At 37.0% G+C, this 57,671-nt stretch carries 44 protein-coding genes (2 of these 44 cut by a window edge); 13 read left to right on the top strand and 31 right to left on the bottom strand.

Annotated features, from left to right (window positions below):
* From J4Q03_RS14510 to J4Q03_RS14465, 10 genes are all read right to left on the bottom strand, one after another.
* Nucleotides 1-316 carry the beginning of an alpha-amylase gene (locus J4Q03_RS14510; RefSeq protein ID WP_426048855.1) on the bottom strand. The gene continues 1,154 nt to the left of window position 1, outside the view, so 316 of the gene's 1,470 nt are visible here — the first part of the coding sequence; it begins with the start codon at nucleotides 314-316; its stop codon lies off the left edge, out of view.
* Nucleotides 317-350: 34 nt separating this feature from the next.
* Nucleotides 351-770 (bottom strand): low affinity iron permease family protein, encoded by a 420-nt coding sequence (locus J4Q03_RS14505; protein ID WP_426048854.1) that lies wholly within the window; start codon nucleotides 768-770, stop codon nucleotides 351-353.
* Nucleotides 771-787: 17 nt separating this feature from the next.
* Nucleotides 788-1,402, bottom strand: coding sequence for a hypothetical protein (locus tag J4Q03_RS14500; protein WP_426048853.1), 615 nt, complete (start codon nucleotides 1,400-1,402; stop codon nucleotides 788-790).
* 30 nt (nucleotides 1,403-1,432) lie between these two features.
* Nucleotides 1,433-1,801 (bottom strand): hypothetical protein, encoded by a 369-nt coding sequence (locus tag J4Q03_RS14495; RefSeq protein ID WP_426048852.1) that lies wholly within the window; start codon nucleotides 1,799-1,801, stop codon nucleotides 1,433-1,435.
* A gap of 118 nt (nucleotides 1,802-1,919) precedes the next feature.
* Nucleotides 1,920-2,333: a Crp/Fnr family transcriptional regulator gene (locus J4Q03_RS14490; RefSeq protein WP_426048851.1), complete on the bottom strand. Its 414-nt coding sequence runs from the start codon at nucleotides 2,331-2,333 to the stop codon at nucleotides 1,920-1,922.
* A 69-nt stretch (nucleotides 2,334-2,402) separates the two neighbouring features.
* Complete coding sequence (locus J4Q03_RS14485) at nucleotides 2,403-2,810, bottom strand: cytochrome C (protein WP_426048850.1); 408 nt, start codon at nucleotides 2,808-2,810, stop codon at nucleotides 2,403-2,405.
* Nucleotides 2,807-3,088 carry a hypothetical protein gene (locus J4Q03_RS14480; protein ID WP_426048849.1) on the bottom strand — a complete coding sequence of 94 codons (282 nt, stop codon included), beginning with the start codon at nucleotides 3,086-3,088 and terminating at the stop codon, nucleotides 2,807-2,809. Before J4Q03_RS14480 ends, J4Q03_RS14485 begins: the two co-directional genes overlap by 4 nt.
* Before the next feature lies 1 nt (nucleotide 3,089).
* Complete coding sequence (locus J4Q03_RS14475) at nucleotides 3,090-4,088, bottom strand: cbb3-type cytochrome c oxidase subunit II (protein ID WP_426048848.1); 999 nt, start codon at nucleotides 4,086-4,088, stop codon at nucleotides 3,090-3,092.
* Nucleotides 4,089-4,098: 10 nt separating this feature from the next.
* Nucleotides 4,099-5,850, bottom strand: a complete 1,752-nt coding sequence (locus J4Q03_RS14470; protein ID WP_426048847.1) for a cbb3-type cytochrome c oxidase subunit I — start codon at nucleotides 5,848-5,850, stop codon at nucleotides 4,099-4,101.
* Between the two features lie 142 nt (nucleotides 5,851-5,992).
* Nucleotides 5,993-6,205 carry a hypothetical protein gene (locus J4Q03_RS14465; protein ID WP_426048846.1) on the bottom strand — a complete coding sequence of 71 codons (213 nt, stop codon included), beginning with the start codon at nucleotides 6,203-6,205 and terminating at the stop codon, nucleotides 5,993-5,995.
* Between the two features lie 532 nt (nucleotides 6,206-6,737).
* Between J4Q03_RS14465 and J4Q03_RS14460 the strand changes: the two genes are divergently transcribed.
* Nucleotides 6,738-8,231: a hypothetical protein gene (locus J4Q03_RS14460; protein WP_426048845.1), complete on the top strand. Its 1,494-nt coding sequence runs from the start codon at nucleotides 6,738-6,740 to the stop codon at nucleotides 8,229-8,231.
* 99 nt (nucleotides 8,232-8,330) lie between these two features.
* Here J4Q03_RS14460 and J4Q03_RS14455 read toward each other — a convergent pair whose 3' ends face one another.
* Complete coding sequence (locus tag J4Q03_RS14455; RefSeq protein ID WP_426048844.1) at nucleotides 8,331-8,702, bottom strand: VOC family protein; 372 nt, start codon at nucleotides 8,700-8,702, stop codon at nucleotides 8,331-8,333.
* Nucleotides 8,703-8,916: 214 nt separating this feature from the next.
* A complete protein-coding gene (locus J4Q03_RS14450) occupies nucleotides 8,917-9,792 on the bottom strand; it encodes an alpha/beta fold hydrolase (protein WP_426048843.1) in 876 nt (291 codons plus the stop codon).
* Between the two features lie 286 nt (nucleotides 9,793-10,078).
* Here J4Q03_RS14450 and J4Q03_RS14445 point away from each other — a divergent pair, with 286 nt between their 5' ends.
* The 4 genes from J4Q03_RS14445 (at nucleotide 10,079) to J4Q03_RS14430 (ending at nucleotide 12,955) form a co-directional block, all read left to right on the top strand.
* Nucleotides 10,079-10,222: a bacteriocin-like protein gene (locus J4Q03_RS14445; RefSeq protein ID WP_426048842.1), complete on the top strand. Its 144-nt coding sequence runs from the start codon at nucleotides 10,079-10,081 to the stop codon at nucleotides 10,220-10,222.
* 28 nt (nucleotides 10,223-10,250) lie between these two features.
* Nucleotides 10,251-10,397: a bacteriocin-like protein gene (locus J4Q03_RS14440; RefSeq protein ID WP_426048841.1), complete on the top strand. Its 147-nt coding sequence runs from the start codon at nucleotides 10,251-10,253 to the stop codon at nucleotides 10,395-10,397.
* A 425-nt stretch (nucleotides 10,398-10,822) separates the two neighbouring features.
* On the top strand, nucleotides 10,823-11,848 hold the full coding sequence (locus tag J4Q03_RS14435; RefSeq protein WP_426048840.1) for a terpene synthase family protein: 1,026 nt from the start codon (nucleotides 10,823-10,825) through the stop codon (nucleotides 11,846-11,848).
* A gap of 51 nt (nucleotides 11,849-11,899) precedes the next feature.
* The gene (locus J4Q03_RS14430) at nucleotides 11,900-12,955 is read left to right on the top strand and encodes a terpene synthase family protein (RefSeq protein ID WP_426048839.1); all 1,056 of its coding nucleotides are present in this window, start codon (nucleotides 11,900-11,902) and stop codon (nucleotides 12,953-12,955) included.
* Nucleotides 12,956-13,058: 103 nt separating this feature from the next.
* Here J4Q03_RS14430 and J4Q03_RS14425 read toward each other — a convergent pair whose 3' ends face one another.
* Nucleotides 13,059-13,787, bottom strand: a complete 729-nt coding sequence (locus J4Q03_RS14425) for an NAD-dependent epimerase/dehydratase family protein (protein WP_426048838.1) — start codon at nucleotides 13,785-13,787, stop codon at nucleotides 13,059-13,061.
* A 292-nt stretch (nucleotides 13,788-14,079) separates the two neighbouring features.
* Between J4Q03_RS14425 and J4Q03_RS14420 the strand changes: the two genes are divergently transcribed.
* On the top strand, nucleotides 14,080-14,220 hold the full coding sequence (locus J4Q03_RS14420; RefSeq protein ID WP_426048837.1) for a bacteriocin-like protein: 141 nt from the start codon (nucleotides 14,080-14,082) through the stop codon (nucleotides 14,218-14,220).
* A 151-nt stretch (nucleotides 14,221-14,371) separates the two neighbouring features.
* Here the strand turns inward: J4Q03_RS14420 and J4Q03_RS14415 are convergent, their stop codons facing one another.
* Nucleotides 14,372-15,034 carry a hypothetical protein gene (locus J4Q03_RS14415; protein WP_426048836.1) on the bottom strand — a complete coding sequence of 221 codons (663 nt, stop codon included), beginning with the start codon at nucleotides 15,032-15,034 and terminating at the stop codon, nucleotides 14,372-14,374.
* Between the two features lie 495 nt (nucleotides 15,035-15,529).
* A complete protein-coding gene (locus J4Q03_RS14410; RefSeq protein WP_426048835.1) occupies nucleotides 15,530-15,841 on the bottom strand; it encodes a hypothetical protein in 312 nt (103 codons plus the stop codon).
* Nucleotides 15,842-16,425: 584 nt separating this feature from the next.
* Between J4Q03_RS14410 and J4Q03_RS14405 the strand changes: the two genes are divergently transcribed.
* The 6 genes from J4Q03_RS14405 (at nucleotide 16,426) to J4Q03_RS14380 (ending at nucleotide 26,667) form a co-directional block, all read left to right on the top strand.
* The gene (locus tag J4Q03_RS14405; RefSeq protein ID WP_426048834.1) at nucleotides 16,426-17,793 is read left to right on the top strand and encodes a glycoside hydrolase family 28 protein; all 1,368 of its coding nucleotides are present in this window, start codon (nucleotides 16,426-16,428) and stop codon (nucleotides 17,791-17,793) included.
* Nucleotide 17,794: 1 nt separating this feature from the next.
* The gene (locus J4Q03_RS14400) at nucleotides 17,795-21,391 is read left to right on the top strand and encodes a DUF4450 domain-containing protein (protein WP_426048833.1); all 3,597 of its coding nucleotides are present in this window, start codon (nucleotides 17,795-17,797) and stop codon (nucleotides 21,389-21,391) included.
* Nucleotides 21,392-21,398: 7 nt separating this feature from the next.
* Complete coding sequence (locus J4Q03_RS14395; RefSeq protein WP_426048832.1) at nucleotides 21,399-23,534, top strand: hypothetical protein; 2,136 nt, start codon at nucleotides 21,399-21,401, stop codon at nucleotides 23,532-23,534.
* A 175-nt stretch (nucleotides 23,535-23,709) separates the two neighbouring features.
* Nucleotides 23,710-24,798: a twin-arginine translocation signal domain-containing protein gene (locus tag J4Q03_RS14390; RefSeq protein WP_426048831.1), complete on the top strand. Its 1,089-nt coding sequence runs from the start codon at nucleotides 23,710-23,712 to the stop codon at nucleotides 24,796-24,798.
* Between the two features lie 299 nt (nucleotides 24,799-25,097).
* Nucleotides 25,098-26,144: a GntR family transcriptional regulator gene (locus J4Q03_RS14385; RefSeq protein WP_426048830.1), complete on the top strand. Its 1,047-nt coding sequence runs from the start codon at nucleotides 25,098-25,100 to the stop codon at nucleotides 26,142-26,144.
* A gap of 103 nt (nucleotides 26,145-26,247) precedes the next feature.
* Nucleotides 26,248-26,667, top strand: coding sequence for a nuclear transport factor 2 family protein (locus J4Q03_RS14380; protein WP_426048829.1), 420 nt, complete (start codon nucleotides 26,248-26,250; stop codon nucleotides 26,665-26,667).
* Between the two features lie 330 nt (nucleotides 26,668-26,997).
* Here the strand turns inward: J4Q03_RS14380 and J4Q03_RS14375 are convergent, their stop codons facing one another.
* The 14 genes from J4Q03_RS14375 to J4Q03_RS14310 all read right to left on the bottom strand — a co-directional run bounded on the left by J4Q03_RS14375 (nucleotide 26,998) and on the right by J4Q03_RS14310 (nucleotide 53,390).
* A complete protein-coding gene (locus tag J4Q03_RS14375) occupies nucleotides 26,998-28,146 on the bottom strand; it encodes an alpha-hydroxy acid oxidase (protein ID WP_426048828.1) in 1,149 nt (382 codons plus the stop codon).
* Between the two features lie 3 nt (nucleotides 28,147-28,149).
* Nucleotides 28,150-29,535, bottom strand: a complete 1,386-nt coding sequence (locus tag J4Q03_RS14370; RefSeq protein ID WP_426048827.1) for an FGGY-family carbohydrate kinase — start codon at nucleotides 29,533-29,535, stop codon at nucleotides 28,150-28,152.
* 398 nt (nucleotides 29,536-29,933) lie between these two features.
* A complete protein-coding gene (locus J4Q03_RS14365) occupies nucleotides 29,934-31,214 on the bottom strand; it encodes a TIM barrel protein (protein WP_426048826.1) in 1,281 nt (426 codons plus the stop codon).
* A 275-nt stretch (nucleotides 31,215-31,489) separates the two neighbouring features.
* On the bottom strand, nucleotides 31,490-33,592 hold the full coding sequence (locus J4Q03_RS14360; RefSeq protein WP_426048825.1) for a bifunctional aldolase/short-chain dehydrogenase: 2,103 nt from the start codon (nucleotides 33,590-33,592) through the stop codon (nucleotides 31,490-31,492).
* Nucleotides 33,593-33,856: 264 nt separating this feature from the next.
* Nucleotides 33,857-35,920, bottom strand: coding sequence for a RagB/SusD family nutrient uptake outer membrane protein (locus J4Q03_RS14355; RefSeq protein ID WP_426048824.1), 2,064 nt, complete (start codon nucleotides 35,918-35,920; stop codon nucleotides 33,857-33,859).
* Nucleotides 35,921-35,938: 18 nt separating this feature from the next.
* A complete protein-coding gene (locus J4Q03_RS14350) occupies nucleotides 35,939-38,983 on the bottom strand; it encodes a SusC/RagA family TonB-linked outer membrane protein (protein WP_426048823.1) in 3,045 nt (1,014 codons plus the stop codon).
* 338 nt (nucleotides 38,984-39,321) lie between these two features.
* Nucleotides 39,322-40,410, bottom strand: coding sequence for an L-rhamnose/proton symporter RhaT (rhaT, locus tag J4Q03_RS14345; RefSeq protein ID WP_426048822.1), 1,089 nt, complete (start codon nucleotides 40,408-40,410; stop codon nucleotides 39,322-39,324).
* Between the two features lie 459 nt (nucleotides 40,411-40,869).
* Nucleotides 40,870-42,033 (bottom strand): glycoside hydrolase family 88 protein, encoded by a 1,164-nt coding sequence (locus tag J4Q03_RS14340; protein WP_426048821.1) that lies wholly within the window; start codon nucleotides 42,031-42,033, stop codon nucleotides 40,870-40,872.
* A gap of 71 nt (nucleotides 42,034-42,104) precedes the next feature.
* Nucleotides 42,105-43,979 carry a rhamnogalacturonan lyase gene (locus J4Q03_RS14335; RefSeq protein WP_426048820.1) on the bottom strand — a complete coding sequence of 625 codons (1,875 nt, stop codon included), beginning with the start codon at nucleotides 43,977-43,979 and terminating at the stop codon, nucleotides 42,105-42,107.
* Nucleotides 43,980-44,125: 146 nt separating this feature from the next.
* On the bottom strand, nucleotides 44,126-44,923 hold the full coding sequence (locus tag J4Q03_RS14330) for a DUF4350 domain-containing protein (RefSeq protein WP_426048819.1): 798 nt from the start codon (nucleotides 44,921-44,923) through the stop codon (nucleotides 44,126-44,128).
* 12 nt (nucleotides 44,924-44,935) lie between these two features.
* Nucleotides 44,936-47,713: a glycosyl hydrolase gene (locus tag J4Q03_RS14325; protein WP_426048818.1), complete on the bottom strand. Its 2,778-nt coding sequence runs from the start codon at nucleotides 47,711-47,713 to the stop codon at nucleotides 44,936-44,938.
* Nucleotides 47,714-47,833: 120 nt separating this feature from the next.
* Complete coding sequence (locus J4Q03_RS14320) at nucleotides 47,834-49,111, bottom strand: rhamnogalacturonan acetylesterase (RefSeq protein WP_426048817.1); 1,278 nt, start codon at nucleotides 49,109-49,111, stop codon at nucleotides 47,834-47,836.
* Nucleotides 49,112-49,158: 47 nt separating this feature from the next.
* Nucleotides 49,159-52,014, bottom strand: coding sequence for a glycoside hydrolase family 2 TIM barrel-domain containing protein (locus J4Q03_RS14315; protein ID WP_426048816.1), 2,856 nt, complete (start codon nucleotides 52,012-52,014; stop codon nucleotides 49,159-49,161).
* On the bottom strand, nucleotides 52,011-53,390 hold the full coding sequence (locus J4Q03_RS14310; RefSeq protein ID WP_426048815.1) for a rhamnogalacturonidase: 1,380 nt from the start codon (nucleotides 53,388-53,390) through the stop codon (nucleotides 52,011-52,013). Before J4Q03_RS14310 ends, J4Q03_RS14315 begins: the two co-directional genes overlap by 4 nt.
* Before the next feature lie 366 nt (nucleotides 53,391-53,756).
* Here J4Q03_RS14310 and J4Q03_RS14305 point away from each other — a divergent pair, with 366 nt between their 5' ends.
* The gene (locus tag J4Q03_RS14305) at nucleotides 53,757-54,785 is read left to right on the top strand and encodes a LacI family DNA-binding transcriptional regulator (protein WP_426048814.1); all 1,029 of its coding nucleotides are present in this window, start codon (nucleotides 53,757-53,759) and stop codon (nucleotides 54,783-54,785) included.
* 415 nt (nucleotides 54,786-55,200) lie between these two features.
* On the opposite strand, the gene J4Q03_RS14300 is transcribed toward J4Q03_RS14305, so the two are convergent.
* Together J4Q03_RS14300 and J4Q03_RS14295 are read right to left on the bottom strand one after the other, a co-directional pair.
* Entirely contained in the window at nucleotides 55,201-56,814 is a 1,614-nt protein-coding gene (locus tag J4Q03_RS14300; protein ID WP_426048813.1) for a UxaA family hydrolase, read from the bottom strand.
* 6 nt (nucleotides 56,815-56,820) lie between these two features.
* Nucleotides 56,821-57,671, bottom strand: partial view of a tagaturonate reductase gene (locus tag J4Q03_RS14295; protein ID WP_426048812.1) — the 3' portion only. The gene runs 613 nt beyond the window's last position; 851 of the gene's 1,464 nt are visible here — the last part of the coding sequence; the start codon falls outside the window, past its right edge; it ends in the stop codon at nucleotides 56,821-56,823.

The following is a 57,671-nucleotide window of genomic DNA, read 5'->3' as shown; positions in this document are numbered from 1 at the left end:
CACCCATTCTGTGATTCAGTACAATATCAGCATACACGGATATGCCTACTTCATGGGCTTTTTTAATGGCGGAAAGGTATTCTTCCCTGGTTCCGTATCTTGTAGGAATACTTCCTTTCTGGTCAAATTCCCCCAGATCATACAAATCATAAATATCATACCCTCTGCCCTCCTGTCCTAAAACGCATTTTGTTGCGGGAGGAAGCCATACTGCTGTAAATCCCATATTCTTAAGATCATCACACTTTTCTGTAAATTCATTCCACAAATTTCCTTCATGATACCAATGAAAGAATTGTATAATAACTCCATTCATATTTTATTTTGGTTTTCTGTTAAACATTAAGATATTATTTATACCGGTAATTACAGGCCTTATCATCAGGATTGGATTCAGCTTTTTCCTGCTTTTTCCAGAAACCGTCATTCTTTTCATAAAGCTTATGAATCTTATCCAGCTCTTCTTCTGTGAGATCTTCTATATCTACTATTTGATTGCTGGCTTTCGTATGGGCTTCAATAAGTTCATTTAATTTGATCTGTATAGCCTTGGAATCTTTATTCTGAGCCTTCTGAATTAAAAAAACCATTAAAAAAGTGATAATAGTCGTTCCGGTATTGATCACGATCTGCCATTCTTCTGAAAAATTAAAAAAAGGCCCGGTTCCCGCCCATACCAGTACAAGGATACTTGCCGCAATAAAAGCACCTGCACTTCCTGTGAAATAAACAGCTTTATCTGCAAAACTGTCAAAAAAACTATTTTTCATAACAAACAATTTATCATTTAAAAATCTAACAAAGCATCTGTAAGCCTCTTCCACTGGATCTTGGAGATGCCTATTATTCCTCCGGCTGCAATTAAAAGATTCCTTATCTTATCCAGGAAAGCGGCTTGTAAATTGGCGGTTTCATTCCTGCCGTAAACTGCTGCTTTGATATAGGTATTTCCTCTTGAAATCATGAACGTTGAGGTGGCGGAAGAAGAATAAAAATGGGCTGTATGTTTTTTAATGGAATTGCCCGGAGCTTTCGAAGGCCTGCAGGTAATTGAGATATTTTCAAATTCGTCATCTTTTGTATGCTGGTCACTGATCTCTGTAATTTCTACCCAGTCGAATCCATCAGCTTCGGCCGTGCCGGGACCCGGGATATCAATTCTTATAAAATATCCTTTCTCTGGAATGTTATCAGTATAATTTCCTGATGAATCGTAAAGCTTAAAATCAGCAAACCCTTCACCACAAAAGTCCTTCCACTGATTAATGGAATAAAGCCTGCTTTTGAGTATAGCAAACTGCTGAACAGCTGTTTCAGGATGATCAAATTCTTTTTTGCTTTCTGTATTATGAAACCCACCTTTTTTCTGACGTGGAATTCCAGGAATTTCTTTGACTTTCATATTTTCAAGGTATTATCTGGATGATACAGTCTATAGTGCTCTTTTTGAATTAAATAAATAAAAAATCCAGTAAATAAAAAATGCTGTTTCCAATGCAAAATCAATCAGGTAGACCCAGCTGATAACGTTCCTGAGATAGTAATAGAGATCTACTCCCGCCAATCCAAAACAGCACATCATATTCACTAAAGCTATGACAGGTCTCCTTTTTGGGATACATGCTGCATAAAAACATAAAATACTATATGGCAATATGAGCAACCCTACAGTTTTAACAAGCCATATATCTGTTTTAGGACCGGTTACGTATAGAAAGCTTTCAATATGAACAAGTGGCCAGATTCCGGTTATTATGAAGTACAGGCCCTGCAGAAAGGGTATTATCTGTTTTTTTTCCATAGTCTGTATGGTTTTCATCATGAGCCATGTCCACAGTCTTTGATTTAGATTCAAGCCAGATCTGAATTTTATAGATCTAGATTTCGATTAACTGCTGCAGCTTATCTGTTTCAATTTTTCAGATGGATTTCCCAATCAAACTGCCTGTACCTGTAATGAATTGCCCTGAAGCATAATAAAGGCAGTTTGATAGATCTCTGCATAAATTAAAATACAGCCGCGGATAGATATCCAGCATGTTAAAAAAATTAATCCTGTATAGCCGTATGACTGAACAGGGCTCTAAGGCAACGGCTTCCATGGGATAAGCCCTGCCTATGAAAAGCAGAGACTCACCAAAACTCTCTCCTTCAGCGATTATTTTTTGGACCTGTTCTTTACCTTCTTTATTAAAATGGTCAAGCTTTACTTTTCCTTTAATTATTTGATAATAATAAGAAGGAGTTTCTCCCTTTTGAAAAATAACATCCCCGGAATTATATTCTTTTACTTCAGCACCCGCTGAAAACAAAAACTTTTCACTAATAACCATATGATTGTTTTTAATAGATAATGATAAAGTGTACATTCTCTGATCTCTAATCTTACCAGAGCTATACTGCTACTGTATTGCAGAACTCGTTATTTCATAGTAAACAGCCCAGCCTACGAATAAGATAATGATAATCCATATCCAGAACGGTATCGTCTGCGGAGTCTCGCTTCCGTTGATGAGAAAGCTTTTCTGGTTTCCCTTGTCATAAGCATTGATCATTAATGAGAGGGTACCGTCTACTACATCTTTGTTTTTCAGGCCTTCAATTCTTATGGATGGCCCGTTGGCAACCGTAAAATTGATTTTTCTTATCCCTTCTTTTCCTGATGGTGACTGGCTGATAATTTTTAATACATGTTCCCCATCGGTCAGCTTTTTAGTATCCAGATCGAATACAATGGGGGTTTCCAGTTCTGCAACAGGATGTGGATCATCATCCAGGAAAAGAAAAACTTTGCTCCTGTCTTTTGTCATAACGTTAAATTTTCATCTGAAAAAACCGAATATTTAATATGCTTTTTATCTTTTTCACCCGGCTTGATCAGATATTTAACTGAATATATAAAGGCTAAAACTGTTATCAGGATAACAATTCCTACAATAAACCAGTCCCAATTGCTCTCGGGTCCGGCACCATGCGTAAGATCTTTAGTGACTTCAGGTTGCTGAAGCTGGCAGGCATCACATGCCAGCGCATAATTAACCAATAGAATTAAAGTCACAGACAGTATTTTTTTAAATATATTTTTCATGCTATTTTTTTATTTTATCAAAGATTACTTTTACTTCTTCCAGAGTCACTTTTTTCGAATTATTTCCCCAGCTTGTTCTTTCATGATTAATAATGGCTGTTACATCTTCTGCCGTAAAATTGGCATTAATTCCAACGGCCGGCATGGTTGCAAATTCCGGTCTGGGGTCATACCCTTTCATAATAATTGTTACATAGAGTTCCAGATCCCCGCCGCTTACTACCGGGCTGCCTTTCAGGGGTGGAAATGCTCCTGGCACTCCTTCCCCGTTCGCCTGATGGCATGAAGCGCAATTAGCTGTAAAAAGCTCTGCTCCGTCCGGTAAATTTGAGGCTCCCTGTCCTCCTTCTGTTTCTTTTTTCGTCTGTTTATATAAAAATGGAGGAACAATAGATTTGTCTGTATAGTCGGTCTGTTTCAGGGATTTCAGATAAGCAACCAGCTGAAGTGCTTTTTCTGTCGCTACTATTTTCTTTCTTTTGTTTTTAAGAAACTTTTCCGGTACCTTAACTTCTACATCACCGGGCTGCAGATAATCTCTTTCTATGAAAAGAAATTCATAGGAAGGCATGATGGATGCTTCTACTGCGGCTCTTGGCTGATAAAGGTGAATCAGGTGCCATTCATCGCTTGGCTGTCTCTCGCCTACACTGGTAAGATCCGGACCCGCTCTCTGTGTTCCCATTAAATTCGCTGTATTTCTCCAGAAGTCAGTTCTTCTGTTAATCGCAAAATCTGCCGGGATACTTGGTCTTTTGCCAAATACATTGTCCATCTCAACATTTCTCACCTGCTGGGTATGGCATGCTACACAGCCGTTTTCGATATATACCATTTTACCTGCTTTCTCCTTTGCAGTTAATACTTTGGATTGTCTGGGTAAAGGTTTATTGATTCTCTGATTGTCAAGAGCCGGAATCACGGCAATGTAAAGCGTAAGAAAAACGAAAAGACAAAGTGCCGACCCGAAAAGTATTCTATGATCATTCAATAGTATCATCGCAATTTTTTTAGGTGTTAAATTCAGTATGGCTATTCTGTTTCTTCGCAGCCAGTATTTCGGCTGGTGTCCGTGGAATTCTGATATTCCTGTCCGGTGTAATCATTTTGTAAAAATTATAGGCGAAAATAAGATGGGCTACCCACATCATGGTTCCTCCTATTGCTCTCCATAACCAGAAAGGAAACATATTGATAACACCGTCTATGAAAGGCTTTTTTTTCATCCATAACAGCCCGGTCTGTGTTCCGCCAATCATTAATGCAATAACATAAAACAACAGCCCGATTAAAGCCAGCCAAAAATGCATTCCTACTAATAATTTGGGAGGTTCTTTTCCGGTAAGCCGTGGGATAAGGGTATAGGAAAATCCCCATAACATAAAAGTGATAATTCCATACATGGTTAAATGAGAATGAGAAACAGTAAAGTCTGTAAAGTGCCAAAGCAGGTTCGTATATCTAAAAGCTTCCACGGTCCCCTGGAAGGATCCGGTAAAATAGAAAATAATAGACATGAAATAAAAAGGAAGCGTATAGCTGTTTTTCAGTTGAAACCAGGCTCCGTTAAAGGTCAAAAGAAAATTAGTGGTTCCGGCAGCCACCGGAATCAGCATTCCAACGCTGGCCACAATAGCTGTAGTCTGCAGCCTCCAGGGAATGGCACTGAAAATAAAATGATGGGTCCCGATTAATGTATAAAACAAAATATGGGTCCAGAAAGCCAATGCTCCCAAACTGTAGGAATAAATAGGCTTATTAAGCTGCTGGGGAAGAAAGTAATACATTAATCCCAGATTAATCATCATAAACCACATACCGATCGCCTGATGCATATAATATCCCTGGGTAATGGTTTCTCCTACCCCATCCTGCCATATCGGACTATAACCTACGATAATGACAATAACAATAAACATGAATCCCGAAATAATATACCAGTTTGAAATATAAATTTCTTTTACAATTCTCTGGACAACAGGTTTAAACAAATTATGGGATGAGAGCGCGATACCGGCTCCAAAAGTGATCATAATGGGCCATATGTATTCCCGATACTCTCCACCCCCATTATTGACTCCTGCCAATAAAGATATGGTCCCGGTCAGAACCGCAGCATTAATGAGAATTAGAGAAATATACCCCTGCCTGATATTGTAATTTTCCACATTACTCACTCTTGTAACCACGTAATAGGAAAAGCCCACCATTGCTAATGATGCCCAGCCCCAGAACACGGCGTTGGTATGGGCAGGGCGCAGCCTGCCAAAACTCAGCCAGCTGGTATGCTCAACATCAGGGGCCACGTATTTTATCCCGGCATACAGACCAAAACTGGTTCCTATAATAAGCCAGAATATGGCAGTCCCCAGAAAATAAAGAATAAGTTTACTCAGCTCAGGACTTATATATTGCAGGAAAGATGACGTCCTTCTTTTGGTAGGAAACACTCTGAAGTCTTCTACAGTATTAATGTTCCGGATAACTCCTTTTTCATCGGCGGGCGGTAAGGTTCCGGAAAGCTGATGTTCTGCAGGCTGAAAATTAAGCTCCTTTTCCCTCCGTTCATATGCCGCAAGTTCTTCAGAAGACATATCTTCTATTTTTTTCCGGGCTTCCTGAAGTTCTTTCCGCCTTAATATCCTTCCATAGATAGATAAAAATTTAAAGATCAGGATGACTAAGCCGGCAATAATCACCATCAGCATTAACAGTATCGTTATCTGGATGCCCGTCTGATTAAATAGTGACGATTCTCCCATAATGAAATTTTATAGTTGATATATAGTTGATATCTCTTGAAATACATTGTACATCAATTCTACAGATCTGTATCGATCTCCTTTCTTAAGTGCCGGTTCCGCTTTCGTTAAATAAAAACGTATAACAGAACCAGTTTAAAAACTACTTAGTGTTTTTAATGGAATCTACATCATAAGCCGTACTGTCCATCGGAAGAGTATTATCCCCGGAATCCGGCGTAACCTGGGCTGTACCGGTCACCATACTGTCTCCGGTATTCAGGCTGTCGATGTGAGTAGGTTGTGGCTGAGACTGTTTTTTGCAGCTGACGGCAAAGAAGCCTAAAATTAAGGCCAATGATACTAGTGATTTCATAATATTAAAATTTTGTGGTGTGTGTCTAACAAAATTATAAAAACTGCTATTTGCTTTTTTATGACTCACATCATAATGGGTTATTTTGAAACCACTTTCCCAAATAGAAAAACCTCCCACAGTACGGGAGGCAAGTGTAGCATTTTTAGATAGTATGTATGCATTAATCATTTACAAATCTAGGAGCTCCCCGTCACCGATATCATGACTGAGATCATAAACATCATTTTTGAAGAATTTCCAATGAGAATTTTATCTGTATTTTAAATATTCTTTTCTTATGAACAGAAAATATGTAAAAAAAAACAATTATTTGTATATATTTAATTAAAATTTTTATGATTGTAATCATAAGTCAATAATTTGAGATTTATTAGATTTACTTATGATTCTTCCTGCTGCTATTTATCACAATCCATATGATCAGATTAATATACAGTTTGGATTATTTATCATTAAATCCCTTATTACTGAGACTTTCCGGCCATACAGAGATGCAACCTTATCATCATAACCTTAAATTAATTAAACCATGAATACAATGCTTACCCGCTATTCTCAGAATTTTTTACTGCTGTTCTTTTTATTTCTGTTCTTTACAGGAAAAGCTCAGATTGGCATTGGTACACCCACTCCCGATGCAAGTGCTATGCTGGACGTAAGCTCCACAACCAGGGGAATGCTGGCTCCAAGGATGACAACAGCAGAAAGGACCGCCATAGTATCTCCAGCAGATGGACTCCTGGTCTATGATACTACATTGAAATTATTTTATTATTACGAAAATTCTACAGCATCATGGTCTCCACTGGCAAGCAGTGTGACTGAAAGACTTAACTTTAAACGCATAAAGTCTACTGATGTGCTGAATACAGTTTTAGCCGATGAACTGGCTGCCGGAGGCGGGGGAAAATATCTTATGGACTCCAATACACTGTACGAAATCAATGGACAGGTAACATTCGACCTGCCCATCGATATAAATAATTCTTACATTACCGGCCATGACAGTAATAACGACATTATCCGCAGAACTTCGGGCAATATTTTTGAAGGGGCTACAGGGGGCAGCATCAAAAGCATAACTCTTACGGCACCGGGTGGAAATGTTTTCAATTTAAACGGATCTGCTGCACAAAACCTGATATTCCGGGATTGTGTTGTTGCCAACTCGAATACGGTTGGAACAATCTCTGGTTTCGGGCTGGTGTTTTTAAGTATCATTCAATTTACAGGAAACAGTAACGGCATAACCTATAATAATATAACGCAGCTGCTACTTAGTAATATAGGATGGTTCGGGAATAATTCCGGGACGTATGAACGGTTGACAGGTACTTTCACATTAGTGGAAAAGCAGGGCGGATTCAGCCAGGTGAATGGATCTGCTACAGGATTTGATGTTTCAACATCCGGGCTTACAATAACCGGTGATGCTGTTATGGAATCTGTTGTTTTTACAGGTACCAATACTACAGGGTATATCAGACCCTATGCTACAGGAACTTATCCCGGATATAATTTTAACAATAGCTGGACGGTAAGAGCGGCCGGAATACCCACTGAATCAGATACGAATGCTGTTGGTGACTTTGCTGTAGACTCTGCTGTAGGAACCGGCATCGGCGTCAGTTTTACCAACAATACTAACCCCAGTAATATTGTGAAGGTTGGTAATACAAATTCATCCTCCATTTCCTCCAATTTATTCAGGTTTTCAACAGACGGTGTTCCCAACAGATTAAAATATTTAGGCAAAAAGAAAAGAATTTTTCAAGTAACAGGATCCATTTCTTTCCAGGTCCCGTCAGCAGGAACTTACATCATCTATATTGCCAAAAACGGAAGTGTTTTAAGTCAATATAAGGTATACGGCAGAGGATCAACTACCAATGACATTGTTGTATTGCCAATAAACGGAACTACCGAGCTTTCAAATAATGATTATATTGAAATATTTGCTCAGAGATATTCAGGTTCTAATGGTGATATCATAGTTCCGAATATGACTGTCACAATCAAATAATCAAAATCAATTCTATGCAGTTTTCAGTTCCTGAAGATTGCCTGGATTCTTAATAAAAAAACAAAAGCTGTAATCTAGTGGTTACAGCTTTTTTTAATATTATTTTGGCGTTTCCTGTACATTGAAAACCGTACCTGCCGGGTCAGTAATCCAGTGCATATTTTCAGGAAGTTCCTCAATTTCGTCACAGGTCTCCACACCGTTCGACTGCAAATATTTTGTCGCGTCTTCTATGTTGGGAACGGTGAGCTGCAGCCAGGTCTCGGAATGGGTATAGTTGTCCACACAATCCAACCATATTATATTGTTACCGAATTTCACTTCATGTGTTCTGGAAACGGTAGGATTGGCAATCGGTTTTTCTTCAACATCCAGCTTCAGAATATCCCTGTAAAAAGCGACTGTTTTTTCATATTTATTTTTTGGAATTTTTATGGCGATATTAATGCCTGCTTCAAATTTTGTATTCATATTGTTGTAGTTTTAAGTTATAGGAAGTAATCTTTACACCTCAATATTACCTGTTATATTTTGCCCGTACGTTTGTCATGGGCTATATAATTACTCCTTTTGGCCTTACATAGCCTTCTGTCGGGCAAAGGGTGCCGGAACTGCCCATTGATAAAAAAGTTATTTGTCTCATTTCATTGATGAATTAAGATAATTTACTATTCAGTTCTATCAGTTACTTTAGAAAACTGTTCAAATAGTTCAGAATCGTGGCGGTATCCATCATCAGGCTGACATGTCCCTGCCCCGGAACGATTGCCAGCTGAGATTTGGGCATAGGCTTGAGATCCGCAGAAATGTCACCTCCCAATAACTTATAGGTTTTTGCCAGCTCAGCTTTATCCAGTCCGTCATTGTCACCGGCTATGATTAAAACGGGTGCAGAAATTTTAGAAATATTAGAGCCACCCAAGTCAAATGGCTGTCCGGCATTTGCCATCATCTGCTCCAAAAACCTGGTCCATTTCGTTTTATCAGGCGCTACGGCATCATAGGCAGCCTGCATCGGACTGTTGGTAAAAAGGTCGGGTTTCATTTCCTTAAAAATATTATTGACTTCAGGTATCCAACCGGTGCTTTTATAGGCAGCAGAAATAATCACCAGCTTATTTAATCTTTCAGGGCTTTGTATTGCAAATTGGTACGCCACAGCACCGCCAAAGCTATATCCTGCTATATCCGCCTTATCTATTTTCAGATGATCCAGTACTCCTTTTACATCACCTGCTAAAGTAGTGTACTCTAATTTTCTCTCCGAAAACGGCGTGTGCCCATGTCCCTGTAATTCAATGGCAATTACCTTACGGTTCTTCGCCAGCTCTGGGATCAATTGCCCCCAATTCATATCAATGGTCATAAAAGCGCCATGCAGTAATACAAGAGGCTTTCCTTCTCCGTAGGCTTCATAATAAACTTTGAGTCCGTTAACAGGTGTATAGCCACTAACGGAAGGTTTTAATTTTTGACCGTATAACTGTGATGCTGTAAACATAATGGTTGCCAAGATGAGTACCAGCTTAAAAACCTTAGAGGATTTGAATAAATTTTTCATAATATAATGTAGATTAGGTTCATCAAAACTTTTATCCAAAATTACTGCACCATCATGAAAATTAACTTGCCACAAGACAAGATTTTATAAAGGATGAAATCAATTGTATATTTTGTTTAAAAATTACGTTTAAACATTTTTTACCCCTGCCATATTTTACTTTATTTAAAAGAGTTTAAAGTAAATTATCACATAATAATACTTACTGAAGATAAATATTTTTATAAATAATTTGCCTGAATTGAATAAAATTTATTAATTTCGGATAGAACTAAACCTTATTTTTATGAAAAATTTAAAAAAAATCGAAAGACAGGAAATGAAGGCAATTAAAGGTGGTATCAACTGCCCGGGTGGTCAGATATGCTTAATCAGTGGAAAATGGCAATGTATGCCATACGACGGATGTGGCGGTGGAAACCAGCCCTAAGCTTTAAGTTTAACCAAATTTCTTTATTATGAAAAATTTTAAGAAAGTTTCAAGAGATCAGTTGAAGAATATTAATGGCGGAGCACTAAGCTGTTCCGAAGCATGCTGCCCGCCTCCGGGAATTAAAAGATGTCCCTGGGTAATCTGTGTAGCACCATGTGATATATTAAGTTAAAAAGTTATCAACTCCTGGTAACAACTTTAGTTACCATAAATAAAAGCCTTAGAATCAAAAGTTCTAAGGCTTTCCATTGTGAAGAAAAGAAGTTCTACCAGACTCTTTAGATCTTGTTTGTTCAGAAAAAAGAAATCGCAGAAACCAATAGTGAAATTCCCTCTTATTTTTAATCTATTATCAGATTTTAACCAGCTATTGCATTATTTTAGAGCAAAATGTATGAACAGAAATATAAAAATTACCCAAGAAATTGAGTTATTCTTAAGTTGACAAGTCGTTGAATGTTTTCTTTTACATGCTTGAAAACCTTTATTAATCCCACCCTATTGAAATATACTTCATTTATATACAAATATTTAGCACTAAACTTAACATAATATTAAATAAATATTTATATTAGTATTAAACTAAAACCTGACCAAATGAACACCGAAAATTTCAGCACTCTTGAGCTGCTCCGAAAGCAGTTTAAGTACCCTTTCCCCACGTTAAAAAATCCTTATGCCGAGCAATTGCAGGAGATCACCGAAAGCCAGTGGATCGATGGCGAATACCTGTGGCTTTATGAGCAGAATCCCGACCTTCGGAAAAAGTACAAAAAAACCAAAACAGCCCATATTGCAGCTCAGTGGTTTCCTACAGCAACACCTGAAAGGTTTAAGCCCGTCTGCAGACTGATGCTGTGGACCTTGTACAATGATGATCTTTATGAAGAAAGCCAGCCTGAAGACATTAGACATGTACATATTCAATCTATTGCAATACTCAATGGCGAAGTAAGCGCTGAAGATTCAGGAATTCCTTTAGGCCCTATGCTGACATCACTAAGACAGGAATTGCTGCAGTTTCTTCCCCAGGAATCAATCCTCCGGTTTACACAAATGATAAGCAGGTATTTCACAGGGCTAGAAACCGAATTGAAATATAAAAAAAATAAAGCATATCCCAGCGTTACCGAATGTATTGCCTTACGTGAAAATTCGATCTGCCTCTATCCTTTTCTGCAGCTTACAGAACTGGAAACAGGGATCATTCTCCCACGGGAAATTCATGAACACCCTGTAATCATTCGCTTACAGACACTGGCCTGCCATCTGGTTACTTTTTTCAATGAAGTACAATCCGTCCTCAAAGACGAAGCCACAGACAGTATTTATTACAATATCGTAAAGGTCATTCAGCATGAGCGACAGATGTCCCTGAAAGAAGCCTGTTTGGAAGATCTGCGCCTGCACAACGAAGACCTGAAAGAATTCGTAGAACTCCAGGCTTCTCTTCCCGATTTTGGAATATGGCAGGATGCAGTCATCAACTGGGTGCATTATATGAGTATGGTGCTTAGTGGCTGGAAGAACATATCTACAAAACTGGACCGTTACAATGCAATGGAATTTCCAGAAGCACAAGAATTGAAAAAAAAGCTAAGCCAGGTCAATCTAAATAAATAGACACGTAATGAATATAAAGAAATGATTAAGAATAAAAATTTAAAAACAACTATGAAAACAGTACTTGTCCCTATTCCCAGTTATCCATGGCCGAGAGTTTTAAGCCCTTTTGTAGAGTTTCCCGAAGAAGAGAAATGGTTTAGAGAAGATTATAATTTTTTGGATGAAGAAACAAGAAACAGATACAGAAAGCAGCGGTTATATGATTTTGTTTTTAATATGTGGCCCGTAACCAGTGATCCTGAAATAATGCGCCCTATATTGCGGTGTGGCTACTATCATACCATAATGGATGATTATGTAGGAATTATGCCATTGGATGAGCTGAAAGCCTTCGCTGATCGTACCTATGAGGTTATGCTGGAAGAAGATCCCCAGCCCAATGAAATTGGCATTTTCCACCAAATGGCAGCTGCCCGGAAAGAGTGGATCGCCAATGGGATGCCGTTATTCTGGATCGAACGTATGGCAAGGGAATTTAAAGAATATTTCTTTTATGGTGTGATGGAAGAAACACCATTTAAATTAAGCAATACCTACCCCTCTGTTGGCCGTTATTTATTGATCCGAATGTACTCTATCGGACAGAAGGTTTTTGTGAACCTGACAGAGGCTGCCATGGGACAAGCTCTGCCTGTACACATTCACGAGCACCCTGCCATGAACCGAATAAGAGAACTTCAGTCAATGATTATTGCTATTCAGAATGATTTTGCTTCGATAAGAAAAGAACTGGCAACAGATAATGAAACACTGAATATTATTCTGGTTATAATGCATGAATATAAGATACCATTGGAAGAAGCCATTGCAGAATCGCTCAAAATGCATGATGAGATGGTTAGGGAAATTGATTCTATCACGGCCTGCTTGCCTGATTTTGGTCCTTACCAGAAAATGGTAGAAGACTATATATATCATGTAAAGATAATGGTCCACGGTCTCAATGCCTTTTATTATGAATCGGGAACTAAACGGTATACTCAAGAAGGTTTTGCCATTCCTAAATATGGTACTGCCAATGAACAGTCTCTTGATTTAGAGATAAAACATGTTGAACGTGACTATTGGATTAAAAATTTGAAAAACAACAATAAGGTTGTCTGAAGTTAATAACCATCTTAAATAAACAACTATGAAAAATTATTAAAACCCTTAAATTTGGGCTATTACCCATTTTCTGAGATCAATACCGCTATTTATTCCATTATTATTTTTTCAGCTTAAAAAGGTCGAAAGAATTATACTTGGGATCAAAATCTGTATGCAGTTTAGTTTCCTGGATATCAAGCCGTTTATAAGTATTATTTGAAATAGCATTTAATATCTTGAATTTTATATTATTAGATTCAATGCAAAGATGTAACAGTTGATTTAAATCATCGGGATGCAGATAAGCACTCATATCCCGAGCATTCATTTCCGTAAAATCCTCTGGAAATTCATAAGCTCCAATCCTAAGGCATATGGCGCTTAATTCAGTGTTATAACAATAGTATGAGAGCAGGGCTTCCCCGAAACATTTAGAAACACCATATAAATTTCCTGGTTTTACAGGCATCTCTGTATTAATTTGAATATCTTTTGGGTAGCTTTCTATTGTTTGCGCACTGCTTGCATAAATAATTCTTTTACAGCCGGCCTCCATACACGCATCAACAATATTCTTCGTTCCAATGATGTTGGCATCCAGTAAATCATTAAAAGAGGCATCCGGATTGGCAATTCCGCCTAAATGAATAACAATGTCCATATCTCTGCACGCTTCTACAAGGTATTCCTTATCCGTAAGATTTCCCTGAAAATATTCCAGAGATATGTCTTGAATCTTAGAGGGTTGAAGATCAAAAATTCTAAATTGATATTGATCGGAAAAAGATTTGATAAAGTGGCTTGCAATTTTTCCCGAGCCACCAGTAATTAATATTTTTGTTCGCATGAATATTGCTTGTCTGATTTTCAGCAGATTCCAAAGTATAGACAACTTCAAAAAACTCCTTAAAAGTTAAACGGCAATATATGCAAATTTGGTCATAAAAAGATGCTTTAAGATTAGTATTTAAAGCATTTTACAGCACCAATTTAAAATGATTTCAAAAGCCACTAATTTGGCTTCTTAGTATCGGACAACCGTGAAAAATAATAATAATTTTAAAGTTAAAATTTGTTAATTCTACTATTATATAATAATTATTTTTCAGATTTGTTCTACAATATAAAATATTATTCATATGAAAAATCTAAAAAAGCTTAAAAAAGCAGAGTTAAAAACAATTCTTGGAGGTGCAGATTGTGTTAGAATGTGTTTTGTAAATGATAAATTAACATGTGTTCCTTATAACTCATGTGGGGGTCCTGGACTTGAGCCATAAAAAAACAAAAGGAGTACAACAACAATGTACTCCTTTTAATTTTTATCATATTTTGTAAGCAATAACCTTTATCAAGATTACTTTACCAGTTTGTCCGGCAATTCTTAGTGACCTATTTTCAAATGTTTATCCATCCTTTCAATTTGTATCTTTAAAGTTCTACTACAGAAAAGTTATTAAAGCCATCCTGCGTAATTCTGAGGGACTTTTGACTTCCTGAACGCTGATAAATTGTTGGCCTGATAGTTTGGCCGGCATTTAAGCGAACAGCAAATGAAACATTTGCGCCTGCATAGCCATTAGTCTGGACAGGTACCGGAATCGATGAAACCCTTCTAGTTCCGTCACTTAACGCAATAATAGCCTCTATCCATGAGGCAGTGATATAATTTCCTGTAATATTATCCAGAGTGAATGAGAAACTTACCTGATAATTCCCGTTTCTCGGTGCAGTAAACACCCCTGTACTGGGATCAAAATCATTGTTTAGATCAACTGATTCTGACCACTGAGTGATATTTACTACTGAATTATCATTTATAGATTGGGCAGTCTGTTTAGTGGCTATTATAATACTATTTTGTACCGAGGAAGTTAGTGTATTCCATACGATACCATTACTATATTCCAATAGTCCACCTGATAAAGTGCTGTACCTCATAGCACCGGCACCGGCTGAACTTGCTGCCATAACAGTTTCACCGAAAGCTATTGGTCCTTCACCAGGTGTAACATTTCCAGGATTCGGGCGCGTATCTACTTTTGCAATAGGAGTAATAGTACCAACACCTAATCTTCCTGTTGATGTGGCCACAATATCGTCATTTTGTTGTAAAATAGTAGGAGAACCAGAATTTGGATTATTTCTCGCACCATCTATGTGAAATATTCCCTGAGGATTTTGTGTATTGACCCCGACCTGGGCGGTTGTAAAAACGACTCCTAAAAAAATACTTAAGGGTAAAAAAAACTTCATCATTATATTTTTAAAATTAACAGGACAAAGTTAATCAGACCATGTTAAATCATATCTGAAACTAATTTCAGAAATGATTTGTTTTTTTTATTTTACTTAACCATTGTGGAGTTACTCCCATAAATTCAGCAATATATTTAGAAGGAACATTTTTTATAATTTCCGGATATTCTTTCAGCAAAGTAAAATACAACCTATTGGGACTTAATGTTATAAGCCTCGACATTAATTTCTCTTTGCAAATTAAAACTTCTACTATATTTTTATAATAAAAATCTCTATACTCATCATTAGTGTCAACCAATTCTAAAACTTTTTCCTTTTCATAATATATTACTTCAGATTTTGTAAAGGCTTTAATTTGAGATAAGGATGGCAAATCATCAAAATAGCTTTCTGAAATAACAAAAAAAGGCAGAAAGCTGGGCAAGTGAAAGTTGGTTGTTCTTTCTCTTTCTGACTTTTCATCAAATACTGTGAAACAAGTCCTCCTTTTTTTACATAAAACATTTTGTTTGCAATATCACCTAAAGAGACCAGTGAATCCATGCTTTTAATTTCTCTATGTTCTCCACCAGCCATAATAAAGTCAACCAATTGCTTAGATAAATGGAATGATTCAAGAAGTTTTTTCAGTACATTCATGATTTCTGGAGGTTAATTAGTTACAAAAGTATGCAAATATTAAAGTCCAGTTTATGAAACTAATTTAATAAATATTCAGAAAATATTAATTTACAAATACATAAGTCTAAATCTGCGGTGTCTTTTTATTTTTTATAAAATACCACGAATATCCCGCAAACTCTGCAATATTATTTCTTCTTACAAGATCTTAACAATAAATGCCGAAAGTGGCTTTTGTTTTATGCTATAATATAAAGTTTTTACTGCATTCATACTTGAGTTCTTTATGCTCTATATTAAAGTTCATCTTAATTTCCAGCGAGAAACTGTAAATACAGCTGATTTTGATGATTTTATAGAGATTAAAAAGCTGAAAGAAAGTAAAAACACACAAAACGAGAGGCAAGACAGATTGATGCCATTGACAACAACATAGAAGAAAAAAAATTAATAAATTTCACACAGACAGTGCAGGATAATATTTAATCATAATTATATTAGATTGCGATAAAGAAAGAGATTTTTAATATTGATGTTCTTTCTTAAACTAATATTTTTCTAACATTATGAAAAAATACGCTTTAATATTTTTCGCATTAATCATGTCAATTCCTATTTTGGCGCAATACAAACCTTGGACTTCCGCTGAACAGCCTTTAAAGGAAATCGCGGCATTAAAAAAACAAATTGTAAAACCAACCTTCAGAAAAAAAGACTATCTCGTTACTGATTTTGGAGCTATTGGTGACGGAAAAACAAAAAATACAGAAGCATTTAAGAAAGCCATCGAAAAATGTAACTCAGAAGGCGGCGGAAGAGTTGTCGTTCCAAAAGGAATCTTTTTGACAGGTGCTATTTATTTAAAAAGTAATGTCAATTTACATGTAAGTGAGGGCTCAACTATCTTGTTTAGTCAGGACAGCAACGACTACCCTATCGTTTTCACGAGATGGGAAGGAATGGAATGTATGAACTATTCATCCCTTATTTATGCATATGAAGAAGAAAATATCGCAGTAACCGGAAAAGGAACTTTAGACGGAAATTCTGATAACGATCACTGGTGGTTTTGGTGTGGCGCAGCAAAATACGGATATAACGAATCCCGCCCGGGAAGACAAAATCCGGCCCGCGCAAAACTTCACGAATATATGGCCCAGAGAAAACCTGCCAGAGAAAGAATTTTCGGAGACGGATATTATTTAAGACCCAATTTTGTTCAGCCTTATCAATGTAAAAATTTCTGGATGGCAGATGTTCAGGTAAAAAATTCTCCCATGTGGAATCTTAATCCTGTGCTTTGTGAAAATGTTTTAATTGAAAGAGTAAAAGTAATCAGCCACGGTCCTAACAATGATGGTTTTGATCCTGAAGCATGCAAAAATGTATGGATTAAAGATTCATATTTCGATACGGGAGACGATTGCATTGCTATAAAATCAGGAAGAGATGAAGACGGAAGAGACATCGGACAGCCTGCAGAAAATCATATTATCGAAAACTGTGAAATGAAAGACGGGCACGGCGGTGTTGTGATCGGAAGTGAAATCGCAGGCGGAGCAAAAAATATTTATGCTATCGGAAATGTGATGGACAGTAAGAATCTTGACAGAGCTTTAAGAATAAAAACAAGCTCAAGCCGTGGCGGAATCATTGAAAACGTATTTTTCTACAACACAAAAGTAGGCGCCTATAAAGAAGCTGCGGTACGTTTCAACATGCATTATGAAAAACCGGGTAATTACATCCCGACCATCAGAAATATCTGGGTAGAAAATTTAGTCGTGGAAAAAGGCGGAAAATATGCCATTCTTTCTGATGCTTATGAATCTTCTCCCGTAACAGATTTCACAATGATTAACGCAAAAATGAACGGTGTTGAAATCCCCTATAAAGTTGATTTCTTAAAGAATGTCACATTGAAAAATGTGACCGTAAACGGACAGCCATTAACTGATTTAAAAAAATAAAATGCGAAGAACATCCATTTTAGCCGGCTTAATTATTCTGTCTGCCTATTCATCCTCATTTTCACAATCTAAACATTGGCAGAAAAATGAGCGACAACTGCATTATAAAGAAGACAAGGGCGATTTTTTATTGGTTAATGGAAAATACCGTTTCAATCGTGCTTTATACGGAGACAACCGTGCGTCACGAGTTGAAGCGGGAGATTTGCCGGAATTCGCATTATATCTTCCGGGAATGGGTGGAAATCTTCAATTCGTTATTCAGAAAGGAAACTCCATTAAAAAATTAATTCAGGCTGATCAAATTGAAACCCGTTATCGCCCCGGTTCGATGCTTTATACCATTAAAGATCCTGTTCTCGGAAACGGAAGTTTGAAACTGATGGTTTTAGCCCAATCAAAAGAAGAAGGTCTGGTCTTAAAAATGGAAACTGAAAATATAGATTCCACGGCAAAAATCTACGCAGTTTATGGCGGTGCAAGCGGAACGACATTCAGCAGAAACGGGGACATCGGTGCAGATCCGGAATCCGGATTTTATTTGCTTCCCGAATATTGCACAAATAATCAGTTTCAAATCACTAAGAACCAGTTTCACCTTACTTATTTAAACAGGAAAAAAGAAAATCAGTTCATCAGCGGAAGCTTTTCCAATACCGGTTCATTACAATTGACTGATGCTAAAACGTTGGAAAAACTATCTGATTTCACGCAAAATAAAGCAGAAAAATCACCAATTATTTACGCAACATATGCTGCACAGAAAAATCCCGTTTATATTCAAATTAAAAAAGGAAAATCAGATAAAAATTTTTCAGACGAACAGCTTGCAGTTATATTTAAAGACGCAGAGCAATCCCGATTAAATTTAATCAATAGAATTCAGTTAAAAACTCCCGATTCAGATTTAAATAATTTCGGGGCAACTTTGGCTGTCGCTGCAGACGGAATCTGGGAAAGCCCCACCTTTATGCACGGTGCAGTTGCCTGGAGAATGCGTTTAAATGCTTGGCGTGGAGCTTATGCAGCCGACGTTCTCAGTTGGCATGACCGCGCAAAAGAACATTTTGAAAGCTATGCAAATTCTCAGGTTTTGAAGCCTGATTCCGCACCCGTTGAAATGGATACCCTGTTGCATTTGGCAAGACATAAAGAGAAAATGGGAACTTCGGTATTTTCCAGCGGATATATTTCAAGAAATCCGAATGACAATACCAGACCGCATCATTATGATATGAATCTGGTTTTCTTTGATCAGATGTTTTCCCATTTTAATTATACCGGAAACGTTGAACTTTTAAAAAAAATGTGGCCAGCGATGGTTCGTCACATGGATTGGGAAAAAAGAAATTTCAAACGGGACGGTCTTTATGATGCATATGCTGCAATTTGGGCAAGTGACGCATTGCAATATTCGGGTGGAAAGGTGACGCATACTTCCGCTTATAATTACAGAGCCAATCGTGAAATGGCGAAACTGGCAAAAATTATTGGCGAAAACTCCCAGATTTACGAAACAGAAGCTGAATCCATTTTAAAAGCAATGAAACGCCAGCTTTGGATTAAAAAAAACGGTTATTTTGCTGAATTTAAGGATGCTTTGGGTAATCAGATTCTTCATGATCGGCCGGGAATCTGGTCGGTTTATCATGTTGCCGATGCCTATATTTTAAATGAATTTGAAAATTATCAAAATATACAATACATCAACAGTCATATTCCGAAGATTCCCATAACAGTACAAGGTGAAAATACCAAAGATTATTATACACTTTCCACCACCAACTGGCAGCCTTATGATTGGTCGATCAACAATGTAGCGTTGGCAGAGAATTTACAAACGGCTTTAGCCTATTGGCAGTCAGGGAGAAACGAAGATGCATTCCGGCTTTGGAAAGGAAATCTTGCCGAAAGTATGTATTACGGAATCAGTCCGGGAAATTTTGAGCAATTATCACATTATGATGCATTTCGCGGTGAATTGTACAGAGATTTTGCCGATCCAATTGGAGTTGCTGCAAGAACTCTGACAGAAGGGCTTTTCGGAGTTTATCCTAAATTATTAGAAAATAAAGTTAATATAAAACCAGGGGTTCCTAAAGACTGGAATTTTGCAGAACTTAAACTTCCGGATTGGGAATTTAAATTTAACAGAAATTCTAAAAAAACAACTTATTGGTTTAAATCAGACTTTGCCAATCCTGTGTCGCTTGATTGGTTGATTCCGGTAAACCATACTCAGATAAAATCGGTAACAGTAAACGGTAAAAAAGTGAAATGGGCGATACAGCCTAATTCTATTCTACAGCCTTTTGTAAAACTGGAAACAGAAAAAGGGAAAGAATTTACCCTTGAAATCACCTATTCCGGGGAAGAATTAAAAACTGAAAAGACAGAGTATGTGAATTACATTTCTGAAAACTTGCAATTGAATTTAGATCCAAAAAAGAAAATCATTCAAATTTACGATCCACAAGAACTGATCAAAAATCCCCCTTCTTTGGAGAGGTGGCCGAAGGTTGGGGTGGTTAACAATAAGTTTGAATTAATTAAAGAAGAAAGAAAAGGAACTTTTTTCGTTCAATTGGAGCAAAACGGAACAAAATGGTGGCAGCCTGTGAATGTTCATATTCAATATCCTTTGAAAATGAATTGGGCGAATAAAAAACTGCAAATTCAATCCGAATCATCAAATAATATCCGGGGAAAACTTAGTATTAATGGTTTTGTTAAAACTTTTTCAGTTCAGAAAAGCCAAACAGCATCCATTGAAATTCCTGTCAATGCTTTAAGTAAAGGAACCAATTCTATTGAACTTGAATATAACGGAATCAAACAAAATGTAGAAATAACAGATTGGGAAATTGAGACTCAAGGTGAATTTAAACCAATTTCATTAGCCTCAAAATATAATGAAAAAGTCACCCGAATTTTTAATCAAGAATATCTTTCACCCCGACTCAACGTCCCTACTCTACAGCTTCCGTGGCAGGGAATCGGGAACTGGTGTTATCCGTTGATCACGGCTCAGATTGACGACAGCGGATTGATGGCAAATCGTAAAAACGGAAAACTGGAATATTTAGGAATTCCTTTTTTAATTGATAATGCAGATAAAAATATTGTCTTTACCAGCCAGTGGGATAATTTCCCGAAATCGGTTGAAATTCCGTTGACAGGAAAAGGAAAAAAAATCTATTTCCTGATGGCAGGTTCTACCAATCCGATGCAGTCGCAGATTACAAATGGGACAATTACGGTTCAATATTCTGATGGTACCCACACAGAATTAGAACTGAAAAACCCTATAAACTGGTGGCCGATTGAACAGGATTTATTTGATGATAATTTTGCTTTTGAAATTCCGGATGATAAAATTCCATACCGGGTAAAATTGAAAACCGGAGAATTATACAAAGGAGGAAGCTTAACCAAATATTCAGGCATCAAAGGATTTACAGACCGCGCTGTAGAAGGCGGTGCTGCAACTGTTCTTGATTTGCCGATTAATCCAAACAAAGAATTAAAATCAATAAAATTAACAGCAGTGAGCAACGATGTCGTTATCGGACTGATGAGTGCCACTGTATTTAAATAAAAATTAAATGAAGAAACCAGCAATATACCTCAGTCTTTTTCTAATAGGATTTACCACGCTAAATGCTCAAAAAATTGACCGTAAAAAGGTCGTTCAGCGACATAATATTGTCAACACAAAAGCTGATACTTTATCTTCTTTAACGGTTGGTAACGGGAAATTTGCATACACTGTTGATATTACCGGAATGCAGTCGTTTCCGGAATATTATAAAAAAGGTGTTTCCCTTGGAACTCAATCCGAATGGGGCTGGAACAGCTTTCCAAATACTAAAGATTATAAATTTGAGGAAACATTAAAAGCGTACGATTTCAACAATGACGGACGTAAAGCATTGTACAGTGTTCAATTAAAAGAACCTGAACGAAATAAAGGCGCTGTAGAATATTTCCGTGTGAACCAACACCGTCTGCAACTGGGAAATATTGGTCTTGAATTACTTAAAAAAGACGGCCAGAAAGCAAAAATATCAGATCTTACCAACATTAATCAAAAAATTGATCTTTGGACAGGAATTATCACAAGTGAATTTTCACTAGAGGGAATGCCTGTAAAAGTCTGGACTGCCTCTTTTCAAAATTCCGATAAAATTGGAGTTAAAATTGAGTCGGATTTGATTTCTCAAAACAGATTAAAGGTTTTTGCACGCTACCCTTCTCCAACCGGACAGTTTCTGGATGATGCTGCTTTTTACGGAAATGAAAATGATCATACAACGAAAATTATTTCATCAAATCAAACTCAGGGATTGATTGAACACCAATTGCAGAGTTCTGATTATTATACTCAATTTTATTTCACAGACGGAAAGCTGCGGGAAGCCGGAAAACATTATTTTGTATACGAACCTTCTTCTAAAAACAAAACAATTGAATTAAGTGTAGAATTCTCCGATAAAAATACAAAAAGCAGTAAAACATTATTTGCTGATGCCGAAAAAGAAAGCAATGCGGGATGGGAATCTTTCTGGAAAAGTGGCGCTGCTGTAGATTTTGAAGGCAGTACGGATCCAAGAGCAAATGAACTGGAACGCAGAGTTGTGCTGTCAGAATATTTAACAAAAGTTCAGTGTGGAGGAAGCAATCCGCCACAGGAAACAGGTTTAACTTTCAACAGCTGGTACGGAAAGCCACATACAGAAATGCATTGGTGGCATGGTGTTCATTACGCTTTGTGGGGAAGACCTGAAATTTTGGAAAAACAACTGGATTATTATTTCAGATCGTTTGACAAAGCAAAAAAATTAGCACAAAGACAAGGCTATAAAGGCGTAAGATGGATTAAGATGTCTGACAATGAAGGAAATGAAAGCCCGTCTTCTGTGGCAGCCTTCCTGATCTGGGAACAGCCGCATATTATCTATATGACCGAACTTTTGTATCGTGACAAGCAGGATAAAAAAGTTCTGGAAAAATATAAAGATCTGATTTTTGCCACAGCAGATTTTATGGCGGATTTTGCCACTTATGACCAAGAAAAAGACCGTTATAATCTGGGTAAAGGAGTGATTCCCGCACAGGAAGTTTTTCCTGCGAAAGATACCTACAACCCCACTTATGAAGTGGCATATTGGGATTGGGCGCTGAAAGTTGCTCAGCAGTGGAAGGAAAGACTGGGACAGCCGAGAGATAAAAAGTGGGATGAGGTGATTTCAAAACTGGCTCCGCTTCCGGTTCAGGACGGTGTTTATTTATCGACTGAATCGGCAAAAGATTCATTTACTTTTCCAAAATGGATGACTGATCACCCTGCAGTTTTAGGAGCATTAGGCATGGTCCCGGAATCTCCGAAACTGGATAAGAAAATCATGAAAAATACGCTGGATATTGTTTGGGAAAGATGGAACTGGGAACATACCTGGGGTTGGGATTTTCCGATGACGGCAATGAATGCGGCAAGATTAGGACTTCCGAATAAAGCTTTAGATGCACTTTTCATGAAAATCCAGACGAATACCTATCTTAAAAACGGGCACAATTACCAGGATGGTCGTTTGAGAATCTACCTTCCGGGAAATGGCGGCATTTTAACAACCGTTGCGATGATGCTTGAAGGTTGGGACCGTTCGAAAGGTGAATTTCCGGGTTTCCCGAAAGATGGGTCATGGAAAATAAAAGCGGAAGGTTTCAAGAAAATGCCTTAAATTTCATATTCATATAGTTGAAGTCTGCTGAAAGGCAGACTTTTTTATGCCCTGACATTAAATTTTTCAAAATCAATCTAAATAAAGACAGATAAGTTCGGATTTAAACGATCACCGAAAGTACAGGACAGTCTACTTATATGTTTATGCTAAATTAGCAGTAAATCAAGATGAGATGGACAAGCCCAAACACTTTACACGCAGAGATTTTTTACAGACTTCAGCCCTTGGAATCACAGCTGGGGTTCTGGGATTGTCATTTACAGGTTCATCTTCCGACAAACCTTATTTCAACCTAAAACCAATCGGGCGAACCTTTTCATTAGAGAACTATTACATTTGGTGTAATTCTCCGATTTGGGGCGAAGACGGTAAGGTTCATCTTTTTTATTCCAGATGGAAAAAAGAAAAAGGAATGGGTGGCTGGCTTAATGGTTCTGAAATTTGCCGTGCAGAAGCCGATTCCCCTTATGGAGAATTCAAGCATAAACAAGTTATTCTCGCTCCCAGAGGTGGCGAATTTTGGGATGCTACAACTTGTCATAATCCTTTAATTACCAAAGTAGAAGACGAATATTATCTTTTCTACATGGGCAACCAAAATGGAAAAACAAATACCAAAAGAATAGGGCTTGCCACTTCAAAAAACCTTGACGGAGATTGGATAAGGCCTGAAAAACCGTTGCTTCTTCCCGGAGAAAAAGGCTCGTGGGACGACCATTGTACGACAAACCCAGCTTTTATAAAAGGAAATGACGGCAAATTCTGGCTTTTTTATAAATCATGGAACACTGAAGAATATGAAAATCAGAAAGGTCCGGTAAGGGGAAACCGAAAATATGGACTGGCAAAGGCTGATCATCCTTCCGGTCCTTACGAGAAAATAAAGGAAAATCCTGTTATTGATTTTTCATTGCTGCCTGACAATGCCCAGCTGGAAGATGCTTTTATCTGGAAACAAAATGGAAAATTCCATATAGTGGCCCGTGATATGGGATTTTTTAATCATGAATACGGTCTGCATTTAACTTCCGGAAATGGTCTTACATGGTCCAAACCCAAAGTTGCTTATCTTAATATGAAGACTTATATAAAGGAGCCTGCAGCACCTGCTCATTTAAAACGATTCGGAAGATTGGAACGGCCTATGATTCTGATGGACAAAGGCGGTAAGACCCCTAAATTTCTATTCGGAGCCACACAGGGAGGAAAGTTCGAAACGTCTACCTCTTTTGTTTTTGAAATTATAAACACCAAAATTTAATTCCCAGTTCATTTTTATATTTTTCTTGCTTTACAGGAAATAAACTTCAGACTAAGCATCATCAAAAAGCTTTATTATTAATTTTTCCCACGTTGTTTTTAACTTCGTATACTAAAATTGTATTTTCCCGTTTATAATTTATACCGGAACAAATCACAATTATAATTGATATATAAAGATTTACATCATTAAAAGCATGTCAAAAAAGTTATTATAATTTTTTGTAACTTGCCTTATACCGTTAGTCAACTTTTTGAATTATTTTTTAACCTGAAATAAATATCTCCTATCTCAACATCATGGCAGAAACATTTGAAATAATGATCAATGAGCATTCCAGAGTTCCTAAATACAAACAGATTGTAGATTCTATTCTCAATGGAATTGATAGTGGAGAGATCAAAATTGGAGAAAAGATTCCTTCCATAAATGAACTCAGCGAGTCCTGCTTTCTTTCAAGAGATACTGTAGAAAAAGCTTATAAAGAGCTCCGAAAAAGACAAATCATCGAATCTGTAAAGGGAAAAGGTTATTATATATCACGTATTAATAAAAACGATGTCATCAACATTTTCTTCCTTATCAACAAACCGAGTACTTATAAGATGATGATCTATAATTATTTCGTTAATGCAATCGGTACCAAAGGAAATGTGGAGATGTACATTTATCACTGTGACGAAACTCTTTTCATCAATTCGTTAAAAAAGAACCTGGGCGGATTTGATTATTACGTGATCATGCCACATTTCCGTGATGAACAGTCTAAACATACCAGTTCCACACAGCAAGTTTTAGATATGATTGAACAAATCCCGAAAAACAAGTTGTTGCTGCTAGACAATACCAAGCCTAATATCTCCGGAGAATACGGCTCTATTTTTCAGGATTTCGAGCATGATATCTACAATGCTTTAAAGGAAGGTTTAGACAAAATAAAAAAATACGAAAAAATAATTTTAGTTTATCCCGACAAATCCATTCACCCCTATCCTTTCCGTATTGTCCGCGGTTTCGAGAAGTTTTGTAAGGATTTTAAACTCGATTATGAAATTCTTGATGAAATTTATCCTGACATGGAATTGCAGGATAAAGATATTTTCATCACGATCCGGGAACGGGATCTGGTAAATCTGGTTAAGCAGGTCAGACAGAAAAATCTTGAGCCGGGTAAAGACATCGGCATTATTTCCTACAACGAAACTCCTTTGAAAGAATTGCTTGGAATTACTGTAATTACCACAGATTTTAAAGCCATGGGAGAATCTGCAGCGTATATGATTCTAAAAAATAAAAAGGAATCCGTGAATAATGTTTTTAAATTTATTCAGAGAGATTCTTTGTAGATTTTTTTTAAATCAATGCGCAATCGATTACACATTTCAATATACACTATATAAAGTTCACTATTCAATAGTTTTAATTATGATTAAAAATTTGATTTTCGTCATGACTTTTTTCATGGCAGTTTCTGTATTCGGACAGAAAAAAAATGATACAAACGCAGTTTCTGACGCTGCTGAAAAATTAAGATCAGCAATGATAAGCGGCGACAAATCAGCTTTAGAATCTTTGATCTTACCAGAATTAACGTATGGACATTCGGGAGGTCACATCGATGATGCTGCAGAGTTTGTTGATAAATTAGTCAGTAAAAAATCGGATTTTGTAACCATTGATATTACCAATCAGAACATCCATATTGTTGGAAATACAGCCATTATCCGTCACCATTTTTATGCAACGACTGCTGATTTTGGAAAAGCTCCGGGCGATGTAACTTTGGATATAGTATTGGTTTGGGTAAAAGTGAAAAATGACTGGAAGTTACTTGCCAGACAAGCTGTAAAATCTGAGAAGAAGAAATAAATTTTCGAATTATAAATAAAAATTCGCAAGGTTGTCTTTGCGAATTTTTACTTTGAACCGTTTATTTTTAACGCAAAGTTTTATTATTATTCTGAATATTTTAGGTGGCAAAGAATGGAATCAATAAATTGATTCTTATGAAGCAGATTCATGAGCAACTTTGTTGCAATACTTTGCTCCTTACAATTATCTTTTCTTAAAATTAAATCTTTACGTTTAAAATATTTTGAAACTGTCAACAGAAATTGTAAGTTTTGGCTAAAGCCAATCAGAATTTTGACAATGAAAAACGGGCTAAAGCCCGTTCCTATTGAATATTTATTTTGATAATTATTTCACTCTGAAATTCTGTAAATCTTCCGGCTTTTCACAGCATAGCTGCTCCATCACCTGTCTGAACTGCATTTTAAGCATTTCAATAATGTGATCGCCACCTTTATCGCCTAAAGCACCGACTGCATACATAAAAGTCCTTCCCATAAATGTAAATTCGGCACCGCAACTCAAAGCGCGGGCAACATCCGGACCGGTTCGCACACCGCTGTCCATCATTATTTTGATTTGATCTTTATACTTTTCGCTGATTTCTTTCACAACGGCAATCGTTGATTCTCCTGCATCAAGCTGTCTTCCGCCGTGATTGGAAATGATCATTCCATCGAATCCTAAACGAACTGCTTCTGCAGCATCTTCGTCGGAAGCAACCCCTTTAATGACTAATTTCCCTTTCCATTTATCGCGAATTGCTTTTATCCTGTCTGAATTTAATCTACCGGAAAAAGTGGAATTCATAAATTGTCCTAATTGCTTCACACCCATGTTTTTATCTATATATTTTTCTAAGGTGGCAAAATTGGGAACACCATGTTTTAATATTTCCAGGCACCATTCTGGTTTTGCTAAAGCCTGTGAAACGTTTCGGAAATTAATTTGAGGTGGCATTGCCAAACCATTTCTGATTTCTTTTGCTCTATATCCAAAAGTTGGAACGTCTGCCAAAACGACCAAAACATCGTATCCTGAAGCCTCACAACGATCGAGAATATCATCTCTCAGCCATTCTTCTCGTGGGTGGTATAATTGATACCAGGCTTTTCCTTCCGTTAATTCAGAAATTCTTTCAAGACTGCTTGTTGTAACCGTACTTAAAATGAATGGGATATTGTGTTTAAAAGCTGCTTTTGCTAAAATTTCAGGTGCATTGGGCCACATCAATCCTTGTAAACCAACAGGGGAAATTCCGAAAGGTGCAGCATATTTAACGCCAAACAATTCAGTTTCCATACTGGCTTCACTGTAATTATTCAGATAGCGTGGACGAAGCAAAACTTCTCTCAATTCGCTTGTGTTTCTATCTCTGTTAATGTTTTCATTACAGCCGCCATCGAGATATTCGAATGCGAATCGGGGCATTCTTTTTTTAGCCTTTTCAATTAAAAGTTCAAGCGAAGCGTAGCGGGTATCAAATGGAAATGCCATGATTTATAAATTAAGAATTAACGGTTGAAGCACTTTCATCTGATAATGCTGCTGTAAAAAAGTCTCGTCTATTTTCTTGTTGGAAATTACCATAGAAGCTCCCAACGCAGAACCCAACGGAGAATGTGTAGACATCACGTTGTAATGCTGGAAATGATGAGACATCAGTTTCATAAATACATCATTGTCGGTGAATCCGCCATCGATGAAAATATTTTCAATAGCTGAATTTCCAATGGCGTTTTTAATTGTATGAATCTGTAAATCCATCAGTTCTATCATCAATTGATGATAGGCTTCTTCGAAAGTTGCAAAGGATTTTAAATCTGTTTCACTGATCATTTTTCGTTTTAAAATAATTCCTTCAAAGCGAAAATAGATATTTTTATTTTTCATTAACCGCAGATACAAATCCTGATCAAACTGCACCTCTCTGTGGAAGCCGTATTCTTTTCCATAATACACACACAGTTTTTCTACCTGAATTTTGTATTCATTCCCCATGAAAAAGCGGGATGCTTTTACCCGTTTTCCATCGATCCGCATATAATTCAAACAGTTGTTTTCTATATCTTCATCCGTTAAGCTTTCCCCATTAAATGGGTTTAACGAAATGCTCCATGTTCCTGTAGAAAGCAGTAAAAACGGCTCTTTTTTGCTTAAAATATAAGGCAACAATGCCGAAGAGCTGTCGTGAATTCCCACCCCGATTTTGATTTTTTTGTTTCTGTAGGAAGTATTGATACTCGCTGACGTCGGTACAATTGGCGGCAATAAGGCATCTATTTCTTCTTCATACACCCAGTCGTGATAATCAGCTTTCTCGTAATCCCACAAATTGGTATGGCAACCTATTGAAGTAAATTCCGAGACATAAATTCCGGTAAACAGATACGATAAATATTGAGGTAAATGCAGACTGTAACGGATCTTTTTGAATATTTCCGGATGCTTATATTTCAACCAAAACAACTGTAGGCCTGAGTTTAGCATTCCTGCCTGAGGAGATGCTGTTTCACGGGCAATTTTTAGTTTGCTTCCATGTTTTTCGTAAAATAAATCAAGGATCTCCTGATCCATCGGTTTGGTGTAATTGTATAAAGGAGTCAGAATATTCCCTTTCTGATCCACATGCACAAAACTCGCTCCATACGTGGAAAAATTGATTGCCTTTACTTCATATTCTTCATTATCAAGAATGGCATTAAAATTATCTTTTATCCAGTTTTGCAGGGCTGCAAGATCTTCTGTAGGATAGCCATCTTCATCAGTTGTGAGCGGTAATTCCGTATATTCACGAACGACTTCTTTATAATTTTTATCAAATAAAAAGAACTTTTTATTGGTTTTTCCAATATCAAATACTATGGTTACTTTTTTTTTGGACATTCTTGATGAATTAAATTTTTATATTCTGTCATTGCGAACAGACTGTAGGTCTGCGAACGTAGTTCATAAGTTTACTTATACTTATGTTTTTAACGCAAAGTTCGCAAAGGTTTTTTGACTACTATATGTTTTTTAAGACCGCAAAGGCGTTTCACTTAGTAAAGAACACAAATAATAATTATGCTTATAAGATCTTTATTCTCATATTATTTTCAACCATTAAGGAGTGTTTAGATCGTAAGATGCACTAAGAAAAAATCCACTCATTTCTTAAAGCAGCAATGCTTAAAATCCTACTTATCTAAACACTTTCAACCTTAATGATAAAAATATAAGGATACATATAATAAAAACTTTCGATTGCACTCAAAAGTTGAAACTATCAATTTTAAACAGGATTATAACCCCGTTGCTTTGGTTTCTAAACCTCTTTCGGTAATTAAATTTTCTCTTACCTTTAAGCTTCTGTAAGCCGCGATTGGATCTAAAGCCGCGCCTGTCTGCAATCTTGCAGCTCTTAATAACGGACGAACATCTGTTCTGTAAGCATTCTGCAAAATATCCTGCGCACCAACGACATCATTGTTTAATTGCGCTGCTTTTAAAGCTTTCTGATCAACCAGAAGTGCTGTAGCATAAGCAATTAAAATAGCTTCCAGAGACTGTAACAAATCTTCCAACGGGTCTTTGATGTTGTGGCTTGCGTCGATCATCCAGGCCGGATAAGGATTGTTTGGATTGTTTTCCATTCCGTACACCAACTCATTAAAAATCAAGAATAAAGCATAAGGTTTAATAGAACCCACCGTTAAATCATCATCTCCATATTTGCTGTCGTTGAAGTGGAATCCACCCAATTTTCCTTTATACATCAAGGTTGCAACGATCTGTTCAATATTGGTATTCGGTAAATGATGGCCTAAATCTACCAACGTGTACGCTCTCTCGCCACAAGCATTGGCCAACATAAACGATGTTCCCCAATCCTGAATGGTTGTTGAGTAGAAATTGGGCTCATAAGGTTTATACTCGATGAAAAGCTTCCAGTCTTCCGGCATTTCTGCGTAGATTTCTTTCAAGCTTTTTTCAGTGTTTGATAAAGCGGTCTGGAAATTCAACTGTCCCGGAAAACTTGCTCCGTCTGCCAACCAGACGGTTAAGCTTTTTGAACCTAATTCTTTTCCTATTCTGATGACTTCTTTGTTGTGTTCTACGGCATAAGCTCTTGAATCTTCATTCACAGCGTTCAAAGAACCGAATTTATAAGAATGTTTTGCTCCGGCCTGATCCTGGAATGTGTTTGAATTCATAGCATCAAAAACAAGTCCGTGAGATGTCGCTTTTTCTTTAATTGCTTTCACATCACTTGGAATATCCCAAGGAATGTGTAATGAAACGGCTCCTGCAGAATGTGTTAATGCATGAATTAATCCTACATCATCTAATTTCTGTTCTAAAGAAGAAGGTTCACCACCGTAAGAAAATCTTCCAAAACGCGTTCCTCCCGCTCCTAAAGCCCAACTTGGAATTGCTACCTGAAAATCAGCAATTTTGTTGACAATATCAGCAACATTTGCTCCTGATTTTGTTAATTTATTTTGTAGAAAATCGAAATCTGTCGTAAAGTTTTCAATTTCGCTTTTATTGTATTGTTCAATGATATCTTTTCCTATAATCATGATTTGATTTTTAAAATTTTCAATTTGAAGACTTACTTTTAAAGCCTCCCAATTAATAAACTATATATTTTTTAACCTTCTGTAATTTTGAAAATAATATTAACTATCAAGAATATTTTATATTACTTACATAAACGAAGTGCCTTTGTTTGCAATAATTTTAAACGCAAAGCAATACAAAGATTATTTAAATATCCTAAAAAACAAGATAAACAAAGGCGTTTCACTTATTTTTGAAAAACAAAGCTTCAAATAAACAACTGCTATGTTTAATTTTATCTTGGGAAGGCGTTGGCCATTCCTCCATCTACATTGATGATGTTTCCGGTTGTTTTATCTAAGATTGCAACGCAGGCGAAAACGCCGTTTGCAATGTCTTCAGGAAGAATAATTTCGTTTAGTAAGTTTCTTTTTGCGTAAAACGCAGGGAGTTCTTCAACAGAAATTCCGTTTGCTTTTGCACGGCCTTCTGCCCAGGCTCCTTCCCAGATTTTGCTTCCAACGATCACTCCGTCAGGGTTTACCACATTTACACGAATTTTATCTGTTGCCAGTTCAGCAGCCAGTAATCTTGTCATATGCTGTTGGGCTGCTTTTGCGGTTCCGTACGCCACATTATTGGGACCGGCAACTAAGCCGTTTTTACTGGCTATATTTACGATATCTCCTCCTAAATTTTGCTTTTTCATAATTTCCACACCATTTTTCGCCATCAAGAACTGACCTTTTACCAAAACATTTTCCAGTAACTCCCAGTCTTTTGTTGTGGTATCTTCCAATGATTTAGAAATCGCCAAACCTGCAGAATGAACCAAAATATCAACTCCACCGAAGGCTAAAACAGTTTCTTTAAAAGCATTGGCAATAGCCTCTTCATTAGTCACGTCACAAGTAACAGCTACTGCCTGGTCTTTGCTGTATTTTTCTGTAACAGCATCTAAAGCCTCCTGATTTAAGTCTGTGAAAACAACCACAGCTCCTTCCTGAACCATTTTGTCAGCAATTGCCTGTCCGATTCCGCCTCCTGCTCCGGTTACGATCGCAATTTTTCTTGACAATGGTTTTTCTTTTGGCATTCTTTGCAGTTTTGCTTCTTCAAGCAACCAATATTCGATATCAAAAGCTTCCTGTCTTGGCAAAGATGTATATTCCGAAATCGCTTCTGCCCCACGCATTACGTTGATTGCATTCACATAGAATTCGCTGGCAACACGAGTGGTCTGTTTATCTTTTGAGAAACTGAACATTCCTACGCCCGGATAAATGATGATCACCGGATTCGGATCACGCATTGCAGGGCTGTTCGGATGCTTACAGGTTTCGTAATATTCTTTGTATTCCTGTCTGTACTGTTCAAAAAGAGGAGTTAATTTATCTAAAATAGCTTTAGGATCGCTTAAATCTTCATTTTTATCTAAAGTTAAAACTAAAGGCTGAATCTTTGTTCTTAAGAAGTGATCCGGACAGGAGGTACCCAATGGTGCTAAACGCTCAAGGTCATTACTGTTGATATACTCCAGCACAACATCGCTGTCTGTAAAATGGCCAACCATTCTGCTTTCAGAAGAAGCTAAACCTCTCAACAAAGGCATCAATTGAGCGGCTTTATTTTTACGCTCGCCAGCTGGAAGGGATTCAACTTTCTGCCCACCAAAAACCTGACCTTTTTCTTCGATTTTTTTAGCGATATATTCAGAGGCTGTTTCGATAACTTCCAAACTGTTGATGTAACATTCGTAAGAAGTATCTCCCCAGGTGAATAATCCATGGCTTCCTAAAACAATTCCTCTGATTCCAGGATTATCGTTTAAACATTTTTCCAACTGTAATCCCAGATCAAAGCCGGGACGCTGCCACGGAACCCAGCCCATTGTGTCGCCCCAGATTTCTTTCGTAATTTTTTCGCTGTCTTTTGCCGCAGCTACCGCAATTAATGCATCGGGATGAAGGTGATCGATATGTTTAAATGGAAGCAAGCCATGCAAGGGAGTGTCAATAGAAGGCGCTTTGCTCTCCAGATCAAAAATACAGTGATTGAATAAGCCTACCATTCTGTCTTCATCTGCCAAACCCTGGTACACATTTTTCAGGTTTCTTAATCTTCCTGTGTATAATCCGGCAATTCCTTTTCTTGTTAACGTTCCAATGTCGCCACCCGACCCTTTTACCCACATTACCTCAACATCCTCGTTGGTTAACGGATCTTTTTCAATGGTTTTGCAGCTTGTATTCCCTCCTCCATAATTGGTGATTCTTAAATCTGCTCCTAATATATTTGATCGGTATAAAAATAAAGCCACCTGATCATCTCCTAAAGATGCCGCTTTGTTTTCGTCCCATAAATAGTCTACGTATTTGAATGTTTTAACTTTTTCCATTGGTTTACTTATATTTCTGAATTTTATCCAAAATTAGACTGTAATATTTTTTACAGCATCCCGTACTATACTGCTAAACGCTTTATTTAAAGATAAATTAACGTTGGGTTTTTGCAGTTTAATTTATCCGGGATCAATCTAACTGAGTTTATTTATAATTAATATTTTATGATGATGTGATTTTAAAAATTATTTAACCATTAAGAATACTTAATAGATTAAGATTTAATTATTCTTAATGGTTAAAATTTTAATATGTATTGATTAATATCCGGGAAGCTGGCTCAAATTTGGGTTATCCACTAGCGGATGACCTGCAGACTGCGCGGCAAATGGAAGTAATTCTGTTTTATTCGGTACGAATCCGTAGAACAGGCCGTCTCCACTCCCTTCGATCCAGGTTGGATATACTCCACCGTTTTCGAATGATCCGGTTGGTTTTGTATAAATGATATTACCAATCTGAAGTTGATTGAAACCTGCTGTAAATCCTACTGCTTTTCTTGCATTCCCGTTAAATGTACTTGTGTATGCCTGGAACATATTCGCAGGATACCATTTGTCATCAGCTGTTGAAGTGTGTCCGTTCGCCAGTGCTATATTCTTCAAAGTTGTCTGATAAGCTGCATATCCCGATGGGTTGGTAGGAACCGCCTGAACTTGTGCAATCTGTGCAGGGTCTGTTAAATCAATATATGTAACTGCCAAAAACGGATCTCCGTATACCTGTGCATTTTTGTGGTATTTGTAAAGCCTGTAAATTGGTGTGGATGCAAACTGACCTGTACGGTTGGATAAGTTTTTCATTGCCTGTTTTGTAGCATCAATTTCACTGGCGATACGATTCATTCTGATTAAATCTGTACGAAGCATAAATTCATCTGAAAATTCCCATTTACGCTCCTGAACAATTGCTGACTCAAAAGCCTGCTGACTGCTTGGTGCTGGCAGAGCACCAATTCCTGCGCGATTTCTTACCTGCATTAAAGCTGCTATCCCCGCAGCAGTGGGTCCGCCATTTAAATAATTCTGTGTTTCTGCATACATTAATAAAACATCAGCATATCTGATAATCGGGATATTCAAGTTACGTGCATCTGCAGCCTGTGGCTCTACACACCATGAAATTCTGAATTTACCCGGCATAATACAGGAATACGTAGTTCCTACATCTACCCAGGTATCACTTGCATTACCTGTGTTTAAAAAGTAAATACTGTAAGAAGTACAGGCAACATCTCTTCTTTTATCCGCCTGATTAAATGACAGGTAATAACTTGGAAGGATAAACTGTAAGGCTTTACGAGAGCCATAAGCACCTGCTCTGGAACCCGGGTGTGCGTAGACTCCGAATGCTGAATTGGTATTGGGACCGTATTCAGCGATATGCCAAAGCATTTCCTGATTTACAGCTGCAAAATTTCTTCTGTCGAAATTGAACCACAAGGCTTCAAAACCGCTTTTTCCACCTTGAGCCTGTACCAAACTATTGGTACCGCCATTAATTACAGAAGCTGCTGCTGCGTCTGCAATCTGATACAGCTGCTGAACTCTTGCATTATCAGGACGGCGAGACATTGTCCCTGCTGCTCCTGTATTCAGGTCCCAACGGAGAGAATATCCTGCTGCATACAGAGCAATTCTGGCTAAAAGCGCATTAGTTGACTGTTTGTTCAATCTTTCCGGTGTTCCGTTAGAAACCGGCATATTGTTGATGGATTCCTGAATATCAGCAATCACACGATCGTAAATTACATCACGTGAAGTACGTTTCGGGTAAAGTGTACTTGGATCATTGGGATCTGCCTCTTCCAAAGGTATCCAGATCGCAGGTACATCACCGTAAACCCTGATCAAATTGTAATAGCAAAATGCACGAATGGCTTTTGCTTCTGCCAATAATGCTTCACGCTTTGGGCTGGCCGGCATATCCGGTAATCTGTCGATCGCAATATTGGTTCTTTCTATAACTGCATACATGGCAGCATATATTCCTGTCACGGTATTCGGAGTATAGGCATCATATTGATAGTTGGCAATATTGTATTTGGAATTATTGGTTGTTCCGTCTTCAGCAGAATGAGTCACTGTATCTCCTGATCCCAGCTGATAGAACATCTCCGTAGGAACCAGACCTCTGTAAAGACCCTGAACAAATGCATCTGCAGTTTCTATATTGGTAAATACGGATTCTGTATCAGAAGAGTTATAAGCAGGTTGATTTAAGAAATCATCGCTGCATGAATTGATGCCTAAACCGGCGATCAAAATAGTGGGAACAATGATTAATCTCCTGATAAAGTTGTGTGTATTAAATATATTTTTCATGACTGAAACAATTAAATATTAAAAAGTAAGATTGATACCCAAAACATAACTTCTGGATCTAGGGAATGAAGAACTGTCATATCCGGGAGAAACTGTAACACCAGTGGCTGCTGAAACCTCCGGATCATATCCTGAATACCCTGTAATGGTTGCTAAATTATTAACCGTTGCATAAATACGTGCATTGGTCAGTCTTACAGTCCTTAAAAATTCTTTGGGAAAAGAATACCCCAGTGTAACCATGGAAATTCTTAAATAGGAGCCATCTTCCACATAATAGGATGAAGGATACGTGATATTAGCTGTATTGGTATTGCTTAAACTCCACAGTCTTGAGTCTTCATTAGGGTTTAGTTCTTTTAATCTTGCCAAATTCGTTGTTGCCTGGCCGGTATTAGGATCAATAAGACGATAATAATTATCCCCAAATTCTGAAGGCACGTTCTGGAAAACTCCGTAAGGGCTCAAACTTTGTTTGGTTGCATTATAAATATCACCTCCTACACTGAATTTCATGAACACCGCCAAATCAAAACCTTTGTAAGAAAAATTATTACTGATCCCTCCGATAAAGTCCGGCGTACCATTCCCTATTTTCACTAACTTTCTTGTAAACTGATCTCCTGCAGCATTATCTGCAGCAAATTTCATATCTCCCGGCTTAGGAGTTCCAGACGCCGGCTTTACAACTCCCGGCTTTAAAGTCAATGTTCCGTTTTCTGCCTGAGTAAAGTCATCAGTAGTATAAATTCCCTGATAAACATATCCGTACATATCACCTAACTCTTCTCCAACGGTGGCATAATACGTTACCATTCCTGATCTGTTACCGCCTACACTGAAGGTTCTGAATGCTCTCCCTTCATCAAGAGATAATACTTTTGATTTGTTAAAACCTATATTGGCATCTGTAGACCATCTGAAGTTTTCAGATTTTAAATTGATTGAATTTAAGGTGAATTCCATACCGGTATTTTTCATGGAACCTATATTTAAAAACTTGCTTTTATACCCAGTAGATGCAGGAAGAACAGTTTCCAGCAACATACCGCTTACATTGTTATTATAAAACTCAGAACTTAATTTAATTCTATTGTCAAATAAAGCGATATCTACTCCTATGTTTGTAGATTTCATCTCTTCCCAGTATGCGCCGCGGTTACCTAGAACAGTACTTGTTGTTAAGGCCAGGTTACCCACCGTATTATTGGAAGGATAATCAGTCGGTATCACGTTGGTTCTGAATACGTTATTCGGGATACTGTTATTTCCTATTACTCCATATTCAAATCTGAACTTCAGATCACTAACATACTTATCAATTTCAAAACTCTTCCAGAAGCCTTCCTGTGAAACTCTCCAGGCTGCAGCTACAGATGGGAATACACCCCATTTTTTATCTGCTCCAAATTTTGATGATCCATCACGTCGAATGGTACCTGTTAATAAATAACGATTGTCATAGTTATAGTTTACACGTCCGAAGTAAGAAATTAAGGCATTTGAGTCTTTGTCTGTACTTTTATCGGCAACAGTAGCATTTGATATATCATCTAACCCGTAATTTAAAATAGACGGGAATTTTATCAGTTTCATGTAATTATTCTCGTTGTTATCATAGACAATTTCATGTCCGATCAACCCGGTAATTTTATGTTTTTCACCTAACGTTTTATTATAGGTTAATGTATTGGTGATCTGATAACGGTAGGCTTCAGCATTTTCAATACTTCCGTTGATTCCTGTATTTACAGGATCTGTAAGAAATGCACGCGAATTTCTATCTGAAAATGCTGTTGATTTAGTATTTGTCCAGTTATAAGAGCCGGCAGTTCTGAATGTGAAATCTTTCAACAAATCAAATTCAAGGCCTACATTCGCCAAAAATGTTCTTGCGCGTCTGTTTTGGGTAGATGCTGCTGTTTCTATATATGGGTTTTCTGTATCAAAACTAGAATCCAATGCAGAAAAATCAGGGAAAGTCTGCGTATTGAATAACTGATCCTGAGTAAACAATGTTCCACCTGTAATAGGCTGAAGCAATATTTTCTTCATTCCTGAATAGGCTCCTCCTCCATTTGTAGAATTGGAGGAAAACATGGAACTGAAATCCAAACGAATGCCTTTATACAATTCTGAATTGACATTGGCACGTAATGAATTTCTTGTTTCGCTGAAATTCTGCAGCAAACCGTCCTGTTTATTATAATTATAACTGATGAATGTCTGCGTTTTATCTGTGCCCGCAGAAACACTTACATTGTGGTTCTGCGTAAGTCCTGTACCGCCAAGCATCCTTTCCTGCCAGTCCAGTGCAGGTGCCGATCCATATCTATTGCTGATTCTATTATATACTCCTGTATAAAATCCCGGAGAATCTGTTCCTAAACTATTATCAAATACGTTACTCCATTTTGTGGCGCCTCCTCCAAGCTGAGCCAGCTCATACTGATATTTAACATACTGCTCCGCATTAGAAACCATATCCAGCTTTTTCGAAAGCATGTCAAATGACATAAAAGAGTTATAAGTAATAGTTACTCTTCCTTTCTTTCCGGTTTTCGTTTTAATAACAATAATACCGTTGGAACCACGCGCACCATAAATGGCAATGGCGGAAGCTCCTTTCAATACGTCAATACTTTCAATATCATTAGGGTTAATAATGTTCAAAGCATTATCCAGCTGAAAGCCGTCTACAATATACAACGGTTCTGTACCCTGAGTAATAGAAGCCCCTCCACGAATCGTAATGTTTGCTCCTGCTCCCGGCGCGCCGCCTGCAGTTACAATATTCAGTCCGGATGCTCTTCCCTGCAGTGCCTGTAAAGCATTCATTGCCGGTGTTGCTGCTAAATCTTTTGCAGAAACTGAAGAAACAGATCCTGTTAAGTCCGATTTCTTAACTTTACCGTAACCAATAATAACCACTTCCTCAATATCTTTTGTGCTATTTTTCACAGTATCGTTTACCGTCTTTTGTCCCCAGACAAAACTGGTTGAAAGCATAAATGCCGGAAAGACTATTCGCTTTATATTTTTGTGTTTAACTATCAAAGACATATATTAATTTTTATGTTACCAAAATACACCGTTACAAAAATTCGGGCATCCTGCAATATCCTGTATTATAAAATTCATAATTCATCACAATTAATTACAAATAATTAAATTATATTTTAAAATAAGCAACAAAACAACTATAAATCACCAATCATTTAGTAAAATACTTAACTAAACCGTGAATTATAAATTCCTATTTTAAATAGATACCCATTTTTTAGAGTTAAATTGCTTTTAATAAAAAACACTGAAAAAAAATCAGTGCCTTATTTGAGTTATTTTCTAACTCTGAAACTATATGAATGAATATTGTGAAATTGTAAATGAAGTACAAAGGCTTATTTCAAAGAATTTCCGTACCCTACCATCAAAATAGAAATGAACATGACGATCATTCCAACAGCAATGGTAGTAATCGTTTTTTTGGACACTCCTTTCCATTCTTTGATGATAATTCCCCATAAATTAGCAATGAAAATGATAAATGCCATGTGTAAAATCCATGAACTGGCACCATTTCCCATTTTACTTTCGCCCATTCCGTAAAAAAAGAACTGTAAAAACCACATTGTTCCGGCAAGTGCACAGAAAATCAGGTTTTGTAAAACCGGTACATTTCTTTTGGAATAGTCTGTATAAGATTTGTTTTTGACTGATAAATATACACAGCCGATCAGGTTGACGGCCATTCCGCCCCAAAGAACAACCACATAGGTTACATTGTTCTGAAAAAGGAATTCTCCTTGCCCCGGATTTGCTAATTTCCAGGCTTCATTCGCAACGTCTGCCATTGGTTTTCCTGCTTCTAAACCGAAGTTGAAACAAGCGCTTAAAACTCCTGATATGATAGAAACTATTAGCCCTAATCCGAATTTATATTCCGTTTTCACCTGTGTTCCGTGAGGATCCAGTGAATCGGCTTGCAGTTCTTTTTCTTTCATCATTCCTGCTTTTCCGCTGATGATGATTCCGACTACACAAACAAGAAGTCCCAATAAAACAAACTGTCCCCATTTACTCGAAAACAACAAACCGATATTGTCTTTTCCTGTGTGCGGAGAAAATTCATAATAAATTGATGGAACCAGCGAACCAAAGATCATACAAAGCCCTAAAATAATGCTGCTTCCCAGCGCAACGCCCAAATATCGAACTCCCAGGCCATACGTGAAACCACCGATTCCCCATAAGGCACCGAACAAAAACGTAAGTCCCAATATGGCAGAAGTCTCATTCTGAATAATTCCCCAAAAATTAGGAATGGTAAGAAAAGCGGCCAGCGGCGGAACAATGATCCAAGAGAAAACTCCTCCTATTAGCCAATACGTTTCCCATGACCAGCCTTTTACTTTTTTATAAGGTAAATAAAAACTGCCTGAAGAAAAGCCACCTAAAAAGTGAAAAAAAACGCCTAATAATGCATTCATAATTTTATCTTATGGTTGAATTTGAAAATTAACACTATGAAATCGATTGCGCATCTTGTGGTGTCATGCAATTGATTTTATTATTCTCTTTTCGGCAATAAAATTAAGATTTTTTCTTAATTCTATTAATATTAGTTAAATATTGAAATTTCACAGCTTATACATGTTTTTAACTCAAAGATTTTCAGTTATATACGTTTTACCTGTATGCAGCAAAGAAGACGGATAAATTAGCTTTGAAGCAACTGCTTTATCAAATCTGTTTACCGATTTTTCACTTTGCCGGCTAAAATCTGGATTTAGGAAAAATAAATCTCTGCGTAAAAAATTAAGGCTTTAACCAAAACCGATTAGATTTGGTTAAAGCCTTATAATTGACCTTATTTATAGCCGGGCTTAGCCAACCTATTGATATTAGCCAACCTATTGATAGAAATAATTCTATGTATTAATTACTTTTTACTTCAATTGATACACTTCACTTGCAGCAAGCAACAGACAGCCTAAGCCATAATCTTCAAAATCAGGTTCTTTGTCAACAGCAAGTGGTTGACCGTCCTTAGGTTCTTTTCCCGTTCCCTGAACCCAACCTAAAAATCCATTAGGCTGAACCGAATCTTTTGCAATCGCATTCCAGGCTTTAACAACAACCGGCAAATAAGTTTCTCTGTCTATTAGGCCTTTATTAATTCCGTACGCCATTCCATATACAAAAAGAGCAGTTCCTGTCATTTCTTTTCCTCCATAATGGGTAGGATCATGTAAACTTGCATTCCAAAAACCGTCCTCTCTCTGAATTGGGATCAAAGCTGATAATAAGTCTTTATAATCCTGCAAATACTCCTGATAATGAGGATCGGATTTAGGCGTATCTTCCAAGGTACGGGCCAAAGCTGCCACTACCCAACCGTTACCGCGGCTCCAGTAGCAATCTTCACCATTGGGTTCTTTATAAGGCGGTACAAAGCTTTTATCTCTCCACCAAAGTTTATCTTTTGGATTATATAAGCCATTTCCTCCATGTTTGTATTTTGTATACGCATACATTTCGTAATTTCTGTCGAAATACTTTTTTTCACCCGTCATTCTGCCCAGTTTTGTAAAAATAGGCATTGCCATTTGCAGCGCATCGATCCACCACCAGTCGTCTATTTTAGTGGTCGCCATCATACTGTCTATGGAAGCTTTAACAAATTTTATTCTCTCCGGATTTTTTTTACCATCGATTTCATAAAGATCTAAATAGGTCTGACTACAAGCCTGATTGTCTGCATTGCGCGTATAAGTATCCCGCATCATATTCCAATTGTGCTTTTCAGACCATGACATGGCATAGTCGTAATATTCTTTTTTAGGATATACTTTATATAATGCGATCAACCCCTCATAATAAACAGCTCTAGTCCACAGATTACTTGGCCAAACTTTTTTACCGACAATTTCTTTTCCTGTATCGGGCCATTTGTTCATGAAATATTGATTCGCCCTCCTGGAAACGTCCAAAACCTCTTTTTTATCCGGAAGGTTAACGCTCTTTGCACTCGTTCCTTTTTGAACTGAGCAGGAAGATAAAACTCCGGTAATCAACGCAAAAAAAGCGCCTCTCATTAATACTTTCTTCATAATTATATATATTTTTTATTTTTAAAATTTATTAGTTTTAAATAATTTTGACTTATAAATTGTAAGACTGATTAAGGTTTAACGGTATGGATATTGGGTACAGGAACCTTTGAGACCGATTCATCCAGATAATAATCAGTGTGAGGAGGCTGATTGTAGCCTACATTTTGCCAGACAATGCTCAGCCGATATTGTGGATTGTGCATGAGCGTGTACAAACGGTGCTTCGTGGGAATTGTCGAACTGAAAATTCTCAATTCCTGATTATCTGAGGTTCTGTAAATCAATTCTTCCCGCCAGTCTCCAAATAAATCAGCCACCAAAGAAGGGTTCTTCTTGGTCCCGTTGTTAGATTCGCACTGAAAATTTTTAGCATCAAAAATTATATTTGACTTCTCTTTTTCCCAGTCCCATTTTGCTATGGAAGTTCCGTCTAAAATTTCACTTAAAAAATCTCCGTCCCAATAAATTCCCATATTAACTGCCGGATTTTTATCACTGATCTTCTTTCCTTTGGCATCGTAAAGTCCTTTAATTCCAGCTCCTGCAGCCCAACATTCGGAACCTTCATGATGAGGATCGATATTTAAAGACAAACCTCTTCCAGGACCCTGAAATTTTCCCTGCTTACTGTAAATCAAAGAAGGTAATTTCCATAAAACTTTTCCGGTAGCCCCATCTCTGAAATGGGCACCTGCATTGTCAAATCTCTCCTGAATATCAAAAATTTCCAAACCGGGATTTGAAGGATCTAAATCACCAACATGCAGAGCATCACCGTGACCGTAGCCCGTGCTGTTTAATACTTTTCCATTGTCATCGACCGTCATGGCTCCGAAGATAATTTCATCTTTTCCGTCATTATCAACATCTGCTATGCTCAGGTTATGATTTCCCTGTCCGCGGTATTGTTTATTTTCTTCTGAACTTTCTGTATCAAAAAGCCATTTTAAGCTGAGTTTTTTATCTTTAAAATCCCAGGCTGCAATTGCCGTTTTTGTATAATAACCTCTCGACATAACCACACTCGGATGTTTACCATCCAAATAAGCTACTGCTCCCAAAAACCGATCTATTCTGTTGCCTTTTGCATCACCCCAGGTTTCGGTCATTTGTTCATCATTCGGATTTAAATTTCCTGCAAATCTTGGAACCTGGTAATGAACTGTATGAATTTCCTCACCTGTTTCTCCGTTAAAAACCGTCAGATATTCAGGTCCTGAAAGGATAAATCCGTTTTCATTTACATAATTTTTTGTTTTATCTCCAATGAATTTCCCTTTACCATCTTTGCTTCCGTCTGCGGTCTTCATTACGATTTCCGCTTTACCATCCTGATCCAGATCGTAGACCAGAAACTGGGTATAATGTGCGCCTTCCCGTATGTTCTTTCCTAAATTAATTTCCCATAAGAAGGTTCCGTTTAGTTTATACGCCTGAATAATTGGCTCATCCGTAATACCTTTCTGGCTGTTGTCTTTTGATCTTCCGGTTTGATGAAGAATAATTTCATACTCACCATCTCCGTCAAGATCTGCAACAGAGGCATCATTCGGTGTATATCCTGCAGGAGTTTTTAAAGGAATGGAAAAATATGGTTTCTGATTAGCTGCATATGTCGCAGAATCAATATCTACTGTTTTATCCTGAGTATTAGATTTTACGAAATAAGTGTAATTCTTTGCTTTGTCGGCTGTTTTATCTAAAAAGCTGGTTTCATTGAACAATGGCTTTTCATTCAGCTTTTTGGTAACATTATTTTCTATACGAAACAGATCAAAATGGGTGTGTTGAGCTTCTGTTCCCAACAGACGCCAACCTACAAAAACTCCGGATTCTGCGGGAATCGCAACAATTCCCCTTTTCAGATACTCCATTTGTCTTTGGGCAAAAAGGAATTGTGAAAAGAAAAAAGCTGTTGCTATGTATTTTATTTTTTTGTTCATTACCTTACCTTAATATTAAATATATGTTTGGCTAAAGCCGAATTTCAAACCTCATTCATAAACGGGATTGCTTCAAAAAGTTCAGGAAGACGAGTCCGTTTCTATTTCTGATTATTCAATCGATTGCACAAATTCAATTATATATTTTATTTACTTTGTTTCAGCAACCATTTTACCCATTCTTCAGTTCCCTGATAATTGGTGAAGTCTGCAGGTAATTTTTTACCGTCAATATACTCATTGTAACACCACGGATCGCCCAACGCAAAGACCGTTCCTTTACCAAATTTTGCAATAGCTCCAATGTTTCTGCCTTCTGCAGTTAAAATGGCTTTTGCAGGATTTTTCACATCAATCGAACTGACTTCCTTCATATATAATTTCTGCTCTGAAAAAACTTCATTTCCTGCCGGAACCATTACTTTTCCCTGGTCAAATTCTTTTTTCTGAACGCGGTTGTAACTGTCACCGTTAAAATGAATTCCAAATTCTGCCGCCAGTTTGTTAAAATGTTCAAATTCAGAATTACCGCTGTCATTGCTCATTAAAACCAAAACACCCCCTTTGTTCACCCATTCCACCAAATTTTTGATGCTTGCTGCATCAATCGGATTTGCCTTTCCACCGTAAGCTTCTTTGTCAATATCCGCATCGACAATAATATATACACTGGCATTTTTCAAATCTTTTTTTGCCGGTGCCGTTGCCAGCATACTGATTTCTGCGCCTTGTTTTGTGAAGATTTCTCCCAATAAAGAAAAACCGCCGTTGCTGGTGTCATTCCATGTGTAATGCCATGGCTCGAGTACCTTGGTTTCTTTATTTTCCTTTTTTTCGTTATTGAAAAAGTTATCTAAAACGACTTTTGGTTTCTGCTGAGCATTGGCAAAACCAAATGTCAGCACAGTTGCTAATGTGAATGTTTTTACTATTTTGCTATTCATTTCTTTTTAATTTTATTTTGAATACTGTATTAGAATTAATTGGATTTCTCCGTCCAAGCCGGAAGGCTGAACTTTCCAGTTGGATGCATCAAAAGGCTTATAGTTAATATTCACAAAATTGATTTCGTGGTAATTCCGCCACTGAATTTTCTTTTGATCCATATCCCGGATTCTATTCGCCATTAAATTACAAACTTCAATCTGAACCGTATTTTTCCCTTTCTTTACATATTTTCCGATATTAATTTCGAACGGAATACTCCAGACAATTCCTGCTTCCTGACCGTTGACCATCACTTTTGCACTTTCGTACAATTTATCAAATTTTAAAAGATAATCATCCGCATTTTTTTTCTTCAAGTTGAAAGTTGTCGTGTAAACTCCTGTTCCAGAAAAACTTTGGGTTGCTGGATCTTCTGAAAAATTGGTCCAGGGTTCCAGTTTCATTAAATTTCTTGATTTCGGAAGTTCAGGACCTCCTTCTTTGAAACTTAACTGCCAAGCCTTATCTAAAATTACCGGAGATCCTTTCTTTTCAACATATTTCCAGTTTGAGACTGAAGGATCAAGATTTTGAGAATTTTTTAAAATTAATGATTCTCCTGATTTTAATTGAATTCTCACCGAATTATTTTGTGTTTGTGCAACTCCAAAATCTCCGTTTCCAGGATTCATTATGGTCGTCTGTTTCCCTATATAATTAAGAGGAATGAATTGATTGATTTCTTTTGAAGTATGATTGACAAGGTAATAATATTTTCCGCCGTCAAAATCTCTTCTAATAAATTTCAATCCGGTATCCGTTAATTTTTCTCTTTCAATTTTTAGATATTCTAATCCTTTCTCAACATCAGAACTTAAAACAATTTTACCTTTTCCAAATGTTGCGGTTTTTAGATTTTTGTTTTGGTTCTGAAACTGAATCTGTGCCCATAAAGATTGTAAACGGGTTCGTCTTTTTTCAATTTCAAAGTTTCCCGGAATATCTTTTGGCCCGTTTTGAAAAATTATTGAAGCTCCGTTTTGAGCTAATTTGAGAATATTATTTAAAGTCGTTTCGGGTAAATAAGTCAGTTCAGGAATAATTAAAACCTGATAGGCAGAACCACCGTTAGATACCTGAATTTTATGATTTTCCGATTTCGCTTCGCCAATCATTTTATCCGAAACCATATCAAGAGAATATCCCATTTTTCCCAATTTAACCAAATCACTATAAAACGGAGTTGGCTGAAGCCATTTTTCTATGTTATGAACTTTAAATGCAACATCTTTTCCTTTCGGATTCGCCCATTGGTCATAAACTGGCCAGTATATTAAAACTTCATTATCCGATTTTCCGCTTTGCAAAACAGACTGGGTTCTTTCGACATAGGAATTAAGAGCTTTAAGATGCGGCCATAAGCTGTTTTCAGGAACAAAATTAACCGAGGCATAAAACAGCCAACCGGGAAAAGGAACATCCGCAGGAGTATAAGTCGTTCCGTGATAAAAAACGTGATTGATTCCTGATAAAAACACCTGCTCCACTTCCGGTTTTGCCTGCGACCAGGAGGTTTTAAAATGTTCCGTAAGCCAGGTAAAGGTTTCGTTTGAAATTAATTTTTTGCCTGTAATATTGGCAGCTGATGAAGCAAACTTTAACATATTAATATCCGGAATATCCGATTTTTGGACATCTGCGCTGTCTCTCCTTAACCCCGGGATCTCAAAAACCGTGCTTCCGAAAGTTTCAGATTCAGGAATATCGACTGCTGCATACAAATCAAGTAAATTTCCGGGTGAACCGTGTGCCTGGTTGGTATTTTTTGAGTTTTTGGAATGTGCCCATCTTGTGAAATCCTCAGTAAAATTGTGTAAAATCAATTCACTCAGCGTTTCTCTGTAATCTGATTTTACCCGTCCTGTGATTTCATTCTCTTCATTACTGACCAAATATTTAATGTACGGACTTAAATCGTACCCTCTTCTTTTTTTAAATTCATTTTTAAAATCCGGTGTCCAATCGGCATTGTAAACTTCATAACTGTCATTAAAAAAAGAACGGATTCCGTAGTTTGAATTTCCAAAAGCTTTATCAAAAGTTTTCAGATAATCCTTCATTGCATCTGGCGAAAAATGGTCTAAAGTATAGCCTTCTCCACCCGGAGCGGCACGTTTTACTTTTTGTAAAGTTTTACCAGCAAAAACTGCATAAATCGTCCATTTTCCCGAGCCTGGTTTCCAGTTGAGAAAGCCATCGTTTGTAACTTTATCGGTTAAGACAACTGCTTCATTTTTTTCGTTGTAAGCCGTTACAATATCGAGCTTTATTGTTTGTAAATTCTTTTGTTTTTCATCTTTCAGAACAATTTTATCTGAAAACTTTTCACCTGAAGAAACCGTATAAGTCTGAACAATTATTTTTGTCGCAGCATCTTCTTCCTTTACTTGTGGCCCGCCAATGGGCCAACCGGTTCCGACTGCCATATCAACGCCCATTTGTAAGCTTTTTGCCTTGTTCGTAGTGAACTGCAGCATTTTCATCCATTCCGGAGAAAGATAATTGATGTATTGTTTCTCAAAGCCTTTTGCCCCGTAAATTGGAACGATTTCCACCCCTCCAAAACCTGCTTTATGTAAAGTTGTCAGTTGTTTATCCAATCCTTTTTCATCAACACCATTTCCCATCCACCACCACCGCGTCCACGGTTTTGCCGTTTCTGTAGTTTTTGGCCACGGATTTTGTGCGGAAAGATTTCCGAACGTAAAACAGATCAGACTAAGACTGACTATATTTTTAATTTTCATTTTTAACTTTTAAATTTAACCACTTAAAGTCACAAAAGATTTTAAACACTTCAGTTACTTTAAGTGTGTGATTCTGTTTTTGAGAAGAACACATTAGTTTTAAAAATCATAGATTTTTAATTAATTTCCATCAGGTTTTAAAGATTCCATGAAGATACTTTCCGGCCAATGGAATTTTTCAACACTATCAGGTTTATTTGGATCGAAGTCTTTATAATTTTTTGAAATATATTTTTTCAAAGGTAATCTTTGATCGACCATACTTTTCACTACACATTTAGCCAGTTCGTAAGCTCCATATGCATTAAAGTGGGTATCATCCGCCAAAATATCCGGTTGGTTGGGGTAAGAATTTGCAGGATAATATACAAATGCTTTTTTGGAAGGTTCCGGGCCCATTGCTTCGAACAGCGTTTTGCTTATCGCATTTAAGTCAATCAAAAATATATTTTCTTCCTTTGCCATTTCACGCATCGCATCGGGAAAATCATCCAATGTGTTGACAATTTTATTATTCTCATCAAAAACGCGGCGGTTCATTGAAGTAACCAAAACAGGAATTGCATTCAACTGTTTCGCTTTATGGATCCATTCCTTTAATCTTTTTCTGTAACCGGATTTTGTACTATTTCCTGATTTCTGGTCATTGTGTCCAAACTGGATGAAGAGATAATCTCCCGGTCTGATTTCATTCCAGATTTTATCGATTCGGTAACGGTCTTCAAAGGCTTTCAGAGTTTCTCCACTTTCGGCATAATTTGCAATAACCACTTCATTCGGAACAAAAAAGTACGGCAATATTTGTCCCCAAGAAGCCCAGGGCTCATATTGTGCATCAACTACTGTTGAATCTCCTGTCAGATAAATTGTTGTCGCTGTTTTGTTGGGTTGAATGATTAATGTACAAACTTTTGGAGCTTTATCATTAAATTCAATCGTTAATAAATTATCCCAGTGTAAATATTTTCTTTCTCTTGGTTTTAATTTTACAATGCCAATTTCATCTCCGTTTTGATTACGAATGATGCTGTCTTTTACATGAACGGATATTGTTTTGTCCGCAACTTCACCTTTTTTTGTTTTCACATTCTCCAACATTAAGCGGCGGTTTTCTACACGAACTGTTGTTTCCGAAGTGCCTTTGGAGTCCCCTAAATTTAGTCTAATATCATAGTTTCCTTCAGAAATTACAACCGAAAAATAAAAAGGTTTATCGCTGGTAATAAAATCTCCTGTCAGAGGATCTCCTGATCTGTCAACAGATTTTAAACCGGAAATATCCATAAATCCGTATCCTTTTTTCTTATCAAATTTTGAAGTCGGGGTGATTGGAATAAATCCGTTTTGGACTCTTTCGCCGCCAAAATCAAATTTGAAAGTAGTTTGTTGGGCAAACATCAACGAACAAATAAAAAGTATTAAAAATTTTATCCGGTTTATCATCTTTAATCTGTTAGAATATTAACTTCAGGCATTGTAAATTGTTTCTTTTCTTCTCCCCAATCAGGCAAACCAAAATAGAAGTACAATGTTCTTTTAAACTTGCCGTTCAGATGATTCTTTTCGCTTTCAGGGCCTAAAGATTCAGTTTTATCGTTAATATTAAACGCCAAAACAGTTCCCAAAGGCGGAATTGCATCCAAAAATGAAATATTTCCTGTCGGCAATTCTGGATAACCTTCTGCACCGTAAATTCCGTAGAAATCAAAAAGTCTTACAAACATTTTTTCTTCCTTTGTTCCAATAGTAATTTTTCCTTCTGCTGTATTCAGTTGCAACCATGAAACATCATCAAAATACCCTTTAAATTCAGGATAAATCCAAGGTGAAGAACCTGTTCTGGCTGAATTTTTCAAACTCTGCCAAACATTATAAGTCTGTCCCTGGGTTCTGTTTTTCCAAACATGATAAGGACCTTTTCCCAGCCATTTTGCACTAATGACATAATTTTCGGGATAATCAAAACTTACGCCTGCAAATGGATAGTCGCCTGAAAGTGCATATTCATAATTCAGCTCTAAAATCCCTTTTGGATTGAGTTTCCAAACCAGTTTTTTCCCATCTTTGTATAATATTTCCACGACTTTATTTTTCCCTTCCGTTAAAGATCTGATGGATAATAATTCTGTTTTTCCATTCACGAAAACAGGTCCGTTTCTAAAGGTCATTTTTTTGCCTTTTTTATCTAAAATGACTGATTGTAATAAACCGTCTTTTTTACCGATTAAAAATTCTTTTTCATCTGATTTTAAAATAATTAAAGAATCATTTTCTGCAGCAGAAACGGGAAATTCTTTGATTAATGATTTCGAAAATTGTTTTGAAATTTCATCATTAGGCAAAATTTTCCACGTCCATGTATATATTTGTTTTCCGAAAGAATCGGTAGCAGTCAATAACAAAGCTTCACTTTTTTTCCAATGTGCCGGAAGATTTAAACTGATATTTCCTTTTTCAGTTGGCTTTATATCCGGAGATTCTGTTTCCCCTTTTTCAATAATATTAAATCCTGATTGGGAAGAAAAAGGTGTTTTGAATGTAACCAATTTCCATTCAAACCGGCAATCTTTTACATTGGTAAAATGGTATCGATTTTCAACAGGAATGATTCCATTAAAATCATCCGGCAATATTTTTAAATCAATTTTTATAGGACTGTAAATTTCCCGGATGGCATAAAAACTCCCCTCTTTTTCACGATGCGGCCCCAAAACTCCATCCGGAGCATTGATGGCATTCACATCAATCTGATTATTGAAATCAGTCCGCACCAAGCCTTCATCCGCAAAAGCCCAGAGAAAACCTCCTGCCCCTTTTTTGGAATTCCAGTGAAGCTCCCAATAATCGGATAATGAAGTTCCGCCACCGCCGTCGTCCTGTGCGTGCAAAAATTCAGTCGGCATATAAATATTTTCTCCTTCAAGGATTTTTTGTGTGCTGTAATAATCTTCGTAATGGTTGCAGTCAATCCCGTTAAAAGCATTTCCAGGTTTGTGGTGGGCGTGGATTACGGGACGATTTGATAAGTCATATTTTGCAAATTCTGCATCCAGATCAAAATTATGCCCGCCTTCATTTCCGTTACTCCAGAAAATAACTGAAGGATGATTTACATCTCTTGTAACCATTTCTCTGACAAGCTTTTTGCCAACTTCTGTGCTGTATTTTTTTTGCCAGCCCGCCAGTTCATTCAAAACATATAAACCTAGCGAATCGCAAATCTGAAGAAACGACTTATTCGGTGGATAATGCGAACAGCGAACCGCATTCATATTCATTTCTTTAATGAGCTGAACATCCATCAAATCGATGCTTTTGCTGACTGCACGCCCTGTTTCGGGCCACCAAACATGACGGTTGATGCCTTTCATTTTGATTTTGGTTCCGTTGATGTAAATTCCGTCGCCTTTTTTAATTTCAATGGTCCGGAAACCGAATTTTTCCTCAGTTTGAAAGATATTTCTTCTGTTTTTCTTTAAGCTGAATTTCGCTTTGTATAAATTCGGGGTTTCTGCGGTCCAGAGTTTAGGATTTTTAACGGAAAACTGAATTTGCTTTATTGTATCTCCTTTTTCAATTTTAATTTGAGATTCACCAACCAGAATATTATTAGAATCAAATAATTCTACTTTTAAACTATTGACTTTTTCAATTCCTTTTAAAAGAATACTGGAACGGAAAGTCCCGTCTGCTTTTGCATCAATGCCTGTCAGTGAAATATTTTCTTTTGGAATGGCTTCGAGGTAAACGGGTCTGAAAATCCCTCCTAAAACCCAATAATCAGCAAGACGTTCTGCATTGTTTACAGATTTGTCTGCGGACATTTTGGAGACTTTTACTTCGAGAACATTTTCTTTTCCGACATTTAATTTGTCTGAAATATCATATTTAAATTCATAAAAAGCACCCTGATGAATTGCTCCGGCAAGCTTTCCATTAATTTTGACTTCGGTGTCGGTCATTGACCCTTCGAAAACGATGTTGATCGATCTTCCTTTCCAGGAGTCCGGAATCAAGAATTTGTGTTTATACAGTCCTGTTTCATCATTAAATTTAAAATTTCTCCCGTAGGTTACATAATCTCTTCCGTAATTGTAAGAGCCAAATCCCTGCTGTTCCCATTGTGAAGGAACAGAAATTTTGTTCCAGCTTCCCGATTTCCGTCCTCCATTAATCCAAAAATCCCATTCTTTTGTCTGCTCAGCATCTTTCCCGCTCAGGAATTGAATTTCCTTAGATTGAGCATATACTACTTGTGAGCATAAACAAAAGAGAACGAATATTTTAGAAAAACAACTCATTTTGCGGCAATGTCGGAATCGTCTTTTTTGTTGTATGATTGAGCTAAAGAAGCCACTTTTGTAACACTGACTTTAGTCTGCTTTAAATTTTTGATGATCTTTAAATTTTGCTCTTCAGGTTTTAAAGCTTTTATCTTTAGGTTATCAAAAGTAAAATCCGTTAACTCGTACAAGTCTGATTTCTCAATATTAAAGCCAGTTTCACAACTGATGTCAATATTTTTTAAGGTAATATTATTTGCTAATCTGGTTTTCGGCTTCTCTTCTCCTCTTAAATCAAAAAACTGATTCCAGCCTTTTATATACAAGAAGGTTTTTACGTTTCCTCTGATATTATCCAGAGTGATATATTCGTAGTGCTGAGGCGTGTCGGGACGCATTTTCAAGTGCAATAACCTCGATGCATCTTTCACTGTGGAATTTCTGAAAATGATATTATAATTGTGAACCGATTCACTTCCGCAAGTGAGCGCAGAATGGCAGAATCCGAAAGTATTGTCTTCAATGATTATATTTCTATTTTCGCCATTTTCAGGAGCTTTATCGGCTTTTGGGCCTTTTCCGCCTTTCAAGGCAATTGCATCGTCATTAACAGACATATAACAATTTTTAACTAAGAAATTGGTACAGGCATCAATGTCAATTGCATCAGTACTGGGTGCTTTTACCGGTTCTTTTGGAGCTAAAATTGTTAAGTTTAAAAGCTTTACGAAGTGACTTTTGTAATAATGTGTGCTCCAGAAGGGTGAATTTTTTACCGTAATATCTTCAATCTGAACATTTTTAGAATTTGAAATATAAATGATTCTGGGTCTCATTTCATCCATATTTGTGCATTTGGGATTCCATTCGCGTCTTTTCCAGAATGATTTCCAGAATCGAAGTCCGTTTCCATTAAGCGTTCCTTTTCCTGAAATGGTAAAACCATCCAATCCATCCGCATTTACGAGTGCGGGGAAATATTTTACGGTTTGTCCTTCCATTCTTGTCATTACAACCGGAAAATCATTGATATCATCGCTTCCTTTTAAAACCGCTCCTTTTTCTAAATGTAAATGTGTTCCCTGCTTAAAAAAAACAGAACTTATAAGAAACGTGCCTTTTGGTACTATGATTACACCTCCCCCATTCTTAGCAGCCTGATCGATCACGGCCTGAACCGACTTGGTCTGAAGGACCGTACTGTCGTTCACAACTCCGAAATCCGTAAGAATATATTTCTTTCCTAATTTATTGATATCCGTAGGTTTGTTGTTTTTAAACCATTCTGGAATTGTCGTTCCATCAGGGAATTTATCCTGACTTTTTAATCCTGTTGAACATAAAGCGAAAATCAATAGGGCCCAAATGAATCTGGATGTGTTTTGAAATTTCATGATATAATTATATTGCTGTATGATCTGATTTTATGAATATTTTATTTACAAAACACAAAAATCAGTAAAATAACTTTCATTCTTTAAAGAAAATTATTTTTTCATTTCATTTTTCATAAAAATATACATTTTAGCAACGTATACTATCCTGCTCTTTCATGCTGACCGGCTTTTATTTTACTCAAATTTCACCCTGCATCAAAAAAGTTTAAGCTATTCAATACATTTCAGATTTATTATGACTTTAATCAATCGTACTCTTGTATAAAATCATATTATTTACTGTTTTATAGACATAATTTGATTAAATTTACGTCAATAATTAACCTTAATTTTTGGTTAAAAAAACAGCTAGAAAAAACGTTTATGAATAAAAAAAGTGCCACGATATACGATATCTCAAAGAAACTTAATGTAAGTGTGGCTACTGTTTCCAGATCGCTTAATGATCATCCGAGAATAAGTCAGGCAACAAAAGATTTGGTGAAGAAAACCGCCAAAGAAATGAATTACAAGCAAAATAACCTTGCCAAAGCGCTTAAAAGCGGGGAAACAAAAAACGTAGGAATCATCGTTCCTTATGTAAATACCAACTTCTTTTCCTCTGTTATCCGTGGAATTGAGGAAGAGCTTTCTCCACATGGGTATCATGTGATTATCTGCCAGAGTCATGAAGATATAAATATTGAGAAAAGACACTTAAATACCTTGCTTAACGCTCAGGTTGACGGAATTTTCATGTCGGTTTCCAAAACGACTCTTGTTACCGATCATATCCAGAATATTCTGGACACCACCAACACTCCTATTATATTTTTTGACCGTAAAAAAGACATTTCAGGAATCAGCACGGTGACCATTGATGATTATCGTGGGGGTTATATGGCAACGGAACACCTGATTACTGAGGGATATAAAAATATTTGTCATTTTGCAGGAGATCTTAATCTTGAGATTTATCAAAATCGTCTTAAAGGTTATAAACAGGCACTAATTGACCATAATTTTCAGGTTAAAGAAGATAATATCATCATCACAGGAAGTTCGATTGATGAAGGAATTGACGCGGTTAAAAAACTTTGGGACGGAAAATCGATTCCTGATGCGATATTTTCATCGAGTGATTTTGCAGCATTGGGCGCCTGCCAGGAACTGAAAAAACGTAAAATAAAAATCCCTGAAGAAGTTGCGGTTATTGGTTTTTCAAATGAACCTTTTACTCAATTTATGGAGCTTCCGATGAGTTCCGTGGATCAGACTCCCGTTATCATGGGGAAAATGGCGGGACAGGTTTTTATTGAAAGTGTAAAAGAGAATGGTTCTGGTGTTTCTATCGAGAAAAAAGTGGTGTTGGCGCCGCAGCTTTATATCAGGAAGTCGTCGAAAAGGAGATAGTTTTTCTTTTGTCTTGAAATCGAAGATTCGACGTAGTCAAACAAAAGTTCTTCGGTTCTGAATTTGTGTCGCGTTTCAAACAGTGGGATTTTCTTAACGCTCCATTTTCCTATGTCTTTAAATCTTTAAGTTTTGGCTAAAGCCAATTGATTTTCTTTATTTTCAAAACGGGCTAAAGCCCGTCTCTATTGATTGCAACTCGTGTATACCCGTGAAAATATTATGAATTTTCATTTGAATATTCTATTTACGTTAGTTACGCAATTTTATCATATTAAATATTTTTAAGGCGCAAGAATTTTATAATATTGCGCCTTTGCATTTTACCAACAACTCTGTTCCATAAAAAAGAAAATGCCTTCCACACCATGTAGAAAGCATTTTCAAGCCTAATATTTTATTATAATTAAAACAATTATAAGCTTACTCCCCGTCTCCAGGGAATAAAATCGTTTTGATTCAAAATTGCGGCTTTTGTTTTTACCTCTCCGCTTGCGACTTTGATGATAAATTCTAAAAGCTCTTCTGCTTTTTCGTCAATTGTTTTTTCGCCTGTTATTACGTCTCCTGTATTGAAATCAATGATATCGGGCATTCTTTCTGATAAAGAAGTGTTCGACGAAATTTTCACCACAGGAACAACAGGATTTCCAGTCGGAGTTCCTAAACCTGTTGTAAATAAAACCACGTTTGAGCCGGAACCGACCAAAGCGGTTGTACATTCCACGTCATTTCCGGGAGTGCATAATAAATTTAAGCCCGGTTCTTTGATATATTCTGTAAAATCGAGAACGTCATTTATCGGAGATGAACCACCTTTTTTAGCGGCTCCTGCAGATTTCATGGCATCGGTTATCAATCCGTCTTTGATATTCCCCGGTGACGGATTCATATCAAAACCTGAGCCTGCAGCAACGACTGATTCTTCAAAGTCTTTCATTAACTGTAAAAATCTTTCGGCATCTTCTTCGTTCACGCATCGGTTTACCAATTCCTGCTCTACTCCGCATAATTCGGGGAATTCTGAAAGGATGGTTGAACCACCGATTCCTGCCATTAAATCTGACAATTGTCCTAAGACCGGATTGGCGGAAATTCCTGAAAAACCGTCTGAACCACCACATTCCAATCCTAAAACTAACTTTGAAATTGGTGCCGGTTTTCTTTCGATTTCATTGACTTTTTTGATGGCTTCGTAAGAATCTTTGATGATTCCATTCAGCATTTCATCAACTGTTCCCGATTTTTGCTGCTCGTAAACGATGATCGGTTTTTTATTATCCGGACTGATTTTTTCCAACGCATCTTTAAAAATCTGAACCTGCAAATTCTGACAACCCAAGCTCAAAACCGTTGCTCCGGCTACGTTTGGATTATTCACATAACCAGCCAATAACCTTCCCAATGCTTCCGCGTCCTGACGAATACCGCCACAACCGCCCTGATGCGTAATAAATTTAACTTCAATATTTTTAAAAATCCGGGAATCCTGTTCTTCTTCAACAACAGTTTCAGTTTCAGAATTATTAATTAACGATCTTAATAAAAGCTGATGTTTTGTTGCCTTTTCAAACAGCAGTTCTTTTTCAAAAACATCTTTTAAAATCTCAACATTTCTGTTTTCACAAAAAACCAACGGGAAAAACAACCAGACATTTTCCGTTCCGACCTGCCCGTCTTCACGGTGATAACCCATGAAAGTTTTATCTTTCCATTTATCAACATTCGGAGCGGTCCAAGCCGTCGTTTCAGTTTTACCTTCTACTTTTGCGCTTTGGTGCTTAACGTTTTCAGTCGTGATAACCTCTCCTTTTTGGATCGGCTGACTCGCTTTTCCCACCAAAACACCGTACATAATGATCTCGTCTCCCATCACAAGATCTTCGGTCACGAATTTATGTTTCGCCTTCGTGTCTTTTATCATGTTATACGTAAGATCGCCCAAAGTTACAGTTTCCCCCTGCGTCAGATCAACCAATGCCACTGCTACATTATCTTTGGGATTTACTTTCAGTACTTTCTTTTGCATAATTTCTTAAGAATAAAATTGTATAAAGTTGTGATATGCAGTTTCGGTATCATTCTGGTCAATTTCCCATAATGCCTTTGCTACTGCAGATTTCAAACCATTAACCTTTGTAAGGTCTGTATCCCAGAAAGCGGTTTCGCTTAACGCCAATTCTGCGACTTTCCCGTAATCTTCGTTTGCCCAGATTTCTTTGAATCTGTTTACTATTGTTTCCTCGTCATTTAAAGGCAGAAATTTTTCACCAAATTTTCCCTGATAGAATCTGATTAAACTTGCCAGTGAAAAGGTTAAATTAAGCGGTAATTTTTGGTTAATTTCAACATATTTTAACAGGCTCGGAAGAATTCTCACTTTAAATTTAGATACAAAATACAGTGCAATACTTGCCTGATAATGTTTGATAAACGGATTTCTGAACCGGTCGAAAACTTCTTCAGCAAAATCTTTTAATTCATTTTCATCTAAACCTAAAGTGGGGTTCACTTCATTGAATATCGTTTCACTTAAAAACTTACCTAAAAACGGATCGTCAATAGATTCTTTTACCGTTTCTTTTCCTGATAAAATAGCCGGAGCCAACATTAATGTATGACCGCCATTCAAAATTCTTACTTTTCTCAAACGATACGGCTGAATATCATCAACAACCAAAATCTGCTCGTCGATTCTATCGAAAGGAATTCTTTCTTTTAAATTGGCTAAATCCTGAATCACAAAAAGCAGAAACACTTCCGAAACCACCATCATCTGATCTTCATAATCCAGCTGATCTTCATAGGTTTCTGCATCATCTTTCGGATAACCCGGAACAATTCTGTCTACCAATGTATTGTGGAAATAATTACTATGTTCAATCC

Origin of the sequence: Chryseobacterium sp. NFX27, from assembly GCF_049887855.1 — a bacterium.
GTDB lineage: Bacteria > Bacteroidota > Bacteroidia > Flavobacteriales > Weeksellaceae > Chryseobacterium.
This window is presented reverse-complemented; position numbering and strand designations above follow the sequence as displayed.

Excerpts from the sequence above, each read along its gene's own strand:
- J4Q03_RS14505 (WP_426048854.1), bottom strand. The coding sequence starts at position 770 with ATGAAAAATAGTTTTTTTGACAGTTTTGCAGATAAAGCTGTTTATTTC.
- J4Q03_RS14500 (WP_426048853.1), bottom strand. The coding sequence starts at position 1,402 with ATGAAAGTCAAAGAAATTCCTGGAATTCCACGTCAGAAAAAAGGTGGG.
- J4Q03_RS14495 (WP_426048852.1), bottom strand. The coding sequence starts at position 1,801 with ATGGAAAAAAAACAGATAATACCCTTTCTGCAGGGCCTGTACTTCATA.
- J4Q03_RS14490 (WP_426048851.1), bottom strand. The coding sequence starts at position 2,333 with ATGGTTATTAGTGAAAAGTTTTTGTTTTCAGCGGGTGCTGAAGTAAAA.
- J4Q03_RS14485 (WP_426048850.1), bottom strand. The coding sequence starts at position 2,810 with ATGACAAAAGACAGGAGCAAAGTTTTTCTTTTCCTGGATGATGATCCA.
- J4Q03_RS14480 (WP_426048849.1), bottom strand. The coding sequence starts at position 3,088 with ATGAAAAATATATTTAAAAAAATACTGTCTGTGACTTTAATTCTATTG.
- J4Q03_RS14475 (WP_426048848.1), bottom strand. The coding sequence starts at position 4,088 with ATGATACTATTGAATGATCATAGAATACTTTTCGGGTCGGCACTTTGT.
- J4Q03_RS14470 (WP_426048847.1), bottom strand. The coding sequence starts at position 5,850 with ATGGGAGAATCGTCACTATTTAATCAGACGGGCATCCAGATAACGATA.
- J4Q03_RS14465 (WP_426048846.1), bottom strand. The coding sequence starts at position 6,205 with ATGAAATCACTAGTATCATTGGCCTTAATTTTAGGCTTCTTTGCCGTC.
- J4Q03_RS14460 (WP_426048845.1), top strand. The coding sequence starts at position 6,738 with ATGAATACAATGCTTACCCGCTATTCTCAGAATTTTTTACTGCTGTTC.
- J4Q03_RS14455 (WP_426048844.1), bottom strand. The coding sequence starts at position 8,702 with ATGAATACAAAATTTGAAGCAGGCATTAATATCGCCATAAAAATTCCA.
- J4Q03_RS14450 (WP_426048843.1), bottom strand. The coding sequence starts at position 9,792 with ATGAAAAATTTATTCAAATCCTCTAAGGTTTTTAAGCTGGTACTCATC.
- J4Q03_RS14445 (WP_426048842.1), top strand. The coding sequence starts at position 10,079 with ATGAAAAATTTAAAAAAAATCGAAAGACAGGAAATGAAGGCAATTAAA.
- J4Q03_RS14440 (WP_426048841.1), top strand. The coding sequence starts at position 10,251 with ATGAAAAATTTTAAGAAAGTTTCAAGAGATCAGTTGAAGAATATTAAT.
- J4Q03_RS14435 (WP_426048840.1), top strand. The coding sequence starts at position 10,823 with ATGAACACCGAAAATTTCAGCACTCTTGAGCTGCTCCGAAAGCAGTTT.
- J4Q03_RS14430 (WP_426048839.1), top strand. The coding sequence starts at position 11,900 with ATGAAAACAGTACTTGTCCCTATTCCCAGTTATCCATGGCCGAGAGTT.
- J4Q03_RS14425 (WP_426048838.1), bottom strand. The coding sequence starts at position 13,787 with ATGCGAACAAAAATATTAATTACTGGTGGCTCGGGAAAAATTGCAAGC.
- J4Q03_RS14420 (WP_426048837.1), top strand. The coding sequence starts at position 14,080 with ATGAAAAATCTAAAAAAGCTTAAAAAAGCAGAGTTAAAAACAATTCTT.
- J4Q03_RS14410 (WP_426048835.1), bottom strand. The coding sequence starts at position 15,841 with ATGAATGTACTGAAAAAACTTCTTGAATCATTCCATTTATCTAAGCAA.
- J4Q03_RS14405 (WP_426048834.1), top strand. The coding sequence starts at position 16,426 with ATGTCAATTCCTATTTTGGCGCAATACAAACCTTGGACTTCCGCTGAA.
- J4Q03_RS14400 (WP_426048833.1), top strand. The coding sequence starts at position 17,795 with ATGCGAAGAACATCCATTTTAGCCGGCTTAATTATTCTGTCTGCCTAT.
- J4Q03_RS14395 (WP_426048832.1), top strand. The coding sequence starts at position 21,399 with ATGAAGAAACCAGCAATATACCTCAGTCTTTTTCTAATAGGATTTACC.
- J4Q03_RS14390 (WP_426048831.1), top strand. The coding sequence starts at position 23,710 with ATGGACAAGCCCAAACACTTTACACGCAGAGATTTTTTACAGACTTCA.
- J4Q03_RS14385 (WP_426048830.1), top strand. The coding sequence starts at position 25,098 with ATGGCAGAAACATTTGAAATAATGATCAATGAGCATTCCAGAGTTCCT.
- J4Q03_RS14380 (WP_426048829.1), top strand. The coding sequence starts at position 26,248 with ATGACTTTTTTCATGGCAGTTTCTGTATTCGGACAGAAAAAAAATGAT.
- J4Q03_RS14375 (WP_426048828.1), bottom strand. The coding sequence starts at position 28,146 with ATGGCATTTCCATTTGATACCCGCTACGCTTCGCTTGAACTTTTAATT.
- J4Q03_RS14370 (WP_426048827.1), bottom strand. The coding sequence starts at position 29,535 with ATGTCCAAAAAAAAAGTAACCATAGTATTTGATATTGGAAAAACCAAT.
- J4Q03_RS14365 (WP_426048826.1), bottom strand. The coding sequence starts at position 31,214 with ATGATTATAGGAAAAGATATCATTGAACAATACAATAAAAGCGAAATT.
- J4Q03_RS14360 (WP_426048825.1), bottom strand. The coding sequence starts at position 33,592 with ATGGAAAAAGTTAAAACATTCAAATACGTAGACTATTTATGGGACGAA.
- J4Q03_RS14355 (WP_426048824.1), bottom strand. The coding sequence starts at position 35,920 with ATGAAAAATATATTTAATACACACAACTTTATCAGGAGATTAATCATT.
- J4Q03_RS14350 (WP_426048823.1), bottom strand. The coding sequence starts at position 38,983 with ATGTCTTTGATAGTTAAACACAAAAATATAAAGCGAATAGTCTTTCCG.
- rhaT (WP_426048822.1), bottom strand. The coding sequence starts at position 40,410 with ATGAATGCATTATTAGGCGTTTTTTTTCACTTTTTAGGTGGCTTTTCT.
- J4Q03_RS14340 (WP_426048821.1), bottom strand. The coding sequence starts at position 42,033 with ATGAAGAAAGTATTAATGAGAGGCGCTTTTTTTGCGTTGATTACCGGA.
- J4Q03_RS14335 (WP_426048820.1), bottom strand. The coding sequence starts at position 43,979 with ATGAACAAAAAAATAAAATACATAGCAACAGCTTTTTTCTTTTCACAA.
- J4Q03_RS14330 (WP_426048819.1), bottom strand. The coding sequence starts at position 44,923 with ATGAATAGCAAAATAGTAAAAACATTCACATTAGCAACTGTGCTGACA.
- J4Q03_RS14325 (WP_426048818.1), bottom strand. The coding sequence starts at position 47,713 with ATGAAAATTAAAAATATAGTCAGTCTTAGTCTGATCTGTTTTACGTTC.
- J4Q03_RS14320 (WP_426048817.1), bottom strand. The coding sequence starts at position 49,111 with ATGTTTGCCCAACAAACTACTTTCAAATTTGATTTTGGCGGCGAAAGA.
- J4Q03_RS14315 (WP_426048816.1), bottom strand. The coding sequence starts at position 52,014 with ATGAGTTGTTTTTCTAAAATATTCGTTCTCTTTTGTTTATGCTCACAA.
- J4Q03_RS14310 (WP_426048815.1), bottom strand. The coding sequence starts at position 53,390 with ATGAAATTTCAAAACACATCCAGATTCATTTGGGCCCTATTGATTTTC.
- J4Q03_RS14305 (WP_426048814.1), top strand. The coding sequence starts at position 53,757 with ATGAATAAAAAAAGTGCCACGATATACGATATCTCAAAGAAACTTAAT.
- J4Q03_RS14300 (WP_426048813.1), bottom strand. The coding sequence starts at position 56,814 with ATGCAAAAGAAAGTACTGAAAGTAAATCCCAAAGATAATGTAGCAGTG.